Origin of the sequence: Salinimicrobium tongyeongense (assembly GCF_026109735.1) — a bacterium.
In the GTDB taxonomy this organism is placed as follows: Bacteria; Bacteroidota; Bacteroidia; order Flavobacteriales; family Flavobacteriaceae; genus Salinimicrobium; species Salinimicrobium tongyeongense.
This window is the reverse complement of the sequence record NZ_CP069620.1, coordinates 3284235-3341905: the sequence shown is the minus strand read 5'-3', so window position 1 is coordinate 3341905 and position 57671 is coordinate 3284235. Positions and strand designations below refer to the sequence as shown.

Annotated in this window: 49 protein-coding genes (2 of these 49 cut by a window edge); 32 read left to right on the top strand and 17 right to left on the bottom strand. The window is 43.5% G+C overall.

Translation table 11 applies throughout. The features are described from left to right. From aroC to JRG66_RS14855, 3 genes are all read left to right on the top strand, one after another. Nucleotides 1–314, top strand: partial view of a chorismate synthase gene (aroC, locus tag JRG66_RS14865; RefSeq protein WP_265163548.1) — the end only. 751 nt of this gene lie to the left of the window's left edge; only the last 314 of its 1065 coding nucleotides appear in the window; its start codon lies beyond the left edge, outside the window; its stop codon occupies nt 312–314. Nucleotides 315–332: 18 nt separating this feature from the next. Continuing rightward, complete coding sequence (locus JRG66_RS14860) at nt 333–1658, top strand: dicarboxylate/amino acid:cation symporter (protein ID WP_265163547.1); 1326 nt, start codon at nt 333–335, stop codon at nt 1656–1658. Between the two features lie 112 nt (nt 1659–1770). Then, nucleotides 1771–2925, top strand: a complete 1155-nt coding sequence (locus tag JRG66_RS14855; protein ID WP_265163546.1) for a peptidase MATCAP family protein — start codon at nt 1771–1773, stop codon at nt 2923–2925. Nucleotides 2926–3107: 182 nt separating this feature from the next. Here the strand turns inward: JRG66_RS14855 and JRG66_RS14850 are convergent, their stop codons facing one another. Beyond that, nucleotides 3108–3521, bottom strand: a complete 414-nt coding sequence (locus tag JRG66_RS14850; protein WP_265163545.1) for a thiol-disulfide oxidoreductase DCC family protein — start codon at nt 3519–3521, stop codon at nt 3108–3110. Nucleotides 3522–3534: 13 nt separating this feature from the next. Continuing rightward, the gene (locus tag JRG66_RS14845; RefSeq protein WP_265163544.1) at nt 3535–5706 is read right to left on the bottom strand and encodes an endonuclease MutS2; all 2172 of its coding nucleotides are present in this window, start codon (nt 5704–5706) and stop codon (nt 3535–3537) included. A gap of 44 nt (nt 5707–5750) precedes the next feature. Here JRG66_RS14845 and JRG66_RS14840 point away from each other — a divergent pair, with 44 nt between their 5' ends. Beyond that, a complete protein-coding gene (locus JRG66_RS14840) occupies nt 5751–6416 on the top strand; it encodes a uracil-DNA glycosylase (protein ID WP_265163543.1) in 666 nt (221 codons plus the stop codon). On the opposite strand, the gene JRG66_RS14835 is transcribed toward JRG66_RS14840, so the two are convergent. The 7 genes from JRG66_RS14835 to JRG66_RS14805 all read right to left on the bottom strand — a co-directional run bounded on the left by JRG66_RS14835 (nt 6417) and on the right by JRG66_RS14805 (nt 13161). Beyond that, entirely contained in the window at nt 6417–7058 is a 642-nt protein-coding gene (locus tag JRG66_RS14835; RefSeq protein WP_265163542.1) for a hypothetical protein, read from the bottom strand. A gap of 6 nt (nt 7059–7064) precedes the next feature. Further along, nucleotides 7065–7913, bottom strand: coding sequence for a substrate-binding domain-containing protein (locus JRG66_RS14830; protein ID WP_265163541.1), 849 nt, complete (start codon nt 7911–7913; stop codon nt 7065–7067). Further along, complete coding sequence (gene ppk1, locus JRG66_RS14825; RefSeq protein ID WP_265163540.1) at nt 7910–9961, bottom strand: polyphosphate kinase 1; 2052 nt, start codon at nt 9959–9961, stop codon at nt 7910–7912. The genes JRG66_RS14830 and ppk1 overlap by 4 nt, the downstream gene beginning before the upstream one ends. Before the next feature lie 66 nt (nt 9962–10027). Next, a complete protein-coding gene (locus JRG66_RS14820) occupies nt 10028–10903 on the bottom strand; it encodes a nucleoside phosphorylase (RefSeq protein WP_265163539.1) in 876 nt (291 codons plus the stop codon). A gap of 1 nt (nt 10904) precedes the next feature. Continuing rightward, on the bottom strand, nt 10905–11840 hold the full coding sequence (locus tag JRG66_RS14815) for a DUF1835 domain-containing protein (protein ID WP_265163538.1): 936 nt from the start codon (nt 11838–11840) through the stop codon (nt 10905–10907). A 9-nt stretch (nt 11841–11849) separates the two neighbouring features. Further along, nucleotides 11850–12206, bottom strand: a complete 357-nt coding sequence (locus tag JRG66_RS14810) for a translation initiation factor (protein ID WP_265163537.1) — start codon at nt 12204–12206, stop codon at nt 11850–11852. Nucleotides 12207–12213: 7 nt separating this feature from the next. Further along, complete coding sequence (locus JRG66_RS14805) at nt 12214–13161, bottom strand: isopenicillin N synthase family dioxygenase (protein ID WP_265163536.1); 948 nt, start codon at nt 13159–13161, stop codon at nt 12214–12216. 126 nt (nt 13162–13287) lie between these two features. Between JRG66_RS14805 and JRG66_RS14800 the strand changes: the two genes are divergently transcribed. The 15 genes from JRG66_RS14800 to JRG66_RS14730 all read left to right on the top strand — a co-directional run bounded on the left by JRG66_RS14800 (nt 13288) and on the right by JRG66_RS14730 (nt 27153). After that, nucleotides 13288–15297, top strand: a complete 2010-nt coding sequence (locus JRG66_RS14800) for an alpha-ketoacid dehydrogenase subunit alpha/beta (RefSeq protein WP_265163535.1) — start codon at nt 13288–13290, stop codon at nt 15295–15297. Nucleotides 15298–15427: 130 nt separating this feature from the next. After that, complete coding sequence (locus JRG66_RS14795) at nt 15428–15589, top strand: DUF1328 family protein (RefSeq protein WP_029033028.1); 162 nt, start codon at nt 15428–15430, stop codon at nt 15587–15589. Between the two features lie 79 nt (nt 15590–15668). Further along, nucleotides 15669–16145 carry a lipocalin family protein gene (locus JRG66_RS14790; RefSeq protein WP_265163533.1) on the top strand — a complete coding sequence of 159 codons (477 nt, stop codon included), beginning with the start codon at nt 15669–15671 and terminating at the stop codon, nt 16143–16145. A gap of 11 nt (nt 16146–16156) precedes the next feature. Further along, nucleotides 16157–16852 (top strand): YiaD family glycine zipper/OmpA-like lipoprotein, encoded by a 696-nt coding sequence (locus JRG66_RS14785; protein ID WP_265163532.1) that lies wholly within the window; start codon nt 16157–16159, stop codon nt 16850–16852. Nucleotides 16853–16916: 64 nt separating this feature from the next. Continuing rightward, on the top strand, nt 16917–18032 hold the full coding sequence (locus JRG66_RS14780; RefSeq protein ID WP_265163531.1) for an NAD(P)/FAD-dependent oxidoreductase: 1116 nt from the start codon (nt 16917–16919) through the stop codon (nt 18030–18032). Beyond that, nucleotides 18032–18739 (top strand): methyltransferase domain-containing protein, encoded by a 708-nt coding sequence (locus JRG66_RS14775; RefSeq protein ID WP_265163530.1) that lies wholly within the window; start codon nt 18032–18034, stop codon nt 18737–18739. Before JRG66_RS14780 ends, JRG66_RS14775 begins: the two co-directional genes overlap by 1 nt. 4 nt (nt 18740–18743) lie before the next feature. Beyond that, on the top strand, nt 18744–19796 hold the full coding sequence (locus tag JRG66_RS14770) for a type III polyketide synthase (RefSeq protein ID WP_265163529.1): 1053 nt from the start codon (nt 18744–18746) through the stop codon (nt 19794–19796). After that, entirely contained in the window at nt 19790–20584 is a 795-nt protein-coding gene (locus JRG66_RS14765; RefSeq protein WP_265163528.1) for an enoyl-ACP reductase FabI, read from the top strand. The genes JRG66_RS14770 and JRG66_RS14765 overlap by 7 nt, the downstream gene beginning before the upstream one ends. A 74-nt stretch (nt 20585–20658) precedes the next feature. Continuing rightward, nucleotides 20659–21093 (top strand): 3-hydroxyacyl-ACP dehydratase FabZ family protein, encoded by a 435-nt coding sequence (locus JRG66_RS14760; protein WP_265163527.1) that lies wholly within the window; start codon nt 20659–20661, stop codon nt 21091–21093. Beyond that, nucleotides 21090–22361 carry a beta-ketoacyl-[acyl-carrier-protein] synthase family protein gene (locus tag JRG66_RS14755; protein ID WP_265165466.1) on the top strand — a complete coding sequence of 424 codons (1272 nt, stop codon included), beginning with the start codon at nt 21090–21092 and terminating at the stop codon, nt 22359–22361. Before JRG66_RS14760 ends, JRG66_RS14755 begins: the two co-directional genes overlap by 4 nt. Before the next feature lie 74 nt (nt 22362–22435). Further along, nucleotides 22436–22690 carry a phosphopantetheine-binding protein gene (locus tag JRG66_RS14750; protein WP_265163526.1) on the top strand — a complete coding sequence of 85 codons (255 nt, stop codon included), beginning with the start codon at nt 22436–22438 and terminating at the stop codon, nt 22688–22690. Then, complete coding sequence (locus tag JRG66_RS14745; RefSeq protein WP_265163525.1) at nt 22687–23289, top strand: 4'-phosphopantetheinyl transferase family protein; 603 nt, start codon at nt 22687–22689, stop codon at nt 23287–23289. Before JRG66_RS14750 ends, JRG66_RS14745 begins: the two co-directional genes overlap by 4 nt. A 60-nt stretch (nt 23290–23349) precedes the next feature. After that, nucleotides 23350–24081 carry a hypothetical protein gene (locus tag JRG66_RS14740; RefSeq protein WP_265163524.1) on the top strand — a complete coding sequence of 244 codons (732 nt, stop codon included), beginning with the start codon at nt 23350–23352 and terminating at the stop codon, nt 24079–24081. A 291-nt stretch (nt 24082–24372) separates the two neighbouring features. Continuing rightward, a complete protein-coding gene (locus JRG66_RS14735) occupies nt 24373–26403 on the top strand; it encodes an aconitate hydratase (RefSeq protein ID WP_265163523.1) in 2031 nt (676 codons plus the stop codon). A gap of 240 nt (nt 26404–26643) precedes the next feature. Further along, nucleotides 26644–27153, top strand: coding sequence for a DUF4251 domain-containing protein (locus tag JRG66_RS14730; protein ID WP_265163522.1), 510 nt, complete (start codon nt 26644–26646; stop codon nt 27151–27153). A 476-nt stretch (nt 27154–27629) separates the two neighbouring features. On the opposite strand, the gene JRG66_RS14725 is transcribed toward JRG66_RS14730, so the two are convergent. Then, nucleotides 27630–29780, bottom strand: coding sequence for a hybrid sensor histidine kinase/response regulator (locus tag JRG66_RS14725; protein WP_265163521.1), 2151 nt, complete (start codon nt 29778–29780; stop codon nt 27630–27632). A 316-nt stretch (nt 29781–30096) separates the two neighbouring features. After that, complete coding sequence (locus JRG66_RS14720; RefSeq protein WP_265163520.1) at nt 30097–30567, bottom strand: DUF1569 domain-containing protein; 471 nt, start codon at nt 30565–30567, stop codon at nt 30097–30099. Between the two features lie 278 nt (nt 30568–30845). Here JRG66_RS14720 and JRG66_RS14715 point away from each other — a divergent pair, with 278 nt between their 5' ends. Continuing rightward, nucleotides 30846–32714 (top strand): M61 family metallopeptidase, encoded by a 1869-nt coding sequence (locus JRG66_RS14715; protein WP_265163519.1) that lies wholly within the window; start codon nt 30846–30848, stop codon nt 32712–32714. Nucleotides 32715–32779: 65 nt separating this feature from the next. On the opposite strand, the gene JRG66_RS14710 is transcribed toward JRG66_RS14715, so the two are convergent. Together JRG66_RS14710 and JRG66_RS14705 are read right to left on the bottom strand one after the other, a co-directional pair. Continuing rightward, complete coding sequence (locus tag JRG66_RS14710; RefSeq protein WP_265163518.1) at nt 32780–33223, bottom strand: cold-shock protein; 444 nt, start codon at nt 33221–33223, stop codon at nt 32780–32782. A 177-nt stretch (nt 33224–33400) separates the two neighbouring features. After that, the gene (locus JRG66_RS14705) at nt 33401–33871 is read right to left on the bottom strand and encodes a universal stress protein (RefSeq protein ID WP_265163517.1); all 471 of its coding nucleotides are present in this window, start codon (nt 33869–33871) and stop codon (nt 33401–33403) included. 191 nt (nt 33872–34062) lie between these two features. On the opposite strand from JRG66_RS14705, the gene JRG66_RS14700 reads away from it, so the two are divergent. Next, entirely contained in the window at nt 34063–35304 is a 1242-nt protein-coding gene (locus JRG66_RS14700; RefSeq protein ID WP_265163516.1) for an APC family permease, read from the top strand. 5 nt (nt 35305–35309) lie between these two features. On the opposite strand, the gene JRG66_RS14695 is transcribed toward JRG66_RS14700, so the two are convergent. After that, nucleotides 35310–35975 carry a hypothetical protein gene (locus tag JRG66_RS14695; RefSeq protein WP_265163515.1) on the bottom strand — a complete coding sequence of 222 codons (666 nt, stop codon included), beginning with the start codon at nt 35973–35975 and terminating at the stop codon, nt 35310–35312. Nucleotides 35976–36135: 160 nt separating this feature from the next. On the opposite strand from JRG66_RS14695, the gene JRG66_RS14690 reads away from it, so the two are divergent. Beyond that, on the top strand, nt 36136–36519 hold the full coding sequence (locus tag JRG66_RS14690; RefSeq protein WP_265163514.1) for a hypothetical protein: 384 nt from the start codon (nt 36136–36138) through the stop codon (nt 36517–36519). Between the two features lie 377 nt (nt 36520–36896). On the opposite strand, the gene JRG66_RS14685 is transcribed toward JRG66_RS14690, so the two are convergent. Continuing rightward, a complete protein-coding gene (locus JRG66_RS14685) occupies nt 36897–37274 on the bottom strand; it encodes a nuclear transport factor 2 family protein (protein WP_265163513.1) in 378 nt (125 codons plus the stop codon). Nucleotides 37275–37524: 250 nt separating this feature from the next. On the opposite strand from JRG66_RS14685, the gene upp reads away from it, so the two are divergent. Beyond that, entirely contained in the window at nt 37525–38184 is a 660-nt protein-coding gene (gene upp, locus JRG66_RS14680) for a uracil phosphoribosyltransferase (protein ID WP_265163512.1), read from the top strand. On the opposite strand, the gene tamL is transcribed toward upp, so the two are convergent. Together tamL and JRG66_RS14670 are read right to left on the bottom strand one after the other, a co-directional pair. Beyond that, nucleotides 38181–40490 carry a translocation and assembly module lipoprotein TamL gene (tamL, locus tag JRG66_RS14675; protein WP_265163511.1) on the bottom strand — a complete coding sequence of 770 codons (2310 nt, stop codon included), beginning with the start codon at nt 40488–40490 and terminating at the stop codon, nt 38181–38183. The two genes, upp and tamL, sit on opposite strands and share 4 nt — an antisense overlap. 2 nt (nt 40491–40492) lie before the next feature. Continuing rightward, entirely contained in the window at nt 40493–45592 is a 5100-nt protein-coding gene (locus tag JRG66_RS14670) for a translocation/assembly module TamB domain-containing protein (protein WP_265163510.1), read from the bottom strand. A 324-nt stretch (nt 45593–45916) separates the two neighbouring features. On the opposite strand from JRG66_RS14670, the gene JRG66_RS14665 reads away from it, so the two are divergent. The 9 genes from JRG66_RS14665 to JRG66_RS14625 all read left to right on the top strand — a co-directional run. Further along, nucleotides 45917–46777: an OmpA family protein gene (locus JRG66_RS14665; RefSeq protein WP_265163509.1), complete on the top strand. Its 861-nt coding sequence runs from the start codon at nt 45917–45919 to the stop codon at nt 46775–46777. A gap of 433 nt (nt 46778–47210) precedes the next feature. Beyond that, on the top strand, nt 47211–47708 hold the full coding sequence (locus JRG66_RS14660; RefSeq protein ID WP_265163508.1) for a DUF4402 domain-containing protein: 498 nt from the start codon (nt 47211–47213) through the stop codon (nt 47706–47708). 263 nt (nt 47709–47971) lie between these two features. Further along, nucleotides 47972–48097, top strand: coding sequence for a hypothetical protein (locus JRG66_RS14655; protein WP_265163507.1), 126 nt, complete (start codon nt 47972–47974; stop codon nt 48095–48097). 281 nt (nt 48098–48378) lie between these two features. Continuing rightward, a complete protein-coding gene (locus JRG66_RS14650; protein WP_265163506.1) occupies nt 48379–48861 on the top strand; it encodes a DUF4402 domain-containing protein in 483 nt (160 codons plus the stop codon). Between the two features lie 99 nt (nt 48862–48960). After that, on the top strand, nt 48961–49452 hold the full coding sequence (locus JRG66_RS14645) for a DUF4402 domain-containing protein (protein WP_265163505.1): 492 nt from the start codon (nt 48961–48963) through the stop codon (nt 49450–49452). Between the two features lie 79 nt (nt 49453–49531). Beyond that, nucleotides 49532–50347, top strand: a complete 816-nt coding sequence (locus JRG66_RS14640) for a fimbrial biogenesis chaperone (protein WP_265163504.1) — start codon at nt 49532–49534, stop codon at nt 50345–50347. 365 nt (nt 50348–50712) lie between these two features. Then, nucleotides 50713–54645 (top strand): DUF8693 domain-containing protein, encoded by a 3933-nt coding sequence (locus JRG66_RS14635; protein ID WP_265163503.1) that lies wholly within the window; start codon nt 50713–50715, stop codon nt 54643–54645. A 3-nt stretch (nt 54646–54648) separates the two neighbouring features. Then, nucleotides 54649–55152 carry a DUF4402 domain-containing protein gene (locus JRG66_RS14630; RefSeq protein ID WP_265163502.1) on the top strand — a complete coding sequence of 168 codons (504 nt, stop codon included), beginning with the start codon at nt 54649–54651 and terminating at the stop codon, nt 55150–55152. Between the two features lie 13 nt (nt 55153–55165). Continuing rightward, nucleotides 55166–57671: the 5' portion of a hypothetical protein gene (locus JRG66_RS14625; protein ID WP_265163501.1), read on the top strand. Its footprint extends 65 nt past the window's final position; only the first 2506 of its 2571 coding nucleotides appear in the window; its start codon is at nt 55166–55168; its stop codon lies beyond the right edge, outside the window.

Genomic DNA, 57671 nt, shown 5'->3' with positions numbered 1-57671 from the left:
CCGGTGCTGCCATGAAAGGCAGCGAGCACAATGACCTTTTTCACACAGACGGCTCTACCAAAACCAACTTCAGCGGTGGGATACAGGGCGGTATTTCTAACGGCATGGACATTACATTTAGGGTGGCTTTTAAACCTGTTGCCACGCTTATGCAAAAGCAGAAAACCATTAATGCTGAAGGCCAGGAGGTGGAAATGCAAGGTAAAGGCAGGCATGACCCCTGCGTGGTGCCACGCGCAATTCCTATTGTAGAGGCCATGGCAGCACTGGTTTTGGCCGATTTTTATTTGTTGAACAAAACATCAAAAATATAATTTCAGAGATAGTATAGTATGAAAAAATTAGCACTGCACTGGCAGATCCTGTTGGGAATGGCCGCCGGGGTGATTTTCGCCCTTTTAATGACCAACTTTTCCTGGGGAGCCGAATTTATTAGTGACTGGATCAAACCTTTCGGAAATATCTTCATAAATGCCTTAAAATTAATTGCAGTGCCCCTAATACTTGCGTCTCTTATCAAAGGGATTTCTGATTTAAAGGACATTTCGAAGTTATCGCAGATGGGAACCCGCACAATTCTCATTTATGTTGCCACTACGGTAATTGCGGTAAGCATTGGCCTGGTGATGGTCAATCTTATTCAGCCGGGAAATGCAATTGCCGAAAGTACCCGAAATGACCTTATTGCGAGTTATGAAGGTGATGCCAACATACGTATCGCCGATGCCCAGCGACAAAAAGAAGCGGGGCCGCTGCAGGCCCTGGAAGATCTTGTTCCCGGAAACATATTCGCGGCAGCCAGTGATAACGGCAATATGCTACAGGTGATCTTTTTTGCAATTTTCTTTGGTATTGGTCTCATTTTAATTCCTGAAGAAACAGCCAAGCCTGTAAAAGCCTTTTTTGATGGGTTTAATGAAGTTATTCTCAAACTTATTGACCTCATTATGCTGGCCGCACCTTATGGAGTCTTTGCCCTTTTGGCGGCCCTGGTGGTAGAATCGCCCAGTGCCGACCTCTTTGCAGCCCTGGCCATGTATGCCGTGACAGTACTTGTGGGGCTGGCGTTAATGATTGGCGTTTATATGATGCTCGTCTGGATCTTTACCGGGCGCCCTCCTGCCTTTTTTGAAAACGGCATCGCCCCGGCACAGCTTCTGGCTTTTTCAACCAGTTCGAGCGCGGCTACACTCCCTGTTACTATGGAAAGGACCGAAGAGCACCTTGGAGTGCACGAGGAAGTAACGAGTTTTGTACTGCCAATTGGAGCCACTATCAATATGGATGGGACCAGTTTGTACCAGGCAGTGGCAGCCGTATTTATTGCCCAGGCCTTTGGGATGGACCTCTCAATTGGGGCGCAGCTGGGCATTATTGCCACCGCCACGCTGGCATCAATTGGTTCGGCGGCAGTGCCGGGAGCCGGAATGGTGATGCTTGTAATTGTACTGGCACAGGCCGGTATCCCCGAAGCCGGGCTGGCTCTGATCTTTGCTGTAGACAGGCCTTTGGATATGTGCCGTACCATGGTAAACGTTACCGGAGATGCCGCTGTTTCTATGATGGTAGCCAAATCTGTAGATAAACTGGGCGAACCACACGAAAGAAAATGGGATGATAACCTCCCAAAAAAAGAAAAAATCAAGAAGGCAAAATAGCAGAAAGTTCCTTTTGCGGCTTCGGAATTTTTCCGGGATAAAGCTTGCGAGGCTTACAGGAATTTCTTGTATTTGCGCGGGATGAATTTTTTAACCTGAATTTTCTTCAGCAATGACCGATAAAACCCGCAGCTACTACAAAACGCTTCTGGATATTGACCAGAACCTCGACCGACTCGTACGGGAGATCGACCTGCTTAATTATTTGAATCCGCTGAATATTGAGCAGGAAAAAAAACGGTTTTTCGGGTCTAAGTTTTCCGAAGATCCTGTGTTTAAATACAGGAAGCTGAAGTTTGATCCTTACACCCTGCAGCGGCAATTGTTTAGCCAGCGGCTGGAAGATATCCCCGATGAAGATATTTACAAACTCTACCACGATGCTGTTTATGAATATTCGGGGTTGGTACAGTGTGTGGCTACAGTTGGTAAAGAAAAGAAGTTCTTTTACAATTCGCTTCGGGTATTTGGTACTCCTACCGAGAAAGATGTCAAAAATGCCAAATTCATCCTGCATTTCCACAAAGAGGAAGACGCCGAAGAAATGGTGCCCCGTTATAATGCCGATCAGGCGCAGGCATATTTTCAGGCTTTTGGAGAGCGATACCCTTTCAATTTCAGGATTAGGCAGAGCAACAGTATTACCGGAGCGGCCATGGCGCTTAATTCAGGCGAACTCGTGGTAAAAAAGAACCGGAAATTTAGTGATAACGACCTTAAGATCCTGTCTAACCACGAAATTTCGGTGAGTATGCTCACCACCTTCAACGGGCTGGACCAGAGGTTGCGAATCTTTTCCCACGGTTTTGCCAACAATCATCCTACCCAGGCGGGGCTCGGTATTTTTAGTGAATATATGAGCGACAGCCTTAGCTTAAAACGGGTAAAAGAACTTGCTTACCGCGTGCTGGCTGCCGATAGCCTCATTAAAGGTTACAGTTTTAGTGACACTTTTGACCTCCTGTACAGCCAGTACAAACTTGACAGGGAAACATCTTGGTTAATTTCCTTAAGAGCACACCGCGGCGGCGGTTTCACCAAAGACTACCAGTATCTGCCCGGGCTCAAAAAGGTTTATGACTACTATGCTTCAGGAAAGGATATGGGCCTGCTGCTCACCGGAAAAGTAGCTCTCGAAGATGCAAAGCTCATCGAAAAACTTCAGCAAAAAGAGCTCGCCCAAAAGAACACCCATTTTCCTGAATCTTTCCAACAAAACAGAAACACCAATGAAAAGCTGAAATTTCTGTTAAGCAACCTTAAATGAGTTATAAGTGATCAGTATTCGGTGCTCAGTGATCACTCTGACTTTGCCTGAATATGCTTACATTTTTCAGCCTAATGATCTTTTGCAAATTTAATACTGCAATAAATGATAGTACTCAACTCCTCGGCCCAAGGCCATTATTCAGCTTTGAACGTGATCTTTAAACCCTGAATCTTTAAAGTTTATTTCAGGAACAAAGCCTGTAGCTCGGGGGTGGGCACCATACAGGTCTCTTTTTTTCCAAACCAGTTATAGCGGTTGTTGGCGACCAAACTGTACACACCATCCCGAAGACCTTCAGGAAGGCCTTTAAAATATCTAAGCCAGGAATAGCCTTTCAAATGTTTTGCAATCTCAATGGCTGCAGTCGATTTGTGATAATAAGCCACGCCGGGTTCTATAAGGATGACTGAATCGAGATTTTCGGTATCTATTCCTTTTTCGTTAATAATTTGCCGGCCCACGTCACTTTGAAGGGGAGCAAATCTAAACACGTCATTTACATCGTTTTTAATGATGGTTTGAATTGTTTTGTTGCAAAGATTACAAACACCGTCAAAAAGGATGATCTTCTTGTTTTCAGGGAAATTTACCATAATTTTTCTTTTTCTATTTTTTTCGTTGCACCAGCTCGAGCTGATCTACAGAGACCGAGGTGGTAAAAATGCCATAATTTACTTTGGCATTTCCTTTTTCAATACTGTCAATGCTGCCAACGGCTTTCCCGTCCTGCATCCGTACTCTGTCCCCAACCTTTAGCACCGGCTTTGGCTTTGCAACTTCTTCTTTTACTTCTTTTTTCTGCTTTTCTTTTTTTTGTTTTCTAATTTCTTCCACCTTTTTCTCGGCTTCCTGCATCACCTTTTTCTCTTTGGCTTTTTCGATCTTCTTCTCTTTGGCAGAAATCTTTTTCCGCTTTGAATTCTCGATCTCTATCACCTTCAGGAATTCAGAAATAAGTTCTTTTTTCCGTTTATTCTGAAAATATTTTTCTCCCAGTTCATTGATCTTGTTGCCAAGGTAGATGAGCCGCTGATTGCTGTCATACAACTCCTGGAAGTTCTCCAGTTTCTGTTGAATGCGGGCATTGGTCTCTTCAAGTTTCTTCTTTTCAGATTCGGTTTTTTGTTCTTTGGTCTTAAGGGAAGTGGTGGTTTTCTGAAGTTTTGACCGCTCTTTCTGAAGATCGGCAATACTCTTGTCAAACCTTATTTTTCCGCGTTCCACTTTTTTCTTGGAACGGTTGATAAGGCTGTAGGGAATTCCGTTCTTTTGGGCCACCTCAAAGGTAAAAGAACTTCCGGCCTCTCCCAGGTGCAATTTGTAAAGCGGTTCAAGAGAGCGCGAATCAAACAGCATATTGGCATTTATAATATGCGGCAGCTCGTTTGCCAGCATTTTAAGATTGGCGTAATGGGTTGTGAGGATCCCAAAAGCCTCTTTTTCATAGAAAACTTCCAGAAAGGTTTCGGCTAAAGCACCTCCAAGTTCCGGGTCACTTCCGGTACCAAATTCATCTATCAGAAAAAGCGTTTTTTCATCAACTTTTTTCAGAAAGTAATTCATGTTCTTGAGCCTGTAGCTGTAAGTACTCAGATGGTTTTCTATACTCTGGTTGTCGCCTATATCAGTAAGGATCTTATCAAAAAAGCACATCCTGCTGTACTCGTGCACCGGGATTAACAAGCCGCTTTGCACCATAAGCTGCAAAAGCCCCATGGTTTTAAGGGTGATGCTTTTTCCGCCGGCATTTGGCCCCGAAATGACAATAATGCGTTTCTCTTTATTCAGCTCAATGGTCTGCGGAAAAGTCTTTTTGTTCTGTTTCCTGTTGGTGAGCAGGAGCAGCGGGTGATAAGCGTCTATCAGTTCAACCTCGCGGTCTTTCGAGATCTTTGGCATTACGGCATTCATGTCTATCCCGTACTTTGCCTTGGCAGCAACCACATCAATATTGCTTAGAAATTCCTGGTAATCTATCAACAAACCGCGGTAAGGCCTTATAAAGCTGGTAAGGTCCTTCAGGATCTTCTTTATTTCCTCATTTTCCTCGTATTCCAGGTTGTTGAGCTCGCGCGTATAGTTGTAGGTGGCTTCAGGCTGAATGTATACAATGCTCCCGGTTTTTGAATTTCCCAAAATTCCGCCTTTCACCTTTCTGCGGTGCATGGCAGAAACTGCAAGCACCCTAATATTGTCTACCACGGTCTCACGTATGTCATCGAGATAACCCAGGCTGTTGTAGTGGGTGAGCGCACTCCCAAAACTGGCGTTGATTTGCCCTTTTACATGCCCTATCTTTCTCCGGATCTCCTGGAGCAGGGGAGAAGCGTCATCTTTTACTTCCCCAAAGCGGTCTATTACTTTATTGATCTGCTCAATGAGCAACGGAGTATATTCTACTTCGGAAGCCGTTTTGTGCAGACAGGGATATATCTCCTCAAACTTCTCAAAGAACCTGATAAGGATGTTCGATGTTTCTGAAATTGAGCCAATCTTCCTGAAGCTGGGGGCTTCAAGTCGTGTTTCTTCAATCCCCAGGAATTTTATTTCCTGTTCTATCGCATCAAACCCGTGATTGGGAATACGGCTTTCCTGTTGATATGATGAAACGTATTCATTTGTCTTCCGAAGTGCAAAAATAGTGTCTTCGTAACTTGAAAAAGGAGCTATTTCGAGAGCTTTGTTCTTACCGGGCCCGGTTACCGCATACCTGCTAACCTGCTGGCAAACTGTGGGGAATTCGAGGTCCTGAAGAGTCTTAGCTGTAATTTTAATCATAGAAAATTTCCCTATTTTTGGGAAGCTGCAATTTAACCAATAATATGACCTTTGACCTCACTCCAGATTGGAAAAAAAAGTTAAATCCCGAGCTTGAAAAACCTTATTTTAAGGATCTTCTAAAATTTGTGTCTGCCGAATATGAGGCGAACCACTGTTTTCCTCATCCCGATAACATATTCAAGGCCTTTGAACTTTCTTCTTTTGAAGGTACTAAAGTGGTAATTATAGGTCAGGATCCATATCACGGTTACGGGCAGGCACACGGATTGTGCTTCTCTGTTCAACCCGAAACCAAAATTCCTCCTTCGCTGGTAAATATTTTCAGGGAAATTAAGGAAGACCTCGGCACGCCTTTACCTAAACATGGAAATTTACAACACTGGGCCCGGCAAGGCGTGCTAATGCTGAATGCCACCCTTACGGTTCGCGCGGGCCAGGCAGGGTCACACCAGGGAAAAGGCTGGGAGAAATTTACTGATGCCGTGATCTCCACTTTGTCACAAGAACGGGAAAACCTGGTATTTCTACTTTGGGGCGGCCCGGCACAAAAGAAAGGCCGCAAAATCGATTCCAAAAAACATTTAGTGCTTACCAGCGGGCATCCGTCTCCGTTAGCGGCCAACAGGGGTTACTGGTTTGGGAACAAACACTTCAGTAAAACCAACGAGTTTCTAATGTCTATAGGCAAAGAGCCCATAGCCTGGTAGCTAGAACCTGTAACCCACGTTCACTGTTGGGAGCAGAACGATATCTGGAGAATATTTGTCGAACAGGTTCCTGCCAATTCCAAAAGATACATCGATCAGGAATCCCTGTTTTGCTACAAATTTTCCGCCCACACCTATTCCAAAGGCGAGATCGGTATATTCCACCAACTTTTCCTGCGTCTCCAGTTCTCCAGCCTCATTAGTTAATTTTATATCATTCTCATGTTCGCCATTTGAAAACATCCCAAAAACTTCGGCATAGTAGCCGCGGCCAACCTGGTCGTCTTTCAGGAAATACTTAAACTTTCCGGTAATTGAAAAATCTTTGGAATAGACTTCAGAAAGGTCTACATCCTCGCCTTCGTTCTTGTTGAAGACTTTTGAGAAGAACTCGACCCCGGCAGAGGTGTGGTCGCTAATAAGGTGTTCGTACCCCACATCAAGCGCGCCAAAGACCAAGAGGTTAAGCACATTGAGCTGTGCTTCGCTTTTGGTTGTATCCCTTTTAAAGATGATATCTTCCTGGAATGCAGGTTCTATTTCAGTTTGAATGGTATCCTGAAAAAATGCTTCTTCCTGGGCCATGGCCGGTGTCACAAAAAGCAGGAGTGTCAAAAATGACAAAAAATTGATCTTTTTCATAATCATTTATTGGGGTAAAAAATAGTAGCTGTCTTTGGTCTCCGGGATAAGGTTTAGTTCCAGGAGTTGTTCCTGTACCTTCTGGATCTCAAGCACAGAGATTTGTTTTTGGCTCCAGGTCGTGAGCTTAAGCCATTGCTCAATATCCTCTGCTTTTTGATTGTATTTTTTAGCTAGTGCGAGCTCAACTTTAGGGATTTCCTTAAATTTTTTAGTGACCTGGTTCAGAGTTTTGAGCATGGTGAGGATTCCTGCCTGGTCTGTCTCAAAAAAGTCTTTTCTTACGGCAATTACAAAGCAGGACCAGGGGGTGGGGCAATCTCCAACTCTTCTAAATACTCCTTCGTCTACGAGAGGTTTCGTGGTAAAATGCTCCCACATAAAATAACCGGCTCTTTCCTCCTGTAAAGCTTTCACAGCCCCGTTGATGTCGCCCACTACTTCAAATTCGAGTTTTGAGGTGTCCCAGCCCATATTTCGGGCATTTACGTAAGCCATGAGGTGAGAACCCGAACCATACCGGCTAATGGCCACTTTTTGATCCTTCAGGTCTTCAACCGACTCAAGCTTTGATTCAGCAGCCACATGTATTCCCCAGATTAAAGGAGAAGCGATATATTCCTGCACAATAATTGCCTCATTTCCGTTTAAGATGTCTTTGATAATGCCTTCAGTAAGAATAACGGCAGCATCAATCTCTTTATTTCTTAAGGCTTTGCACATGGCCCCTGTGCCGTCGGGAAAATCGCGCCAGCTAAGGTTCAGACCATTGTTGTTGAAGGTTCCGTCATCAATACAAAGGTGCCATGGCAGGTTGAAATGTTCTGGGACTCCGCCAACTTGAATGTTTCTCATGGGGCATGTTTTTCTTTTAGGTACTTGTATATTTCGTATTGTGACCTGATCTTTTTCTCACCCGGACTCGCGCCTACAAAATTATTCTTTTCTTCGGAATCCTGTATCCTGGCTTTTACGTTGTCTTGAAACTGAATTTCAAGGATGTCTTTGAATTCCTGCGCTATATCCTTATCATAAATAGGGGCGATCACTTCTATCCTGCGGTCAAGGTTTCGCGTCATCCAGTCGGCACTTCCAAAGTAGAGCTTTTCATTTCCGTCATTTTCAAAGATGTAAATTCGGCCGTGTTCCAGGAAGCGATCTACAATGCTGGTCATGTAGATGTTGCTGCTAAGGTTTTCAATGCCCGGCACAAGGCAGGTAAAGCCCCTCACCAGCAACCTGATGTTCACTCCCGCCTCACTGGCATCGTACAACAGGTCTATGATCTCCTTATCTTCGAGGCTGTTCATCTTAGCCTTAATTCCTGCTTTTTTGCCCAGCCTGGCATTCTCGATTTCCCTGTTGATCATGTCGGCAAAAGATTTTCTTGTCGAAAATGGCGAAATAAGCAAACGTTTTGCCCGTGGTATGATCAATTCGCCTTCAAGCACCAGGAAAACCCGCGAAAGTTCACTCGTTAGCTTCTCATGGGCCGTGAAAATGGCGTGGTCACAGTATATTTTGGAAGTTTTGCTGTTAAAATTCCCGGTGCCAATATATGCATAGTCTTTTAGTGTGCCATTTTCTTCCCGGCTTACCAGCAGGATCTTGGAATGTACCTTGATCTTTGGATAACTGTAGATCACTCTTGCACCTTCCTCTTCAAATTTTCGGCCCCAGTCAATATTGTTCTTCTCGTCAAACCTGGCCTTGGCTTCAATAAAAACAGTGAGTTTTTTGCCATTTTTGAGTGCCGAGAGCAGGGCAGAAGTCACCACCGATTCATCGGCAATCCTGTAAATGGAAATTTTTATTTCCTTTACCTGTGGGTCATGTGCGGCTTGTTGTATAAAGCGTTCTACATATTCAAAAGACATGTAGGGAAAATGCACCGACTGGTCTTTTTTGGCGATAACCTCAAAATAATTTTCGGCTTTCTCCAAAACCGAATGCTTTACAGTTGTCCATTTTTCATAATGAAGTGCCGCATTATTCGTGGGATCCGGGAAAGAGAAATAGTCACTAAAGTTGTGGTACCTGCCCCCGGGCATCATGTCAATTTTTCCCAGGTTAAGGCGCTTCCGAAGTATTTTTTGATCTTCGGCGGGCATGTTGGAATCGTAAAGCAACCTGGTGGGCTGCCCATCGGTTCGCTGTTGAAGGGATTCATAGATCTTCTCGGCCAGCAGCCCGTCTACTTCATCGTCTATATAAAGTTCGGCATCGCGGGAAAGCTTGATCTCGTAAATTCCTGAAATTTCCTTTTCAGGAAAAAGCTTCGGCACATTCACTTTTACAATATCATCCAAAAATGATATTTTATACTCCTCTGTTTCCGAAGAAAAAGTGATGAACCTTTCACATTCGTCTGTAGGGATATTTACAATCCCAAATTCAGCCTTATCTTTGAAACAGACCATGAAATACAGGCCGTTATTCTCCAGGAAAAGCTCTTCGCCGCCAAAAGAGTTTATGGTAGTGGCATTAATGCACTTCTGCACCTTTTTAAAATACCGGCGTGCAAATTCTTCCTGCTGCTCGTTGTAATCTTCACGATGCACCAGGTATATGCCTTCGGTCTCCAGTTCGGGGATAATTTCTTCGCGGTATATCCTGCCGAATTTATCCTGCTGTTCCCTAACTTCCTTAAGGATCTGCTTTACGGTCTTATTCGGCTTTAAGGCAAGCTTTTTCCTGATGCTCTTTTCTACCCTTTTCATTTGCCGAAGCTGGGACACCCGAACCCGAAAATACTCATCGAGGTTCATCGAGAAAATGGCCAGGAATTTTAGCCGCTCATAAAGAGGTGTGGTTTTATCCTGTGCTTCCTGCAGCACTCTCTCATTAAAACTTAACCAATTTAGATCACGGTGCCTTTTAATTTTCTCTTCAGGCTTTAACATACGGAGGGATTTCCCCAAAAATACAAATATGAGGTGCGATGGCTTTTAATATTCTGTTAAATGAGATTAGGCTGAAACCAACCTTTCCAGGGCATAGCGAATTGTGTTGTCTACGGCTTTTGCACCGTCTTTGGTAAAGTTGCCCGTAGCGCGGTTTGCGATAATGGCATTAAGCGATAAAGCTTTGTGGCCCAGCATGGCCGAAAGCCCGAAAATGGCAGAAGTTTCCATCTCAAGATTGGTGATCTTTTTGCCTTTAAAGCTAAAGCTGGCCAGTTTGTCTTTCATATTGTCATCTCTCAAAGCCAGTCTAAGCACACGGCCCTGGGGCGCATAAAACCCGGCGTTTGAACCTGTAAATCCTGCAAACACCTGCCCGGTCATAAACTGCTTTACGAGGGAAGGATTTGCCGCCACAACATAAGGCTTGCTGTTTTTCTCGTAAGTGCCAAGGTGATCTTCCAGAGCCTCGTTAAAATCCTGGAGCTGTACGTCATCGCTTTGGTAGAAGTGGAGAAGGTTGTCAAAACCAACTGCCATTTCACTTACCACAATAGAATCTACCGGAATATCTTTTTGAATAGAGCCCGAAGTTCCAATACGAATAATATTGAGGCTGGTTTGTTCAGCTTTCATCTCCCGGCTCTCAAAGTCGATATTTGCCAGGGCGTCTAGTTCGTTGAGTACAATATCGATATTATCTGTGCCTATTCCTGTTGAAACCACAGAGATTCTTTTGCCTTTGTAAATTCCGGTTTGAGTGTGGAATTCTCTTTTTTTAACGGCTACTTCAACTTCATCAAAGTATTTTGTGATCTTATCTACGCGGTTTTGGTCGCCTACCAGAAGAACGGTTTCGGCTAAGTGTTCGGGTTTTAAATTGAGGTGGTATATGCTGTTGTCTTTGTTCAGAATTAGTTCTGAGGCTGCTAAATGGTTCATGTTATAATTTTAGTAGATTGTGAGAAACGGGGTCGTAGAGGAAGTCGTACTTTTTTACGCCGCCGTAATATTCATCATCTTTTAAGTTCTGGTAATAATTTTTGGTGCCCTTAAGTGCTTTGATGCCATCTTCGTTCAGTTTTAATTTATCTTCTGAAGTTTCATAGAAAGGGCTTAGTTTATCGAGTATTCGCTGCATTTGCACATCTACGTAGCCGTAATAGCCCTGATACTGAAGGGCATAACCTAAAAGGTGGTGCATGGATTTAATATCGTGTTCTTCAATAAGCTTTAGAACATTGACCTCCAAAGTATTCAAACCGGTTTTCACATTGGGGAAACGCTCAATATGTGCCCTAATGGAACTGGATAAATATTCGAAGTTAGTAGTCTTCTTTATTTCTGAAGTCAGTTTTTTTGGATTTTTGCTGCAGTACAGTTCCCAGATCAACTGGGCGGTTTGAATATCGGCTTTCTCAAGCGGAATTCGGTGATTGTAATGTTCTTTCAGGTTTTTGTCTGAAAGCTGGGAGAGGGCGGTCATTTCTGCTTCTCCTTTTAACTTTCGGCTGCACACCAGAGAGAAAGGCCCGTCTTTTTTATTCTGAAGCATAAAACTGATGAGGGCGAGCATGTTCATATGTGAGAAAAGATCAAACTCAAACCACAGCACTATTTCGTCATAGTTGTTAATAGCTGCCAGTTTTGCCAGTTCGCTCAAAAACTCTTCCTGGTACTGCTCTTCAGAAATATTGTATTTTTCTAAAAGGAAAGTCCTTCGGCGCAGCACAAATTCCTCGTCTCCCACATCCATAGAGGCAGGGCCTTCGCACAGCATTTCCCTCCAGGTGATCACATCTCCCGGGAGTTTCAGATTTGTGATTTGCTCAGAAAGGTCGTCCCCGTTGGTAATATGTAATATTTTCTTCTCCTCCATAAAAACTCTTTAGCCGCCAATGCGCTTTACTTTGTATCCAAGCTCTCTAAGGTAAGACATTACTTTATCTCTCACATCTCCCTGAATTATAATTTCGCCATCTTTAACAGAGCCGCCAACGCCGCATTTTTTTTTGAGGTCTTTTCCAAGGGCATTGAGATCTTCTTGTGTGCCAATAAAACCTTTTACCACGGTAACTTTCTTACCTGCCCGGCCTTTAGAGCTGTAATGGGCTTCTAAAAGCTGGTCTTTGGGTTCAGGGCTTTCTTCCTGTTCTGTTTCATTGAGGCTTTCGGGATCAAAATTTTTATCTGTAGAGAAAACAAATCCTCCCAGGTCTTCAAGCCCCATCTTTTTCTTAGCCATAAAAAAACTATTTTTTGAGTCCTATTTCCACCAGTCTTTGATGAAGGAATTCACCGGCAGTAATATCAGGGTAAGCTTTTGGGTGTTCATCATCAATACATTCTTCAAGACAATTTAGTGGCATTTCACTACGCGGGTGCATAAAGAATGGAATGGAGTAGCGAGGGGTGCTCCATTGCTCTTTTGGAGGATTCACCACCCGGTGTATCGTACTTCTCAGTTTGTTATTGGTGTGTCTCTCCAGCATATCCCCCACGTTAATGACCAGCTCATCTTCCTGCGGAATTGCGTCTATCCATTCCCCGTCTTTTCTCAATACCTGTAGGCCTCCCGTAGATGCACCCATGAGCAGTGTGATAAGGTTGATATCTCCATGAGCCCCGGCCCTTACCGCGCCTTTAGGCTCTTCGGTAATAGGAGGGTAGTGTATGGGCCTTAAAATGCTGTTCCCGTTGCTGGCCCAGTGGTCAAAGTAAAACTCGTCAAGACCAATGTATAGTGCCAGCGCGCGTAGCACGTAAATTCCGGTTTTTTCCAGCATTCTGTAGGCTTCCATTCCGGTGTGGTTAAAATCGGGCAGCTCTTCTACCTGCACGTTTTCAGGATATTTTTCGGTGAGATTTGCATCTTTTGAAGGTTCCTGTCCAAAATGCCAGAACTCTTTAAGATCTCCCTCTTTCTTACCTTTGGCGTGCTCTTTTCCGAAGGAAATGTATCCGCGTTGCCCTGCAAGACCCTCAATTTCATACTTCTGTTTGGTTTCAAGCGGAAGGGCAAAGAAATTCTTCACTTCCTTGTAAAGCTCATCTACCAGGTTGTCGCTCAAAAAGTGGTTTTTTAAGGCAACAAAACCTATTTCTTCATAAGCCTTACCAATCTCATTTACAAATTTCTGCTTTCTCTGCGGGTTGTCAGACAGGAAGTCGGCCAGGTCAACACTGGGTATATTGTTCATTTCCATAGGATCATTTTTAGATACCACACAAAGTTAAATAAAATAAGAAGAGTGTAACGGGCTTTAAAATTTTCTTAATAACAAGGAATCCTATTTTAAGTACATTTGAGGAACCAATGCTTAATTATGAAAATTAAAGAAACTTCAATTCAACCTCTTATAGAATTTGACAGGACAGGTTTTAAAGATGAGCAACTTCTTCACCTTTACAGGGAATTGCTTAAACCCAGGCTTATTGAAGAGAAAATGCTGGTGCTGTTGCGCCAGGGAAAAATATCGAAGTGGTTTAGCGGAATAGGGCAGGAGGCCATTTCTATTGGCGTCACGCTTTCTCTGGAAAAAGATGAATACATCCTGCCAATGCATCGCAATCTTGGCGTCTTTACAGCCAGGGAAATCCCGCTGTACAGGCTTTTTAGCCAGTGGCAGGGAAAAGCATCTGGCTTTACCAAAGGCCGTGATCGCAGCTTTCACTTTGGTACGCAGCAGTTTAAAATCGTGGGGATGATCTCTCATCTGGGGCCACAACTTGGTGTTGCCGATGGTATCGCCCTTGCGCACAGGCTTCAAAAAGAGCAAAAAATCACTGCGGTTTTTACAGGGGAAGGCGGCACAAGTGAAGGTGATTTTCACGAAGCCCTCAACATTGCCTCTGTATGGCAGCTGCCCGTGATGTTTTGCGTGGAAAATAACGGCTACGGACTCTCAACGCCAACTTCGCAACAGTACAACTGTGAACATCTAGCCCATCGTGCTGCCGGTTATGGAATGGAATCTCATATTATTGATGGGAATAACATTTTAAAGGTCTACGGAAAGGTATCAGAACTAGCCGAAAGTATGAGGCAAAATCCGCGCCCGGTCTTACTGGAGTTCAAGACCTTCAGGATGCGGGGTCACGAGGAAGCCAGCGGCACAAAATATGTGCCCAATGAGCTGATGGAGCAGTGGGCAGTAAAAGATCCCGTAGATAACTTCAGGGAATTCCTCATTTCTCAAAAGATTATTTCTGAAGATCTTGACATTCAGTTTAAATCCGAAATCAAGCAGGAGATCGATGAAGATCTCAAAAAGGCAAATTCTGAAGCTGCTGTTGATTTCAGTGAAACTGAAGAATTAAATGATGTGTATCAAAACTTTGATTATGAGTCATTTAGTCATTCCGAAGAAACTGAAGAGCTCAGGTTCATAGATGCTGTGTCCCAGGGGTTAAGGCAGTCTATGCAACGGCATGGCAACCTGGTTCTCATGGGGCAGGATATTGCCGAATATGGCGGCGTTTTCAAGATTACCGAAAATTTTGTGGAGGAGTTTGGAACCGAACGGGTGCGCAATACTCCCATTTGTGAATCGGGGATCGTAGAAACCGCGATGGGTCTTTCAATTAAAGGAATGAAAGCTATGGTAGAGATGCAGTTTGCCGATTTTGTGAGTTCGGGCTTCAATCCCATAGTGAATTACCTTGCCAAGGTGCATTATCGCTGGAACCAGAATGCCGATGTGGTGATTAGGATGCCTTGCGGGGCGGGTGTGGGCGCAGGCCCGTTTCACAGCCAGACCAACGAGGCCTGGTTTACAAAGACTCCGGGTTTAAAAGTGGTTTATCCGGCTTTTCCTTATGATGCCAAGGGCTTGTTGAACACGGCTTTTAACGATCCAAACCCGGTACTTTTCTTTGAACACAAGGCCCTTTATCGCAGCATAAGGCAGGAGGTACCCAAAGACTATTACACTTTGCCCTTCGGAAAAGCTGCTTTGCTGCGAGAAGGTAAAGATATCACTGTAATAAGTTTTGGGGCCGCAGTGCACTGGGCGCTGGAGACCCTTGAGAACCACCCGGAGATCAATGCCGATCTACTTGACCTAAGGAGCCTGCAGCCGCTGGATACTGAAGCCATATTTTCGTCGGTAAAGAAAACAGGGAAAGTAATTATCCTGCAGGAAGACAGCGTCTTTGGCGGAATTGGCTCTGATATTGCTGCCATGATAGCCGAAAATTGCTTTGAAGCTCTCGATGCTCCGGTGATGCGGGTGGGCAGTCTTGAAACGCCCATTCCTTTTTCTAAAGCCCTTGAAGAAGGTTACCTTCCAAAAAAGCGGTTTGAAGAGAAGATCCTGGAATTATTGAAGTATTAAGAAAGAATTGGCGGTATGTTGATTTTGTTAGGATTTCTTTACAAAAAACTTGTTAAATAAGTAATAATCTTTTGTCTGCCGCGAGGTCGCAACGTAATTTAGAGACAACTAATCACTAAAACTTTAAATTATGATACGATTAATCGTTATCTTTTTAATCATTGCAATTATTGCCGCCATCTTTGGGTTCGGAGGAATTGCTGAAGGAGCTGCCGATATTGCGCAGATCATCTTTTACATTTTCCTTGTGTTACTCGTGATCGCATTGATAAGTAGGCTTTTCAGAAGATAATTGTAGACAGCATCATCCAATGTCATAAAGGTTTCTAACCCTGGCATTGGATTTTTTTTGACTCAGTAAAAACAGAAACATGAAAAAGATTGTTTTTTTAATTTTAAGTGTGGCTTTTCTTGTCTCCTGCGGTTCCGGCAAGGTGGCAAATGAGGCCAGGGCAACCATGAATGGCGACTGGCAGTTAACCAGTATCACTTATCCCGGAAACAGCCAAAATGTTCAGGTGTCCCTTTTAAATGATATTCCTGCCCGTTGTCTTGAAGGCAGTACCTGGAACTTTATTTCTAATAACAACACAGGTTCTTATGTGGTTTCAGGGCTTAATTGCCCATCAGAAACCGAATTCTTTATCTGGTCAATCGACGGGTCTAACGCCGCAATGGGTAACTATGACCTCATGTTCAAACCTACCAATTCCGATCATAAATCGGTTACCGGTAATACGGGGTACAGGATCAACCTTACTCATCTCTCGGGCAGTCAAATGACCTGGGAGCAAACAGTGAGCTTTGAAGGTAAACCATTTACAATTAAAATGAACTTTAATAAATAATTGAGAATACTATGAAAATGAGACAAAACAGATTATTTGCTTTTTTATTTGCAGCCCTTGTAATGTTAGTTGGCTGTGATGCTACAAGAAATGCCAATAATAAACAAAAAGGAACCGTTATAGGTGCCACAGGTGGTGCCGTGCTTGGCGGGGTTGTGGGTAATAATGTAGGAGACGGAAATACCGCTCTTGGCGCCATTATAGGTGGTGTTGTAGGTGGTGCCGCCGGGGCCTATATTGGTAACCGAATGGACAAACAGGCCCAGGAGATTGAACAGGAAATCCCCGGGGCCGAAGTAGAAAGAGTGGGTGAAGGTATTAACGTGACCTTTGATGAGACCAGCGGGGTGTATTTCGCGACAGACCAGTATGCCATTGAAGGGCAGTCTCGTGAAGCACTTCAAAAATTAGCCAATATTTTGCAGGAATATCCCAATACTAATATTCTGGTTGAAGGCCATACAGACAGTACCGGTAGCGATGCCTATAACCTTACGCTCTCTAAGAACAGGGCGCAGGCTGTAACCAACTTCCTTACCAGCCAGGGAATTTCCGGCGGAAGGATCGACACCAAATGGTATGGCGAATCCCAGCCAAAGTATGACAATTCTACTGTAGAAGGGCGTTCCAAGAACCGCAGGGTAGAGCTTGCAATTGTTGCCAACGAAGAACTAAAAGAAGAAGCAAGAAGACAGGCCGGAAATTAAGAATCCGGTTCAAAGTAAAAAACCCGGTTTTTCCGGGTTTTTTTATACCACATAAATTCCTGAAATGACCAACAGAATCATCATCGCAGGTGGCGGGCTCGCAGGTTTAACAGCTGCAATACACCTGGCTCAAAAAGGGCAAAAAATCACTCTTTTTGAGAAGGATGTTTTTCCGCGGCATAAAGTCTGCGGCGAATATTTGTCCCGCGAGGTGGTTCCTTATTTTAATGCGCTTCAAATTCCGTGGCGGGAGCTAAAAGCTAAAAAAATCGACAAATTATGCTACAGTACGCCTTCCGGAAAGGCAATTGACCTCACTTTACCCATGGGCGCGCTGGGCGTGAGCCGTTACGCATTAGACAACCTGCTTTTTGAAACTGCCAAAGCCAACGGCGTGGAAATACTCCGGGAAAAGCTGCTCGAAATGACATTTTTGGAAGGTGAGTTTAAAGTAGTTTCAACAGAAGCCGAGTACAAGGCCGATTATGTTCTTGGCAGCTTCGGAAAAAGGTCGTTGCTCGATAAGAACCTGGATCGTAACTTTTTTAAAGAATCAGCACCTTGGGTCGCAGTTAAAAATCATTACCGCCTGAAGGATTTTCCTGATGACCTGGTAGGTTTGCACAATTTTAAAGGCGGGTATTGCGGACTTTCAAAAACCGAAAATAATCACATTAACATGTGTTATCTCGCCACCTACAAAAGCTTCAGGACTTTTAAAGACCCCGAAAAGTTCAATAAAAAAGTGCTTCGGAAAAACCCCTTTCTGGATAGTTTTTTAGCTGAAGCTTCGCCGGTGTTTGAAAAACCGCTCACTATTGCACAAGTCTCCTTCAGCAAAAAAGAAGCCGTTAAAGATCACATGCTTATGCTGGGAGATGCGGCGGGGCTAATACATCCCTTGTGCGGTAACGGGATGGCCATAGCGATTCACAGTGCCAAAATAGCTTCCGAAGAAATTTTGGATCACTTTGTAAATGGTACTAAGCGGGCAGAAATGGAGACAGCTTATAAGCAGCGGTGGGAAAAGATGTTCCGCAGGAGATTTAAGACAGCATCTTTGCTGCAAAAGCTGCTTTTAAAAGAAAAACTGGCAGAAGTTTCCCAGGCCATAATTTCGAAAGTTCCATTTGTGCTGCCGGGAATCATAAAACAAACCCACGGAAAACCCATCGTATAATGGTTAATACTCAAACAAGATCTGCCCAAAAAGAGATTATGGACGATCTCGATATGCGGGGTGAGGAGCTGGAAAAAACGCTGCAGGATCTCGATAAGGTGAACCGCTGGCTGGGCGGCAATAAGATCACCCTGCAGGGTGTGGAAAAACTTCTCAAAAATGCCAGTTTTAGGAGTCCGGTAAAGATCATTGATGTGGGCTGTGGCAACGGCAGCGTACTTAAAGAAGTGGCGCGCTTAGGCCGTGAGACCGGCCAGAAATTTGAATTGACGGGCATAGACGCTAACAGGAATGCCAGGGAAATTGCCGAAAAAAACCTGTCTTCTTATCCCGAGGTTTCTTTCAAAGGCATGGATGTTTTTTCTGAAGAATTTAAACCTCTGGAAGCCGATATAATTTTATGTACCTTAACCCTGCACCACTTTTCTAATGAAGAGATCAAAAAGCTGATGAAGGTTTTCGTTCAGAAAGCGAAAATAGGGGTCGTCATAAATGATCTCAAGAGAAGCCGGCGTGCCTATTATCTTTTTAAGGTCTTTTGCCTGGCCTTTGGGATTCGGGAGATCAACCGTAAAGATGGGCTCACCTCGATCTTGAGAAGTTTTAAAAAGGAGGAACTGCAGGCATTGGGAAAAGATCTCGAGCCGAGCCGCCAGGAGATCAATGAAAAATGGGCATTTAGATATCAATGGATCTTATACAAATAAAAACATGAGCGTAAAAATAGCCACAGTAGCAAAACAACTTCCGCCTTACTCACGTGAAACCGCAGAGGTAATTCCCTTTGTGGAAACCTGGCTCGACGGGCAGGAGGAGCGGTTCAAAAGAAAAGTGGTTAAGATCTTTGAAGGTGCTGCTGTAGATAAACGATATTCTATCATGGATCCTTCCGAAGTTTTTACGGCGACTTCTTTTGAAGATAAGAACCGTATTTACAGTAGGGAAGTTAAAAAACTGGGCGCCAAAGTATTAAAAAAGGCTCTGGAACAAGCCGGTTGGGAAGCCAATTCTGTAGATTATATCATCAGCGTGAGCTGCACCGGCATCATGATCCCTTCTTTAGACGCTTTTCTCATCAACGAACTGCAAATGAAGCAGGATATTACCAGGTTGCCGGTCACCGAAATGGGTTGTGCCGCCGGGATTTCGGGGATGATCTACGCCAATAATTTTTTAAAAGCCAACCCGGGGAAGAGAGCTGCTGTTATTGCCGTTGAAAGCCCTACGGCTACTTTTCAGCTTGATGATTTCTCGATGGCCAACATGGTGAGTGCTGCAATTTTTGGAGATGGCGCAGCCTGTGTGTTAATGTCTTCGGAAGAAGATGCCCCCGGGCCAAAAATACTGGGGGATGATATGTACCATTTTTTTGACGCCACCCACATGATGGGTTTTGATTTGACCAATTCCGGTCTCAAAATGCTGCTTGATCAGGAAGTGCCACAAACCATTGCCGATCATTTTCCAGAGATCATCCATCCGTTCCTCAAAAAGCACAATTCTTCCATTGAAAAAGTAGACCATCTAATTTTTCATCCCGGCGGAAAAAAAATTGTGCAAACGGTTGAAGATCTTTTTGGTAAATTAGGTAAGAATATAGATGACACCAAAGAAGTGTTGCGGCTTTACGGCAATATGAGCAGCGCAACCGTACTCTATGTCCTGGAAAGGTTTTTAAACCGGCCAAAAGAGAAAGGGGAACAGGGCCTTATGCTAAGCTTTGGCCCCGGCTTTTCGGCTCAAAAAATACTTTTAGAATGGTAAAGGAATTTGAAGGAAAGAATTACTGGGCCCTGGTACTTGGCGGAAGCAGTGGCCTGGGTTTTGCTTCGGCCAAAAAACTGGCCCGGCACGGTATGAACATCCTGGTGGTGCACCGGGACCGGAAAGATGATTTGCCCGAGATAAAATCGGCTTTTAACGAGATTCGCGGGCTGGGGGTACAGCTGCATTCCTTTAATCGCGATGCCACCCGCAAAGACCGAAGGGAAGAGATCAAACAGGAAATGCAGGAAATTCTTGGGGAATCGGGGAAAGTCCGTACCATGTTGCACAGCATTTCCAAGGGAAACCTGAAGTCTATGCTGGGAAAAGAACCCACCTTAAAAAATGACGATTTTCAACAGACCATAGATGCCATGGCGATTAGCCTGTACGACTGGACGAGGCTTATTTTTGATGCGGGTTTGTTTGCAAAAGATGCAAGGATACTCTCTTTCACCAGCGAAGGCAATATCAAGGCCTGGAAAGATTATGCGGCAGTTTCGGCAGCCAAGGTGGCTTTGGAAGCCATAACCCGAAGCATTGCGCTCGAGTTTGCCCCCGAAGGCATTCGGGCAAACTGCATTCAGGCCGGGGTTACGGTAACGCGGTCTCTTGAATTGATTCCGGGTTATGAAAGCCTGCGGCAGCATGCTTTAAAGCGAAATCCTTTCAAAAGGCTCACCACACCGGCCGATGTTGCCAATGCTGTTTATTTGTTGAGCAAAGATGAAGCCAGCTGGATCACAGGTACCATAATTCCGGTTAACGGTGGGGAACACCTTAAATAAAGTGGGCAGTGATCAGTTATAAGTGGGCAGTGATCAGTTATAAGTTGGCAGTTTTTAATCTTGAATTTTGAACCTTGAATTTTGAATCTCTAATAAATTTACTTCCCTATTCAGAACCTTTCCTCTTTGTAGATGAACTAAAAGAGGTGTCTGAAAATGGCATTTCAGGCACCTATACTTTTAAGGAAGAAGCTGATTTTTACCGGGGACATTTTAAAGATAATCCGGTGACGCCGGGAGTAATTCTCACAGAATGTATGGCGCAAATTGGCGTGGTTTGCCTCGGAATTTTTCTGCTGAAGAATGAAGAATTAAAAAATTTTGGTGTGGCTTTGTCAAATGAATCAATAGATTATTTTTTACCGGTGCTGCCGGGGGAAAAAGTGACTGTGGTTTCAGAAAAGGTTTATTTCAGGTTCAATAAGTTGAAATGCAAGGTACACATGTTTAATGCTGAAGAAAAGCTCGTATGCAGAGGGGAAATTTCAGGAATGATAAAAGCGGAATGAACAGAAGAGTGGTGATTACAGGAATGGGCGTGGCCGCTCCAAACGGCGTAGGCTTAACTCCATTTTCTGAAGCCCTCAAAAAAGGCAAAAGCGGAATAAAATTTCAGCCAGAACTCGAGCGCCTTAAGTTCAGGTGCCAGATTGCCGGAAAACCTGAAATCCCGGAGGAAATGCTGAAAGATTATTTTACTAACCTGGAGCTGCGCGGGCTAAACAGCAGCGGCATTGTTTACGGAGTGATCTCGGGTGTTGATGCCTGGAAAGACGCAGGCTTGCCGCTAGGCCCCGAAGCAGAAACAGACTGGGATAACGGGATCATATTTGGCACCGGGATATTGGGCGTGGATAAATTCCGCGAAGCCATTCATTTAATTGACGACAAAAACACCCGCAGGCTTGGAAGCACGAGCGTAATTCAAACCATGGCCAGCGGGGTTAGTGCCTATCTCAACAGCAAGCTCGCCTGCGGCAACCAGGTCACCACCAATTCCTCGGCCTGCACTACTGGTACAGAAGCTATACTAATGGCAGCCGACAGAATACGGGCCGGGAAGGCCGAACGTATCCTAGCAGGCAGTTGTAGTGACAGCGGGCCTTACGTGTGGGGCGGTTTTGATGCCATGCGAATCCTTCCGCATAAATACAACGCTGATCCTGAAGCCGGATCGAGACCCATGAGCGGGTCGGCCGCGGGTTTTGTTCCCGGGAGTGGGGCAGGGGCGGTGGTAGTTGAAGACCTGGAATCGGCGCTCGAAAGGGGCGCGAAGATCTATGCTGAAGTTCTTGGAGGCCATATAAACAGCGGCGGACAAAGAAATAAGGGTTCCATGACCGCTCCAAATTCTGAAGGGGTGAAAAGATGTATCAAAAATGCCATTTTTGACGCCGGGGTCCATCCCGAAGAACTCGATGCCATTAATGGCCACCTTACCGCAACCTCCATGGATGCTACAGAAGTTAAGAACTGGAGGGAAGCTCTTGAGTTAAAAGGAAAAGATTTCCCGTATATCAATAGTTTGAAAAGCCTCACAGGACATTGCCTTAGCGCTGCCGGAAGTGTTGAAAGCGTAGCGAGTATTCTCCAGGTATCTGAAGATTTTCTCTTCGGAAATATTAATTCTGAAGACCTGCATCCGGAAATTGAAGAGATTGCCGGCCGGGAAAAAGTTCCGCAGAAATCCATTTTTAGAGAGGTAAATCTGGTAGCCAAAGCAAGTTTCGGGTTTGGAGATGTGAATGCCGTGGCAATTTTTAGTAAATTCAGATGATGTAAAAATTCCAAGAATAGAACGAAGTGGTCAGAAAACTTTGAACATTAAACTTTAAACTTTGAACCAAAAGAATGGAAACAAAAGAAATAATTTACTGCCTTAAAAAGATCGTGAAACCTTATGTTCAGAATGATCTGGCTTTTCAGGACTTTGGCAAAGACACGAATTTCGTGAAAGACCTGGAGATCAATTCGGCCAACCTGGTAGATATTGTACTTGATGTGGAAGATGAATTCAATATTGCCATAGACAATGATGCTATGGACAATATGCTCACCGTAGATGATGCCGTAAAGATCATAAAGACCAAGCAGCACGAGCAGTGATAGGCAATGATGTGGTAGATTTGGAACTGGCGGCGCGGCAAAGTAACTGGCGCCGAAAAGGCTTTTTAGACAGGGTCTTTTCTCCCGCAGAACAAAGCTGCATTCTCACATCAACCCGGCCCGGTCTTATGGTGTGGCTTTTATGGAGCATGAAAGAAGCTGCCTACAAGGCGCATCAGCGGGAACACAATTTAGCACCCCGCCTCAACTGGCTGGCGCAGAGGTGTGAACTAACGGAATTTACTTCCACTTCAGCTTTTGGCCGGGTGAAGGTCGAAAATTCGGCTTATTTCACTTCTTCGGAAATTACTTCAGGGTTTGTGCATACTTCCGCAGAAAAAAATCGAGGTTCGGGTGTCAAAAATGCCATTTTTGAAGCCTCTCCTTCCGAAGTGAAAGCGCAGCTTAAACAGCTGGTTTCAGAAGGTTTTAAAATGAAACCGGAACAGCTTCAGCTTAAAAAAGACCGCTTTGGAATGCCTTTTTTGACAGGGAAAAAGGGCTTTTGCTTCAGGCATTTTTCCCTTAGCGGCCACGGCAAATTCTACGCCTACAGCCTGTCGTTAATTAACTGTGAAACCACAGTTAAACACTCTTAAGGCCTTTGGACGATTTTGGGTGCGGTTGTATCTTTAATTGAATCCAAAAAACAATAATAAATGAAGAGTGTAGATAAGAAGGAAGTTATTAGCAGCCAGTCGGCTGAATTCATTGAACAGGCCGAAGCGGGAAAATTCCACAAAATGATTCCCGATACCTTTATTATTAAAATGGAAAATGGGGCACAGGGTTATGCCATAAGGCATTTGAACCGGCAGGATATGCTCTTAATCGATACTACTGCACCGGGGGCTCAAAAAGGGATTAAACACCTGGTTGAGGAAGGTTACAAGATCAAAGGAATTCTTGTGACCCATAAAGACGCCCTTCAAAATACTTACGCACCCCTCAAAGAAATTTCTGAAGATGCAGGCGGGGCGCCAATTTTCAGCCATCCGGTGAACAATGCAAACCTCGATTTCAATGTGCGCGATATCAATTCCAAAAATGACATTTTTAAGCACTTTTCTATACATTTAACCGATTTTCCTTCAAAAAGTGGAGAAACGGCAGTGATTTATTCTGATATCAATGAGGGCATGATCTTCGCCGGAAATACGGTAGAGGCCACCGCTTATGACCAGGAAGGTGACGATATTAAGCGGGCCGATACCGGAAGTGAGAACAAAAACCGCGGCATGGGAGAAACCTGGAGGACTTATATGAGAGAGTTCAGGTATTTTTTCCCTTATAAAGGAAAACCGAAATTCAACCTTTCTGAAGGGCAGCAAAAAGACCTTATCGTGAAATTAGGGAACACAGGAGAAGGCGGAAATAATCCAAATCTCTAACAAACAGCAAATAATAAAATAGTTGCCGCCACCGGTCTTTTATAAAAGTCTTGTGGCGGTTTTTAATTGCAGAACGGGACTACTCCCTGAAGTATTTTCGCGTTGGCTTCAATTTTTAAGATCTAATGAGCCTTAGAAGTTCCGGCAAACGTATATGGAAGGTGCTTTTCGGATAGTCCTTTTTCTGTTTTCGAAAGGGGCGGGAACATCCTGCTACCTATAAGATATTGTTAAAGGAACCGCCGTTTCGCGGGATTTTTGATAATTTAAAAGGAATTAAATCTTCACAAAATGTCAAAATACAACGTTACCCAAAAATTGATCAAAGAACACCTTCTCAAGGGGGAAATGACTCCGGGTAAGGAGATAGGAATAAAAATTGACCAGGCTTTGTTACAGGATGCCACAGGTACGCTGGTGCAGCTTGAACTCGAAGCCATGGGGCTCGATAAGGCAAAAACTGAAGTTGCCGTACAATATGTAGACCACAACCTTTTACAAACCGATTTTAAGAATGCCGATGACCATGCGTTCTTACTTTCGGCTTCCCAGAAATTTGGCATCTGGTACAGCAGGCCGGGTAATGGCGTGAGCCACCCAGTACATATGGAGCGTTTTGGAAAACCGGGAAAAACCATGGTGGGATCAGATTCTCACACTCCCGCAGCCGGATCTCTGGGCATGCTGGCCATAGGGACCGGAGGGCTGGATGTGGCTGCAGCCATTGCCGGGCAGCCTTATTTCGTAAAAATGCCACAGGTAATGGGGGTGAAGCTTACCGGAAAAATGCCCGATTGGGTGAGTGCAAAAGATGTGATTTTGGAAATGCTGCGCCGTTACGATGTGAAAGGCGGAGTGGGAAAAGTAATTGAATACTACGGCCCAGGGCTTAAAGAACTAAGCGCGATGGACAGGCATGTGATTGCCAATATGGGGGCCGAACTTGGCGCTACCACCACGGTGTTCCCCAGTGACGAAATGACCCGGAAATTTTTGAAGAGTCAGGGCAGGGAAGAAGACTGGACTGAACTTATAGCCGATGAGGGCTGTACTTACGACCTGGAAGACGAGATCGTGCTCGATGAGCTTATTCCGTTAATTGCAAAGCCTACCAGCCCCGGAAATGTGGTGCCGGTAAGAGAGGTGGAAGGCATGGACATTGGCCAGGTGGTGATTGGTTCTTCGGCAAATCCCGGGGTGAGGGATTTTTGGGTTGCAGGTGCCATTGTAGATGGAAAAGCCACGCGAGAAGAAGTCTCTTTTGACATTAACCCGACTTCCCGGCAGGTCATTCAGAATTTGATTGCTAATAAGGGATTTGAAAAACTGATTGCAGCCGGAGCCCGTTTTCACCAATCGGGTTGTATGGGATGTATTGGGATGGGCCAGGCACCGGCTTCTGACACCATTAGCCTGAGAACCATGCCGCGCAATTTCCCGAGCCGCTCGGGAACTGAAGATGACCAGGTGTATTTGTGTAGCCCCGAAACGGCGGCAGCTTCGGCTTTAACCGGAAAAATCACCGATCCGCGTGACCTTGAGAAGCTCTACGATATGAAGTACCCCAAATATGAATATCCCGAAAAGGAACTTATTAATACCATGATGCTGGTGGCACCACCAGAAGACGGCTCAAATATTGAACTGAAAAAAGGCCCTAATATTAAGTCCCTGCCATATATTGAGCCTTTAAGAGAGGCTTGTGATGTGCCGGTTTTACTGAAAATGGGTGACAATATTTCTACCGATGAGATCTTAAGGGCAGGGGCCGAGGTACTTCCTTTCCGAAGTAATTTGCCAGAGATCAGTAAGTTTTCTTATTCGGTTATTGACGATAGTTTTTATGACCGGGCCCAGGAAGCAAAAGATCATTACGGAGGCCATGTAGTGGTTGCCAAAGACAATTATGCACAGGGTTCGAGCAGGGAACATGCGGCACTTGCACCAAAATACCTGGGGCAAATTGCAGTGATTGCCAACTCTTATGCCCGTATAGCCTGGCAGAACCTGGTGAACTTCGGAATATTACCCCTGGAGTTTATAGACATTGCCGATTATGACAAAATTGAACAGGGAGACCAGGTAAACCTCCTTAATTTGAGGGAAGATGTGAAAAACCGAAATAACATCAAAGTGGTAATTGATAAAGCCAACGGGGAGAAGGTAGAGATAGAAACCAAACACAGCATGAGTGACCGGCAAATCCAGGTACTTCTAAAAGGAGGTATCATTAATGAATTCAAGGAGCAGCTCAAGAATAAGGAAGTGAATGCTGTTAAGGAAAATACCGTTACCGATAACGCCCGGAAACAGGTAAAATAGCACACACCAAGTACATTTATATAAATCCAACAGAAGCTAGGACAAAAAATTTACGAGTAATTTAGTCCATATGGGTTGAGTAAAGTCTTGGTTTCTGCTGCCGGACAAGAATGAATTTTAAAAAAAGTCCTGTGAATGCAGGGCTTTTTTCGCTTATCCTTATGGAATTGCTGAATCATTTTTATCTTCGGAAAACTACTTAAAACACTTGTTTTTAGTAAATTAGATCAAATAAAACTAATGATGAAAAGGTATTTTGAAACACTGAAGCTGCCGGCAATAGTAGTGTATTTTGCGCTAGTTATCAGTGCATGCGGAAGTGCAGGAAAAAACATGGCCAATGAACCTGAATATAGGGAATTGGTGGAAGATATCAGGGACCTGGAATTTGAGATTGAAAACGATTGGGCCAATCCTTCACAATACAGCAGGGTAAACCTGATTGGCAACCCCAACCGCATCAAATTTGAGGAAGATACAGTAGAAGTTATTCTTCCGTTTTTTGGTGAGAGATATGCCGGAGGCGGTTATAATGCCGATGGCGCAATACAATTTAAAGGCATTCCCAAAGAGCTGAAGATAAAGGAAAAACCGGAAAAAGGTGCTGTGGAACTTTCTTTTGAAGGAAACAGGAACACAGAGAACCTGGATTTCCAAATCACTATTTTTAGCAATGGCGTAGCCCGAACATCAGTAACTTCGTCACAGAGGGAACATATTTCATATGATGGCAAACTTGTGGAACGCTAACGGAATCTGGATTAAAATAGATTGACCTTAATTAATGAAAATCTGTTTTCCTGAGAATCCTGAAATTGAATTGCATAAAGAAGTTTTTGCGCCTTGTTATAGAATCCAGCCTGCACTAAAGGCGCTATTTTTTACAGGTATAGAATATTTAATTGGGTTAATGAGATTGTGAAGAGGCCAAAGAGGATGAGAAATTATAAGGTTACGAATTATTCTATTTTACATAATATAAATTATAGTGCAAATATATTAATATGCTTGTTATTAAAATATAAGCATCCCCGTCAAAAGCTGAATCTTCTTATTTTGACCAGAATTCAAAGGTCTGCCTGCCGCCTTGTGCATTTAAAAACTTTCTTTCACCTCCTAAAATTGGAAATTACTTGGTTATTTTTCCGCAGCAATTGAAGAAGATTCAGTTTGGTTACAGGGGAAAATTATCACCGGCAAAATATAAAAGATCAGTTTTCTCATGCTTATTGGCCAGTCACATCCTGGTAACTCGAATTTAAATATTTCTGTAATAATTTAATCAAAGCATTTTTATCTATGGGTTTTGGGATATAATCGCTAAAACCCATCTCAAGATATCTTTCCCGGTCGCCCGGCATTGCAAAGGCTGTTTGGGCAATAATTGGGAGAGCCTGGTTGAATTCCTTTATTTTTAAAGTTGCTTCTTCCCCACTCATTTCGGGCATCTTTATGTCCATGAGCACCAAAGAAATATCAGGGTTGTTTTTTACCATTTCAACGGCTTCTGCGCCGTTAACTGCATGTAAAATCTCAGAAATTCCAATATTTTCTACTATCTTTTTCAGAATGAGATAATTCAGCTTATCATCTTCAGCAATAAGGATTTTTTGATCTGGCAGCAGTTTTGCATCACTTTCTTCTTGGTCTGTGTCGGTTTCCGAAAGGTAAACTTCATCCTTTGGAATATTAAAATAGAAGGTGCTGCCTTTTCCTTCTTCAGATTCTACCCAAATGCTGCCGCCAAGCATTTCGGCATAAGCCAGGGCTATAGATAACCCCAGGCCCGAACCTTCATGCGACCGACTCAAACTGGAATCGGCCTGCACAAACCTGTCGAAAATTACCTCAAGGCGATTTTCGGGGATCCCAATCCCGTTATCTTTAACATAGAAAACTATATCGCCGTGCTCGTCATAACTGCCAATTTCTATAGTACCATTTGAAGTAAACTTATTGGCATTGCTTATTAAATTGATAAAAATGCTGTTGAGCATATTCCGGTCTGTATACAAAAATGTATTGCTTTGAAGATATTTGCTGGTACATATAATCTTATTAGCTTTTTTTTCGGCTATGGGGCCGGCAACATTTACGTGATTGGTCAATACCTTAGAAAGACTGAATTTGGACTTGTTTACTTTTATCTGCTGGGTTTCCACCTGTGAGATATCAATGAGGTCGTTTACTGTAGCGAGCAGTCTAGCACCACTTATTCGCAGGACTTCATAATATTTTTCACGCATCTGTTGATCTGCCGAAGGTAGTTTTAAAAGGCTTATGGCCCCCATAATGGCATTTAAAGGAGTCCGTATTTCGTGACTTATATTTTGAAGGAAAACACTCTTTAAACGGTTGCTCTCTTCTGCTTTTTTCTTTGCTTCCCTTAAGCTGTCAAAAGTGGCTTTTTTCTCGGTAATATTTTCCCCAAGGCTGGCTATACCAGCAATTTTTCCGTAATCATCAAAAACTACAGAGTTGTACCAGGAGATATATAGTTCCCTGTTATTTTTTGTGAGGATCTTGCTTTCAAAACGATGCAGGTTCCGGTTGTTGTCAAACAGTTCATTAAGCCCCTGCTCTGTAATTTCCCGCTCTTCTTGTGGCACAAAAATATCTATAGACCTTTTCCCCACCAGTTCTTCCTGGGTATACCCGGTAATATCTAGCAGGTATTTATTGCAAAAAATAATCTTTCGGTCTTTATCCAGGTTGATGAACACCATATTGATATCGAGCATCATTTGCGTAAACCGCTGCTCAGATTCGAATAACCTGTCTTTGGCTTTTCGGTTTCTCCAGATTTCCAGCTGCCGGTTCATAAGAACCCCAAGCAGTACGGTGATGACGGGGTATATGACAAGAATGGGCACAGCCATGAATTTCACCATAGCCACAGAACCTTCTGAAGGTAAAACTATAGGTAACAGCAACATAAAAATATGCACTATCAGTCCGAAAAAATACAGCGATAAAATGCTGTTTTTGCCGCCTTTTTTTTGCTGAAAATACCTCCAGGCTATACCCGTTAAACCTGAAATTACGATAAGGCAAACCCCAACCAAAACAAAATTTCCTCCCAGGAACAACCTGTAAGTTGCGGTAATTACAATGGCGATTATGGTGGGAATAGCCCCTAGGTATAAGCCTGCTATGGCCAGAAGAATTGTTCGCAGGTCAAAGTAGTGCCCGGGCTGGTAGGTCCACGGGGTAAACATGAGTAAAATGCCAATGCCGCCCACAATGATACCCGCAAAAACATTGGGCCATAACTTTTTGGAATAGGTAGAATTAATCCACCGGGTAGCATACAAAAAGCTGAATACCAGCAGCAGCGCAACGTTTTGTATCAGTCCCGAAAAGTAAGAGTAATCCATATTTTTAAGCGGAGTTTGGAAAAAAGACTGTGAGTTGTGAAAATCTTACTACTATAAAACCAGCTTCTGGCCAAATTGATTTTCAATCACTAGATTAGTTTTACCCGGGTGTTTTAATGCTACATCTTTTGATTTACCTGAATATTAAATATAAGAATTTTTGCTTAAGTACACCTACTGAGGCAAATATGAGCACCAGCTTCACAAACAAATAGGATGGCTAAAATAATAGTGGATAAAAAATGCTCTCAAAAATGGCATTTTTGACATGAAATCTTCTGCAGTTCCCGGCTTAGTATAGACGCCGGAAATATTTTCAGGCCCTGCTATCCATAATTTCCCTGATGATCTTAAGGTGATGCTCGGTGTGTATGACCAGGAATTTTGCAGTTTCATCTCTTTTTATATGCCCGAAGTATGGGTGTTCAAAAAAGGCATTTTTGGGGAGCTTTGGTATCCCGGTCATCTTGCGGCTTATTTTTTCGATCTGTTCCTCAAGTGCTTCTTCGGAAATATTTTCTTCCGGAATCGTCTTTTTTGGGGCTCTGGCCTTGCCCCTCGGAATTTTTCCCGTGAGGTACACCAGCTCCTTTTTCCAGCTGAAGCTTCGGCGGTATTGTGCAGGATCTGAGATATCAAGGGCACCTAGAATAGATTGCATGACCTTTAAACTGTGCGCGAGGTGCCAGCCTACCGGCACCTTTGAGATTTGGGGGTTGCGCCTGGCCTTAAATTCGATGTAAGCTTTTAATTCCTGTAATTGCCCTTGCAATTCTTCAGATTTCATGGGTTTGAATGTTTTCTTCTTAAAGGTAGAAAAAAATAACTGAGGCTGCTTCAAATGCTTCATTTTCTGAAATATCCTGTTCAGGTATCAACTTCAGCTTAGTTTCTCTTCCAAAATTTATTATTTTCAGCCTTCAGAATTAAGACAGGATGATCCTGATTTTTTCAGTTTCAAAAATGTCATTTTTCCGAAGAAATTAAATTGAACAGTTACTACAATTGCCCTCTGTTTGTAACGTTTCACTAAAGAACCAGTCTTATTTAAAAACAAACTTTTTAATGAAAAAAATAATCTATGCTCTGGCGTTCACCGCCACCGCCTTTGGGTGTAAAACTTCACAGTCTACTATTGCTGAAAAAGAACCTGTTATTGCCACTTTAGACCTGGTAAACGTTAAAGATGACAAGGTGATGGTCACTGTAGACCCCGGAAAGATCAATACTGAAACCATTATTTTCTACATTCCAAAAACAGTACCCGGCACCTACTCTACTTCAAATTATGGCGCCTATGCCGAAGGCCTGAAGGCTTATGACCACAAGGGAAACGAACTGCCTGTAACTGCTTATGACGAGAACAGCTGGGGAATTTCAAATGCCACCAGGCTCGACAAAGTGACCTACTGGATGAATGATACCTTTGATGTGGATGGCGAAGGAGGCATATATTCTATGGCCGGAACAAATATCAGGGAAGGAAAAAACTTTCTCTTGAACCTTCACGGCTTTGTTGGCTATTTCAACGATCTAACAGAAGAGCCTTATCAACTCGAGATCATTAGGGCAAATGATCTTTATGCGGGAAGTGCTTTTGACCTGGCGCAGTCTTCAGAAATCAGGGCCGGGGTGACCAAAGATATTTTTCGTGCCAACAGATATTTTGAGGTGACCGATAATCCCATTATGTATGCGGCACCCGATACCGTGAGCTTTAAGGTCGATAAAATGGATGTGCTGCTGCACGTCTACTCTCCTATCCAAAAGTTCAATGCGCAGGATTTTAAACCTGCAATGGAAAAGATGATCACCGCTCAAAAAGACTTTTTGGGAGCGATAGACAATACCGATAAATACGCGATTCTTCTTTACCTTTCGGCCACGCCCGGAGAAGGTGATGCGGCCCGCTTTGGCGCACTTGAGCACCACACCTCTACTGTTGTGGTCATGCCCGAAGAAATGGAGAAAGAACGCCTCAATGAATCGCTTACCGATATTGTTTCCCATGAGTTCTTCCATATTTTGACCCCGCTGGGAGTACATTCCAAAGAAGTTCATTACTTTGATTACAACGATCCGCAAATGTCGCGGCACCTGTGGCTTTACGAAGGTGTGACCGAGTATTTTGCAAATCTTTTTCAGGTGAACCAGGGGCTTATCTCCAATCAGGATTTCTATGACAGGATTCAGGAGAAAATTGCGGTTTCACAGCGTTTTGACGATAGCATGTCGTTTACAGAAATGAGCCGTAACATCCTAGAAGATGAGTACAAAGACAGCTATTATAATGTCTACCAGAAAGGGGCACTTATAGGAATGGCATTAGATATAAGGTTGCGTGAATTGAGCAATGGCGAGATGGGGCTGCTCGATCTTATGAAACAGCTTAGCGAAATGTACGGGAAAAACAAACCTTTTGAAGATGAAGAGCTTTTCGCGGTCATTACAGAACTTACCTATCCCGAAATTGGAGAATTCCTGAATACCTACGTTAGCGGCACCACACCCATTCCGTATAACCAGTTCTTCAAAAAAGTGGGGCTTGAAATGCGGGAAGGCCAATTGCCTGTAGATTACTTTTTGAAAGACCCATCCACCCCCTTTATCACCATTGGTGAAACAGGAGAAATTGTGTTGCGGGATGATGTGGAGCTAAGCACCTTTTTCAAGGAATTAGGCCTGCAGGGCGGCGATGTGATCAAATCTGTCAACGGCAAGACCTACAATGTTCAGAATGTGTACGACCTCATTGGAGATTCTGCAAAATGGACTGTGGGTGACGCCATAGCCTTCACTGTAGAACGTAACGCTGAAGAATTGCAGATAAGCGGAGAGGTCGTTGAACCCATGTCTACCGGCAAACGCCTCGTTGAGATCATGAACCCCAATGGCGAACAAATGGAGTTGCGCCACAGCTGGTTAAAATCCTAAAACAAAAAGAGCGGCAGTAACTTTGTTACTGCCGCTCACTTTTTATACCTTCCAAAAAAGGGATTTTAGAGCTTCTTTACTCTTACAGCATTCATCCCTCTTGGGCCTTTTTCAAGTTCAAAAGTTACCTTGTCATTTTCTTCGATCTCATCTATAAGACCGGTAACATGTACAAAATATTTTTCCTGGCTGGTGCTGTCAAGTATAAAGCCAAAGCCTTTTGAGTGGTCAAAGAAGGAAACTTTTCCTTCCTTACTAAAGTCATTTTCCTCGGCTGAATCTTCTTTCTTCGGAATTCCAATTTCAATGCTTTCAGCGTCAACTTCGATTTTCTGGGAAGGATCTGGCGGCGTCTCGGTGAGGTTGCCAAATTCATCTACATAAGCAAATTCAGAGACAGATTCTCCACTTGCCTTTCTCTCTTCCTTCTTTTTCTTTTTCTCTTCGCGCTTTTTCAAGCGTTTCTTTTCTTTTTCAATCTTGTTGTACGTCTGTTGTGATTTTGCCATTAGCGGTTTAATTGGATTTTTGTTTAATATAATTTTTTTAGCTGAAGTTTAAAAAGATAAATTGGAAAAATTGGAGAAGAAGATTTACCAGAATAATTCAAAACTTGCACTAGAACACAAAGTTATCAATTCTTTTTGTTTTATGAGCATAAGAAGTAATTCTAGGGCCTATATTTCTCATTCTCCCTTTCTGTTTTTCACCGGCACCAGGTAAACCGGGATATTTGTCTTTTCCAGGATCTTTTCAGCCACGGTTCCCAAAAATAGCTTTTCGAGCACCGAGTGGCTGTGAGTACCCATTACCAGCAGGTTTGCTCCCCATTCTTCGGCATAATTCAGTATGCTTTTAGCGGTTGGGCCTTCGGCCAGGTAAGTCTTTACGTTGGGATCGTTCAGGTGATTTTTGGCACTTTGCATGAATTCCTTGGCTATATTTTGCATCTCCATCGCCACATCAAGATCTGGCCCCATGCCCGAATAGCCGTCGTATCCCATAAAAGTAGGATATTGGGCTCCGTAAAATCCTACATCATCAAGTACGTGCATAAGGCATACTTCAGCATTGAGGTTTTTTGCCAGCTCATAGCCCTTTTGCGCTACTTTTTCTGAAACCGGGTTATAATCTATCGCAATTAGTACTTTTTTCATAATGGTTGATTTTCTCCTCAATTTACAAAAAACTACCGACTCTTTTAGCCATGTTTTCTTCGGAAAAAGCCCGGTATAGCTCTGCTTCAGCTTAAAAATTGTTAGGTTTTTCTTTAGTTCATGTTAAACTTGAAGGTTAATAGGAGTGAAAATTTATATTAAGTACAACCTGAAATAAAATAGAAAAATAGATGGCAAAAAAAGAACTAAAGAGAAGTCTGGGATTTTGGGATGTACTCATGTTTGGTGTGGGAGGAATTGTTGGTGCCGGGATCTACGCGATTATAGGAAAAGCCGCCGGCTTTAGCGGCAATATGTTGTGGTTGAGCTTTGTAATAGCTGCTACCGTTGCCCTGCTCACGGGGCTCTCGTATGCCGAATTTGTAAGCCGTTACCCCGACTCTGGCGGAAGTTTTGAATATATTAAACAGGGCTTCAACGAAAAAACTGCCTTGTTCATGTCGGTCTTCATGGCTTTCACCGGCATAGTGGCTGCAGCAGCAATATCCATAAGTTTTGCCGATTATTTGAGTCGCTTGGTTAATATACCTTCCTGGGTCATTATCATTTCTGTAATTTCCTTAATGGCATTTTTCAACATCATAGGGGCAAAATACAGTTCGTATTACAACTCTTTTGCCACTATAGTCACTCTAATAGGCCTGGCAGCTGTGGTGGTGGTGAGTATTCCCGAAATTGGAACTACCCCGCTTCTTGAGACCAATGACGCAGGCTGGACGGGGCTATTCGCCGGCGGGGCATTGATCTTCTTCAGCTATATTGGTTTTGAAGACCTGGTGAAAATGGCCGAAGAAACAAAGAATCCGAAGGTGAATATGCCAAAGGCCATTATAATGAGTGGGATCATTGTCTTGCTTATCTATGTATTGATCGCCATAAGTGCAGTAAGTGTGCTCGACTGGAAGCAGCTATCAAACTCCAACGGGCCATTGGCTGCGGTAATAGAAGCAAAACTGGGGGCCTGGGGAGCTACCTCGCTGGTGATCATTGCCCTGTTTGCCACGAGTAAAACCATATTGAGCAACATCCTTGGTACTTCCAGGCTTCTTTATGACGTGGCGCGCGACAGTGAAAAAACCTGGCTCAAAAAATTCACAACCATCTCGGGAATTGGAAATGCCCCAAACTTTGCCATTATAGCCATAAGCCTGGTAGCCATTGGTTTTGGATTAATAGGAAACCTTAAGCTGGTAGCCAGCCTGAGCAATATTTTTATTTTTATAGTTTTCGGGATGGTAAACCTGGCCCTTTTAAACCTGCGCCACCGAAAAAGAAAGGAAAAGAACAAAAAGCCGCCTTTTTACATTAGGCTTAATGTTAACAACATTCCGATACCCACAATTATAGCGCTAATAACAATATTACTTATGTTCGGGTTTAATGTTTACAACCTGTTTCAGGGGAATGCGTAAGACATTTACTGTTTTACCACTACCAGACTGGCTTTTGAACCTGTGAGAAGGTTCCACTCCTTTCTAGCCACTTCCCTGCCCTGGTCGTCATAAACCCGGAGCTCGGCTGTGTTGGGACCCGATGTTCCCTGGTTAAGGGCTTCAAATTCAATATTGTTGAGTCCGCTGTCGAGTTTCACCATTATGGGTGTGAAAGTGCCGCCCAGTGACATATTCCTGTCAATCACCACGCCGTTCACAGTGACCTTTACCTTATCGCCATCAACATATTCATGGTCGCGGCAGTACAGTTCAACAAAAACCCCTGTGGTCTTAAAATCTCCTAAGTACTGATCTCTTCGGAATTCTTCCCGGGCCTCTTTGTCTTTGGTGAAAGCTTTGGGAGTAAAATCCTTGCCTTTAAAAGTCATAAGCCCATTTTGATCTGTTCTCATGCTGAAGGATTTTTCTTCTTTTTCCCCCAGTTTCATTGATTCGCTCTGGGTGCCCAAAATGCCCTTTTTGGTACTCAGGCTGTGATTGCCCGAAGTTTTTTTGAAAGATGATGATTCACTTCCGGTTTTGGGGGCCATGAGTTCTCCCGGAGCTTTTGTGGGAGCTGTAGGATTATCGATTTGCGCCTGACTCACATAAATGTTCAGGCAAAAAACAAGTAAAATCAGTTTTTTCATCACCAGTAATATTCTTCAGCATTCAAATATCAAAAACTTAACCAAAAATAAGGTCGCTGTAAACTTTCTTTAAATGTAGCATTTAAAATTTAACTGCATTTTAACCGCTAAAGATGGGGTAAAAATAAGATAATCTGTAATTTAAAATAAAATCAAAATTATGACAAAGAAAGAAGAGCAACCAAAAAATAACAGGGAAGATATGACCCGCGGAAAAGGGAATAATTACAATTCGGATATTACTCCTGAAGATAAGGCCACCCTGAACAACCAGAGCCAGGACGAGAAAAAAGGCGAATATTTTAAAGAACGGGAAGAGCCAATTGACTATGCAGGTGCAGATCTTGACCTGCCCGGTGAGGACGACCGAAAATTCAACCCCACTACCAATAAACCACAATATGTGGAGCAGGAAAGAAGACCCAAAGAATCGGCTAATTCAAATGACAACATAGAATCTCAAACCAATACCGTTTACAAAGGGGAAAAAGCCGAAAAATACCGCGATCCTTCCAACAAAACCCGCAAGGATTCAGATAAATAAAGTCAATAAATACAGAAAAAAAGCTGTTTAGAAGTTCCTATTATTTCTTCGGAAGTTATTTCAGAAGAAAGCCTGTTCCTGGAAAATGAATTTATTCCCAAGAATTTTCCAGATGAAAAACAGGATTTTTAAGCAGCTTTTTCTATGCTATTTCAGACTTGTGCTGATTCAAAAAATTAATCGAGAGCTAAGGCTAGGAATTTTTAATGCTACAGCCCATTTAAAGGAATGCAAGATGAGTTTTCAGGTTCTGGACAAAAAGTGAATTAAATTTAAAAAATAGAGTAGAAATTTACTGTTCATCTGCTTGTTGGGCTAATCCTGGCTCCTGCCTCCTGCAGGCAAAGATCAAGATTCTTATCCCTGCCAACACTGATTTATTTATACTGAACATGCCTGCTTATGTCAATCACATAGGAGGTAATGCCCGAAAGCCTAAGTTTTTCTCCCTCCGCGAATTTGTAGATATCGCAAAAGCCGAAGTGTTTTTTCTGGCCCAGCCTGTTCCTGCTCACCACCACTCCCCTTACCACGCCCTGCCGGTCGTCAAAAATGACATTTTCAACCTGTATTTCTACGGGAGGCATTTCTTTCATTCTATCGAGCACTTCCTTGAATTCAGTTTTGCCAGAAATCTCTTTTTCGCCCACAATTTCCCAGCAGATATCATCTGTAATGTGCTCCATGAAAAATTGTTCATCCCCTTTTTCATAAGCTCTGTTCACCTCCCTTAAAAACTTCTCTTTATCGGTCATTTCAGTCAGGGTTTGTTCAAAATTGTTGTGATTCAGCAGAATAGAATTCTAAATATACAATAAAAAACAATAATCTGCCCCAAGTAAATCTGGTGCAGGGCAAAAAAATGCTTCCGGAAAATTTTCAGGATAAAAGAGGAAGTAAGCCAGAAAAAAGCTTTCGTAAAATGGCATTTTTGAAAGCTTGTAAAATAAAGGGATTTGCTGTAAAAATTTATAACTTTGGCTTCCTTCATAGACATTACAAATTATGCACGTTCACCACCTACTTGAAAAGAATTCTATAGCCAATACATTTGTTGCTCAACTTCGGAATGTGAATATTCAAACCGACAGGCTTCGCTTCAGAAGAAATATTGAAAGACTGGGAGAGATCCTTGGTTATGAGCTGAGCAAGAACTTGAGTTTTGAAAATGTGGAGATTGACACTCCCCTTGGAAAAGCCAATGTGCCCCTGCAAAAGGAAGAGCTGGTGATATGCTCAATCCTTAGGGCCGGATTGCCCCTGCACACCGGACTTTTGAATTATTTTGATGCGGCCGACAATTCGTTTATTTCTGCATATCGCCATCATCCCAATAATGATGAGGAATTTGAGATCCTGGTTGAATACCTCGCTTCCCCTTCACTTGAAGGAAAAACCCTGATCCTGGCCGACCCCATGCTGGCCACCGGCCGATCTTTTGTCAATGTTTTACAGGCCCTGGAACAGATGGGAAAACCAAAACAGATTCACCTGGTGTCGGTTATCGCTGCAAAAGAAGGAATTGAATACCTGCAAAGCTTTTGCCCCGAAAATTCTCATTTATGGGTAGCCACCATTGACGAAAAGCTGGACGAAAAAGGGTACATAGTTCCCGGTCTTGGAGATGCGGGAGACCTGTGTTTTGGTTCAAAAAAGCAGCATTAAAAAGGATATCCTACCGCAAAGTTGAATACCGGGTCGCTTATCCTGAAGTCCCAGCGTTCTCCTTCTTCGAGCCATGGGGTATGTAAAGGTGCGGCCAGGTCAAACCTGATCACGAAATTCTGGATATCTATTCTCAAACCGAACCCGGTACCTATACCCAGTTCGCTGATAAAATCCTTTTCAAAAACGCCATTTTTGAGCAGCAAGGTTTGCTGTTTGGAGGGATTCTCATCCAGCTCCACATAATTGTCTTTGGTGTTCCAAACATTACCGGCGTCCATAAACACGGCCCCTTTCAGGAATTTATAAACCGGGAAACGATACTCTACATTAGCTTCGAGCCTTATATTTCCCATCCTGTCATAATAGGGAACCCCGTCTCCCTCCGGATCGTAAGACCCGGGACCCAGACCCCTGATCTGGAAAGCCCTCACGCTGTATGGCCCTCCTGCATAGAACTGCCTGCTAAAAGGCATCACTTCCGAATTTCCATAGGGAATACCTAAACCGCCATACAGCCTTGCAGCGAGGGTTTGTTCTGGCGCAAAGTTGAAATGGTATCTCAGGTCGGCATCTACGCGGGAAAACTGGGCAAATTCCATTCCCAGGAATTCTTTTGGGGTGGCACCACTACTTAGCAGATCAAGGATATTTCCGGCGAGTTCTATATTAGAATTGAGGTAAAACTGGTGGGTCTCCAGCTCATCGATCATCCCGTTGTAAGTAAAAGAATAGGTTAGCCCCGCAATAAACTGCTGGTCAAAGCTACTCTCCAAAAAAGGGTTTTCAGCAAGTATATCCCTAAAGGTTTGGGTGGTATTGCTAAGCTTGGAATAGTTCACCGATAAAGGGTTAAATTCATGGGTTATAAACCGGTTGGCCTTCCATACATAACCAAAATTCCCGGTGACCGAGAACAGGCTGAAAAGCTGACTCCTGTTAAGGTACTCAAAGCCAAAGCTGAGCCTGGTCTTGGGGATGCTATAATCAAACCAGTTACTCCTGATATTGATGAACGGAAACAGCATTCGCGGACTAATAAGCGCGGTTTCAAGGCCCAGCACGGTACTGCTGTTGCCAATGTCATTTTGTTTGGAAAGCTGCCACTCATAGCCTCCTTTGGCTGTCACATTTAGGATTTCCCCACCTTTAAAGAGGTTTCGGTTCGTGTAGCTCACGGCCAGATGTGGGCCAGCAAAATTATTTGATTTGGTCACCGCCTGTAGCTCGGCACGTATCGCCCTTTTGTTCATTGGCGAGAGGTAAATATTTGCAGTTAAATAGCCTACACTGTCTACGGAAATGGAATCTATTTCATCATACTGAATATTCACAAATTTGTAGGTGCCCAGGGAAGTGAGCCTTCTGCTTGTTTTTCCGGAAAGCTGGGGAGAATAGCGTTCGCCTTCATTTATGAGAATGAAAGGATCGAGTTTTTCGGGTTCAAAAAATATCTTTTCCTGAATGTAATTCCTTTCGTTAAACCTGATGGTGTCCCGTTCCAGCGAATCTGTACCAATTACATAGTTAGGGTAAATATTGACATTTTTGATGATGTAGGGTTTGGTACCTGCCGGCGGAACTTCTTCTTTCAGCCTTAAAAAAAGATCAAATTTTTTGCGGTCGTATTGATTGGTATCGGCTTCAAAAATGAGGAAATTAGGACTGAAATTATAGTAGCCCTGCCTCTTTAGAGCCCCGTCAATGCGTTCCCTTTCAGCTTTAAGAAGGGCCAGATTAAATTTTTCTCCAGATTGTAGAAGGGATTCCGATAAGGTTTTTTTGATCTCCCTGTAAATTTCGAGGCTGTCATTATCCATCCTGTAATTCTCCAGAATGTATGGGTTTTCTGGAAGTACAGCGGTATATTGTATGTGAGCGAATTTGTCTTCTTCATTTTCGTCTACTGAATGGTTTACCCGGCTGTAAAAGTAGCCGCGGTTCTCGAGCCTGTTCTTTAGCAGCTTTTCTGTTTGAAAGGGATCTACATCTGATAGGTATACCGGTTCCTGCCCCAGTCGTTTGCTGAGAAACCTGTTGATGAACCCTGGATTTTCCTGTTCCCCTTTGTAATAAAAATAAAGGCCAAAACGCGATCCCAGGAATTTTGAATTAGGTTCGGGGCCTATCAAGGCCTGGAGTTGGTTCTTAAGGTCTTTTTTATTCTCTATAGGATCATCAGATTTCAGTTCAAGATCGGCGCCGGTATATAATAGCTCGTCTTCCGGAATGTATTTCTTTACACTACAAGCCTGCAGCAATAGCATTGCAGAGAGGCTGATAATGATTTCTATCCTGTATTTCATTTTTATTCCTGAGGTTGAGTTTCTTCTGAATTTCCTTCTGCGGAATTTTCTTCTTCTATTTTGCCTTTTCCGGAAGTTTTCTCTTCTGAAGTTCCATTTCCGGATTCTTCTTTTTTAGCTTTGTCCCCCTTCGCCACCTCGTTCCAGAGTTCCCTGAACTTGTTGAATTCCTGAGTAAAGATCAAAGCCAGGCCGCTTACAATCAACTGCCCGTCAATCACATTTTCGTAACTACTCCTCCTAAAGGCCATTAACCTGTACCTTCCGTTAGGGGAAAGCAGGTATTCCAGGCTCACGTTGCCAATAAGCGGCGTACTTTCTTCCACCGGGCTGCTTCCTTGAACATCAACCTCGCTTCCCACGCTTACCACCAGCCTGTCATCTAAAAAGCTTTTTTGAGCGGTAATATCGAGCTGTGTCCTTTCCTGCGGGTTTTCCCCCTGATAATCGGTAAAGGTGTCAAGTCCAAAATTTAGGTCTACCCCGGTTTCCCCCAACAGCCGGTCAGAAAAGATGTTGAGCTGGTCAGAAAGGGCTTCGTTAAGATTGTCGCGGGCAAAAGAAAGTGTTCCTCCACCAGAGCCGTCGCTACCTGTGGTGGGAAAGAACCTGTTGAGGACCAGGAGTGAAAAGACCTGCTTGTTAAGCTCGTTCTCCTGTTGGTTTATTTGCTGCACCCTGCCATAAACCTGGCCTCCCAGGGAGCCCTGTTCCCCTTCGGGCATATCGAGGCCAAAAGACAGTTTTGGGGCAGAGATCTCCCCTCCTATTTTTAGGTATACCAAAAAATCAAGTTCCTGCCGGTACGGGTCTTTATCGCTCAAATCGGCACCCTGTAGTTGTGAAGCCATAAGGCCGGCCGCGGCTGCTTCAACCTCATAAACCGCCGTAATATTGAGATCGGCATCAAGAGGGTTTCCGGCCCAAACAATGCTGCTGCCGTCCATAATATCAAACCTTCGGGTAACCAGGTTGTAAAGGCTCATTTCGTAGTAACCGTCGCTTAATTCTACCCTTCCGGTCATCGTGGTTCTGCCGTTGGGAGAAATGTCGTAAAGAATATCCCCATCGCCGGTGGCCTGGAAGTGATCTCCCGTCTCTTCGTTGATCACGATATTAAAAGTAGCTCCTTCCTGGAGGGAAATATAGGAGTTTAGTGCAAAGCCAGATAAGGCCACAACTTCTTCATCTTTAGAGCGGCGGGTGAGAATGCGGTTAGGGTCTTCCCTGTTCACAAAGACCACTACCCCTTCCCTTTCCTCAATTTCTACGCTGGCTTCAGGAATTACGTAAGTAATATTCGTCTCATCCAGAATTTCGAGATCAAGCTCAACCTGGGGAAGCTCAAGATTTCCGGTGACCGAACCTGAGGCATCAAAAACAAATTTTCCGTAGAAAAGGTCGAAATCTTCTTCGGTAGAATTGAGGGCAGTGAAATTATTCGCAGTGAAACTGAGGTCAAATTCAGGATTGATAAGAGACTCGGTAAGCACGGCCCCGTTGAGTACAAAAGCATTGTTGTTTACGTCCCTAATCTCAAAATTGTCCATATACACGCCGGTAGTGTCAACCCGCAGGGTTTCGTCCCTTAAGCTAAAAGGAGTATCTAAAATAGCCACTCTAAATTGCGCGTCATTAAAATTTAGGGCACCGTCATAATTGGGTGCCAAAGGATCGCCGGTCACTGTAAATTCACCAGATAAACTACCGCTGGTACTGTTGATCTCTCCAAAAGAAAAGCCTTCTACCACTTCCATGGGAATCCTCTCGAGGTCGAGGAACATGTCGAGGTTTCCGCCCTGGGCGTCTGCAGTATACGATCCGGTAAGTTGCAGGTTGGCATTGCCTGTAACGGCCATATCGAGCTCATAGGTATTAAAGCCAGCCGCCTCGGCATCAAGGGAAAGTTGGCCAAGAGGCACATCCATCACCCCAAAATCGTTGATGGTAAGATCGGCCAGCAGGCCTGTATCTTCAAAAGGTTCTTCAATAATAAAATCGCCATTGATGTTTCCTGAAGCCAGCACTGCTTCCGGATTTAAATAAGAAAATAACGCGGCCAGGTTAAAATTCTGGAATTCTATTCCAATATGCTCTTTTTGAACCTCCGGAAGATCATTGGTTATGGCCAGTTGCTGATTGTCACGGGAAAGCCTGAAGTTGTTGAAAATGTATGAACTATCGCCAATAAGCACTTCATTTTCGGGAGCTATTTGCCATTGGTGGGAATTGAGAATGAGACTGTCTGGAGCAATTTCTAGCCTTATAATGCCATCATTCCTGGTGATGGAAGATTCGATCTTCATCAAAGGTTCCTCTTCATAGACCGAAAGAAAATCGAGCTTGAGCTCTTCGTCTATTAACAGCCCGTCAAGGCTGGTTTTCTTAATAGCCAGAGGCCCGGCATCCAGGCTTTCCAGCCCAAAGCTGAAAAACAGCTCTTCGGGGTTTGAATCTATTTCAAAGTCAAGGCTGTCAATTTCACTTCCGAAGTAATTGAGGTAAGGGATTTCCACGCTTCCCACCAAAGTCTTTTCCCGCTCGCTAAAATCTACTTTTACGGCTATAGTGTCAAAAGCTTCAAGTTGTGGCAGGAATACTTCCTCGAGTATAGGTGACGGGGCCACTGTGGCAGCTAGCTCAATGTTCACCGGGTTTGCGACGGTATCGAGAACCTCTTCGCTGGTAAAGTAACTGTCGTAATGCCTGTCTAGTGCCTGAATGAAATCCTGCGGACCTGCATTGGAAAACAACTTGAGATCGAGCATCCTGTTCTCAATTTGAAGCGAAGTGGTATCGGGGGTCACGTGTGCCAGCAAATCGAGATCGCCCAACAGGTAAGATTCATTGTCGTACACAAATACGCCCTTGTCAACAGTTGCAGTGGCATCAAATTTCTCGGCATTGCCTTCAAAAGTGCCTTTTACTTCCATGGCTGCATTCACAGGATTTGCAGAAAGGCCCAGAGCCTGCAGGTCGGCACCAATAATGTTGAGGGTCAGGTTGATCTCGGGGGCTACAGAATCGAGTACCACAAAGCTCTCCAGTTCCATATTGAGGTTGTCATCTTTGTAGGCTACGTTGGCAAAACCCTGCCCGTCTTCCATTTCAGCAAAAAGGTTGATGTTGTTAAACACGTATTGATTGTACTCAAAACGCCCAATAGTACCATCAACCACCGCGTTAAGAGAGTTCACGTCATCTCCACTTCCCCTGGCCTGTATGTCAAGGCTAAGCGAACCTAAAGCTTTATTTTGCAAAATTTGCCCTACTTCCAGTTCGGTTACTTTAAGATCTGTGCTGAATGCTATTTTTGGAGCGGTGACAAAACGCCCTTCTACGTTCACTTTTCCTGCGGAAGAGTTGAGGATCGCATCTACAGAAATATCTTCGGGGCTACCCCTGAAGCTTCCTGCCAGGTTCAATTTTTCGGGAAGTTCTATTCCCAGGTTCTGTTCCTCGATAAAGGCATGAAGGTCGGCCCTTGAAGAGCGAAGCCTTAGCTGCGGAATGTCGAATCTCAGGTTTTCGGCGTCGGTTGCATTGTAAATGGTTCCGGTGGCGGCAAGGGAGGTACTGCCGCCCCAGTCAATATTTGCGCGCTCAATGTTAACTGCCGAAAGTTCCCCTTCAGCAGAAAGGCTGCCTGAAATGCCCTTTTTGGCAAGTGCAGCGAAATAAGTGTTCTGCCGCAAATCGGGTTGAAACCTGTAAAGATCCTGCAGGTCTACATTGAACTGCGGAAGGTTTACATCTACTGTAGCGGTTTCGGGATTATTGATGAATGAATCCAGGGACTCATAATCTACCAGCAAGTTCCCTTCCACCAGATTTCCGTTTACCCGAAGCAGGAGATCTTCTAAAGCCGCCCTGTCTTTGTTCACAGAGAGTGTAAATTGTGTTTTGTTAAGCAAAATGCCCGAAGCTTCCCTGAAATTAAGGGCTGCCACCTCGGCCTGCAATGTTTCATTCTCAAGGATAAGTTCGGGGATTTGAAGGTCGAAATCCTGCAAGCCCACGGCTTCAGGATCAAAAGTGCCTTTAGTAGCAGCCTTATTATTTACCCAATACCTAAAATGGTTATTCTCCAGGCTTAACTGTGCTGCTTTTACCGTCCACTGCGGCCATTCAAAAGCTTCACTTTTTTCAGCAACAGCAGTGGTATCGGGCGTTTTGGAGGTTGCAGAAGCAGTATTTTGCACATAAAGCCTGGAATTGTTCAGGGAGAGCCGGTCTACAACCACAGCATTATTTTGAAGGTCGGCTTCAGGAAGTTCCAGGATAAATTCCGGAAGTTCTATATCGGCTATAATACCCCCGGGAACAGATGTGTACGAACCGGCAACATTGGTGACTTCAAGGTTTTCAGCAGAAAGTCGGGGCATTGGGGCTTCACTTTCCTCTTCCGATTCGGGTGCCGGTTTGGTTTGCGCATATTTGAATCGGGTGTTTTCCAGGATGAGATCCCCTGCGCCAAATTCAATGCTGTCAAGGTTGAACTTCTGCATTTCCAGGGCGAGCTTTCCCAGTTTGATTTTGGCATCTATACCTAAATATTGATCGTTGTAGCTAAGGCGTAAATCCTGAAGGTCTATATTGCCAAGCTTAATCTCCATGGCTGATGCCGAAGTATCTGCCGGTTTTGTGGCAGCCGTAGTATCGGCCGAAGTAAAAGCTTCAGCAAGAAAACTGAAATTAAAACCCTGGATGGTATCTGTACGGCTAATATTGGCTACGCCCCCGTTCCAGTCAAGGCTGTTGAGGTAAAATCCATTTCCGTTAATAAGGGGCATCAGGGAAATATCGGCTTCAAGCTCGCGGGAATATAATAAGGTATCGCCTTTTTCATCTTCTAAAAAAAGGCCTTCCACGCTAAGGTCGCCGCCAAAAGTGATAAAAAGCCGGTCTACCTCTACCCTGGTATTGGTTTTGTTCTCAATATAGTTTACAAGTTTGTCTACAATAATACCCTGGCCCCAGGGACTGCGGATGAAGAGTAGCAAAAGGATAATGAAGATAAAGATGCCCAGGATGATCTTAAAGAACAACCTGATGCCCGAGCCTTTTTGTTTCTTTTCCTTTTTATTTTTGTTTGCTTCCAAGTATTGACGGTCTACACTCTAATTTATCCCTTTTATTCTGAATTCTGAAATCCTTTAGGAGCAAATCGCTGTAAAACAACAGCTTCCAAAAATGCCATTTTTGACAAATCTTTCAGCCGGGGATTTCTACGCGAAAAAGATAAAAATTTCTTCGGAAGTGGCTGTTTTATTAGGAATACTTTAGCAACCACAGCCACCGACTAATAATTTTTCGTTAAAACCGAACACCTCAAATAGCCTTTTCTATAATTTCGGCAGCAATAACCCGTTTGAAGTTTCGAAGCTCTAAAATAAACTTGAACTTTAAACAAAAAACCAGAAATTATGAAAAAAGCTCTTACCGTAACGGTACTTGCAGCGACAGTGCTGACTTCTTGTGTTTCAAAAAAGAAGTATGTGGCCCTTGAGGAAGATTATAATAACACCCGAAGTAATCTTCAGCAAACTCAGGTAGAAAAAGAAAGACTTGAGGAAAAATTAAATGCCATTGAAGCAAGAGTGGCAGATTACAATTCAAAGATCAATTCCCTCACCGAAGAAAACGACCAGAAGCTTGAAATGAATGAGCTTACGGCCATGTCTACTGCCAACAAGCGCAAAATGCGGGAAACCCTTAAAAATGTAGATCCTGAGAAGCTTGCAGGAGCCGAAACTTTAGAAGATTCCATTAACCTGGCGGTAGCTCACAACCTGGAGAGCCAGATAAGCAGTGGAAGTTCAGAAGATATTGACATTACTGTAGACAAAACCGTAGTGATGATTAACGTGTCTGACAAACTGCTTTTTAGAAGCGGAAGCCACAGGGTGAGCAGGGATGCATATCCCCTTTTGGAAAAACTTGCCGAAGTGATCAAATCTGAACCTGCTATGGAAGTAATGATTGAAGGTCACACGGATTCTCAAACAATGGTCGAAAATTCCTACATCCAGGATAACTGGGAATTAAGTGTGAGACGTGCTACCGCAATTGTTAGGGTTTTGCAGGATCGTTTTAATGTAGAGCCTGATAAATTAATTGCCGCCGGGCGTAGTAGTTACAAACCTGTAGCCGGAAACGAGACCAAAGAAGATAGAGCCCTTAACAGAAGGACAAGGATCGTGATCTTGCCAAATCTGGATAAATTCCTTGCTTTATTAGATTCTGAACAATCGGCCGCACAGCCAATTAATGCATCCAATAATTAGGAGAAATTTTTTAAAATTAATGAAAAGGGGCCGGCAGGCCTCTTTTTTTATGCCCGAAAAATGATGGATACTACCTTAATTCACTTAGCACTCATGCACAGGCAATACATTTATATATGAAAGATACTAATAGACCAGGTTCCGACTGGTAAGGGAATTCTTCTATAAAATATGAAGTGTGATTAGCACATCAATTTTACAGGCGGGTAAGTAAAAGTTGGAAGAATTTTTTACAATTTCCGGTGACTAGAATTAAAAATTTTTGATGGTAATTTTGAATTATTGCCCTTAAATTCTTTTCAGCCCGCATAAATAATTGGATTCTAACGACATCGTTGTAGTAAGGCGAGTTGTGTATTTCATCGATATTTTATGTCGTTTTATCTGACTAATTCGGAAACTTTTCTTAATATTGAATTTAGAAAAAAGCGCAGTGAAAAATTTAATGGTTTTCATAGTATTATCCTTGATTGGGGCATCGGCATTTGCACAGGCGAGTGCCACTGCTTCTTTTACTGCATCGGCTACCATTATACAGCCTATTGGAATTACTACTACTTCAAACATGAATTTTGCTAATGTTGATGCAGGTGAGGGCGGGGAAGTGATCCTTACTCCCAGCAATACCAGGCTTACCACCGGGAATGTACTGCTAGACAGTGAAGAAAATGTGTCTGCTGCTGCTTTTGAAGTAACCGGAGAAGAAGGCTTTGCTTTTTCCCTTAGCCTTCCCGAAGGAGAATATGTGTTAGCGAATGGTTCTGAGAGCATGATCATTAAAGATTTTACCAGCAGTTTGGCTGAAGGGGAAACTCTTGCAGGTGGAACCAAGGTCATTACTGTGGGGGCTACCTTGGCCGTTAATCCGCATCAAACTCCCGGGACCTACAACAGCATGACCCCTATGAATGTTACGGTGAACTACAATTAGGTCATACTTTATGGCCTTTGCATAGGAGTTCATATCATAACAATTTCTTAAAATGAGTAGTTTGACGTTTTTTTTCTTCAGCTACCGATTAATCTTTTTTACCTCCCCTATTTCCTGCATCTTTGCAAAGAATTTACAGTGAACTGCTGTAAGTTTCTATCCCTACTTATATAATCCCTACATATTATTGAAGCCACCCAGGACTTTAGTTTTTATGCTATTGTTCCAAAAAAGAGATCATTAAGTAAAAATCCACAAAAAAGTTGAAACATTTATCCAAACATTCTGTAGAGAATATTGTCAAAACAGTTTTCTATACTCTTATTATAGTAGTGACCGTAGTTTTGGTCCAGGTAGTAATCGACATGACCTATGCAAGCCAGTTATAAAGCTGTTGTGGAAATTTCCAATGAAAGCCTGAATTTTCCGGAGATTGTAGTTTAATTGATTATAAGGTATTGAAAATCAAATTTATACTAACAGTAAAGCCGCTAATTTCCCGCATTTCAGGATTCTTCTCAAAATATGATCAGGATCATACCTGGTGTATTTCAACGAATTTCTGTCGCTGTCATCGAGTTTTTTTGTAGGAGCTTTCCTTAGGGAGTAAGTTTGTACCGTTAATTAATAAAAACCCAAATTTAAATAACAATACCCCAAAACCTACATCATGAAAAAGATTACTTTTATTTTATTCGCTCTTATTACAGGAACTACTTTTGCACAGGAGACTGCTACCGCAACTGCTAATGCTGCTGCAGAAATTGTTAGTCCAATTGAAATTAATGCTCAACAAAATCTAGATTTTGGTAAAGTAGCGAACAATACTGCTGGTACTGTAGTTGTGGCCTCAGACGGTACCTTTTCAGAATCTACATTGACCCAGATTGGTACAACAACACCTTCTGCTGCATCTTTTAACGTTACAGCTGCCGAAGGTTTTAGCTATAAGATTACATTGCCAGGTGATGTTAACCTTTCAAGTGGAGAAAATAATATCGTAGTTAACAATTTCGCTCACAATGCCGGAACAGATCAAGTAGGTACCGGTGGGATTCAAACCGTTGGTGTTGGTGCAACATTAAATGTAGAAGAAGGTCAACCTACAGGTGAGTATTCTGGTACTTTTGATGTAACTGTTACTTACGAATAGAACAAACAAATTTAGTTTATAAAAAACGCCGCCCTTTGTGGCGGCGTTTTTTATTAGAAATATTAACCTTAGTCAGCAGGTATCTCTACTTATAGACAAATGAATAGAATAATCTTCATATTATTTCTTTTACTGTCTTCCCAGGCTTTTAGTCAGGCATCGGCTTCTGCGAAGGTTACAAGCAGGGCGACGATTATTGATCCTATCCGAATCGATAAGACTTTAGATCTGGACTTTGGGAACGTAATTAGTTCTTATAACCCCGGAAGTGTCATTTTGTCTCCCGATGGTTCACGAACGGCCCAGGGGGTACAGATATCCACTAATTTTCCGGGTACCGTGAATCCTGCAGAGGCTGTGGTTATACATGGTAATAATAATTATGCCATCACCTTACCGGAATCTTTTGTTCTATATAACAGTCAGAACCCCGATCAACAATTAAGGGTGAATAATTTCACTGTTCTCCCCGAAGAAGGCACCATCTCAGATATTATAAAAGTTGGCGCAACCCTGCACCTGAAAGCCAATCAGGCTTCGGGTTTTTACACTAATTCTGCCGGGTTTAATGTTACGGTCTCATATAATTAAAATTAGGAAATCCTTAACTTTCTTGTCTTCTTTTACTTACATTTGTTGCAGGTAAAATTTTCAATAGAATTCAACCCGCATGAAGATAAAATTACATTCCACTTTACTCTTAATTTCTCTTTTTTTTATTCCTCAAAACTTTTTTGCACAGGGAGATCTAATGATCATGCCAAAAAGGCTGGTTTTTGACGGTTCTCAAAGATCACAGGAGATCAATCTAGCGAATACAGGAAGTGATACTGCTGTTTATGCGGTTTCTTTCGTTAACTACAACATGACTGAAAGTGGTAGCTTTGAGCAGGTGGAAACGCCTACAGAAGGTCAGCGTTTTGCTGAAGGTTTCCTTAGGTATTTCCCACGACAAATCACTTTGGCTCCCAACGAAGCCCAAACTATACGAGTGCAGCTCACCCGCACCGGAAACCTGGAACAGGGAGAATATCGTTCTCACATGTATTTTAGAGCAGTAGAAGAGCAAACTGCCCTGGGAACAGAAGAAGATGCAGAGAGCGAAGGGATCTCCATTAATATCAAAACCGTCTTTGGAATTAGTATACCAATAATAATTCAGCAGGGAGAATCTACCACTCAACTTGATATTACCAATATTCAATTTGAAAAAGACGCTGAAACTCCACAGCTATCATTGGTGTTAAACCGCAGCGGAAATATGTCGGTTTACGGCAATATAAAAGTCGATCATATTTCCCCAAAAGGAAAGACTACAGAGATAGGAATGGTAAAAGGCGTCTCTGTCTATACGCCTAATGCTAAAAGGAATTTTTCTTTTGAATTACGAAATGCAAGAGAAGTTGATTTGAGCCAGGGAAAACTGGAAGTTTCCTATTTTGAAGAAGATGGGGAAATACTCGCAAAAAAGGAATATGAGTTATAAAATAACTTTGACACTTCTCTAAAAAAAAAATTTTCTCTGCTATAATGAATACATTGGCTCCCCCTGTTCGCATTCTGTTCTTATGCCTGTTCATGATGGGAAGTTATTTGATGCAGGGGCAGAGTTTGAGCACACCTGCAGTTACTGGGGATTTTTGCCCGGGTTCTTCACTAACTGTTCAATTTACTGCTACCAGAGGTTTATTCTCGTTGGAGGATTTTAATGAAGATTCGAGATATACAATCAGGTTAAAAAGGTCTTCAGAAATTTTGAATTTTGAAATCTTTAGTTCTACTGAGAGTACTGTTTTTTTATTCAAACGAACAATTTCTTTAAAGGGTTTTATACAAATTCCTGTTAATGTAATGGGAAACTCAGGATACACCATAGAAGTAAGCTCCACAAATCCTGACGTACCTTCAGTAGCTTCTGATCCTTTCACTATTTATGCCGGGCCTATATCTCCTGCCATTGGCAGCATTTCACAACCAACATGTTCAACATCAACAGGAAGTGTTATATTGAATGGCTTACCGGCGACAGGAAGCTGGACCATAAATGAATTTCCAGGGGGACGAACAAAGACAGGAATTGGTACCAGCACAACTTTCACAGGACTTACTCCCGGTACCCATACCTTTAATGTTATGAATGCTAATGGGTGTACCTCTTCTGCTTCGGCTAATGTTGTTATTAATCCGCCACCTACAGTACCTGCTGCACCAATTATTGAAAATATCTCTCAACCCATCTGCACAAAACCTACAGGGAGTGTAACATTGAACGGATTACCTGCAGGAAATTGGACAATAACCGAATCGCCGGGTGGTTTAACAAAGACCGGAACCGGTACAAACACAAATTTTACCGGACTTAGTGCCGGCACCCATACATTTACAGTGACTAATGAAACCGGGTGTACTTCTCCGGCTTCAGTAAATGTGACTATTGATACACCTCCCAACCCTCCTGCACCAATAGTGTCCTCTGTAATTCAGCCTACGTGTACAACGGCCACAGGTAGCGTAACCCTAAGCGGTTTGCCTGCAGGAAACTGGACTATTAATCCTGGAGGAATTACAGGATCGGGTTCTACCAAAACCATTACCGGCCTTAGCCCCGGGAATTACACTTATACTGTTGATATACCAAAAACCACAACTGGTTTAAAAGCAGAATATTTTAATAATCAAGATCTCTCAGGCACTCCTTCTCTAATCCGTACAGATGCCACTGTTAATTTTGACTGGGGAAGTGGGAATCCAGGTTCACCAATTAATAGCGATAATTTTTCGGTAAAGTGGTCGGGGCAAATTCAACCATTATACAGCGAAAATTATACCTTTAAAACAAGAAGTGATGACGGAATCATATTAAAGGTAAATGGTGAATTAATCTTTGAAAATTGGACAGATCATTCAGCCACTTTTAATGAGGGTACAATAAGACTTACTGCTGGTGTAAAATATGACATAGTTCTGGAGTACTATGAAAATGCTGGGGATGCGGTAGCTCAACTTTACTGGTCCAGTAGAAGCCAGAGAGAACAAATCGTACCACAATCCCAATTGTTTTCTGATACTGGAAAATGCACCTCCTTTTCTTCAGAACCTGTTGTAATTAACCCACAACCAGCAACCCCCTCTGCACCTGTAGTAGGATCTGTTACCCAACCCACCTGTACCACAGCTACAGGTAGTGTAAGCCTAAGCGGTTTACCTGCAGGTAGCTGGACCCTTAATCCGGGAGGAATTTCGGGTTCGGGAACTAATAAAACAATAACCGGACTCGTACCCGGTAACTATAAGTATACCGTTACAAATTCAAGTGGATGTGTGTCTTCTGCTACAGCAAATGTTGTTATTAATCCACAACCTTTAAGTATATCTAATAATAGCATTAATTATTCAGGAGAAACACGTAATATTTGTTCAGCCAGTACTGCTTCTCAAATACATGGTTCACAACCTACAGGAGGAAGTGGCACTTTTTCCTATTCATGGCAAAGCAGTACCACAGGACCCGATAGTGGTTTTTTTCCGGCTAACGGCACTAACAACACTTTAGATTACAATCCAGGAACTCTAACACAAACTACCTGGTTTAGAAGAATTGTAAATTCCGGGGTATGTGGGGCAAGTACCTCAAATGTTATAAAAGTAAGTGTTAATCCGCTTCCCAAATTAATTCCTGCCACTGGAGACACCAGCATTTGTTTGGGTCAAACTGTAAACCTGAGCGGAACCCTTTCAGGAACAGCGCCATGGATGGTAAGAGGAACAATGAATGGTACTGCTTTTTCTGTTAGTTCGGCATCTGAATCTCTATCCTACTCCTTTTCCCCTACTGTCAACACTACAGTAAAAATTACCAGCGTCACCGATACCAATGGCTGTACCAATAACGAGGTTCACTCCATTACCATAAACGTATTACAGGAAAATGTGTGGACTGGCGCAGTAGATACCAACTGGAACAATAAAGCAAACTGGAGCTGTAATACGCTCCCCACACTGGCCACAGATGTTCTTATTCCCGGTGGCTTACAAAATTACCCTCAGGTAACACTGGGGCAAAATGCCTTGGCCAGGAAACTCACAATTGAGACCGGAGCTTCAGTCTTGGTTAGCAATAACTGGATTAGAATGGCCGGAAACCTGATGAACGCCGGGGTTTTTAACGTAGAGAATGGCAGTGTTTCGTTTGAAGGCACTACTGCTCAGCAGATTTCTTCAGGAGCTTTCAAAAATGACAGGGTTCTCAATTTGAACATCAATAATCTTTCCGGAGTAAACTCTCAGGCCAGCATTAAAGTTCTCAATTCTTTAAAAGTGGAAAACGGAAACTTAAATACTGGTAATTCCCTGTTACTGGTTTCCAATGAAGCAAGAACAGCATTTATTGATGGCAGTGGTGCAGGTTCTGTTACGGGTAGCGTTACCATGCAGCGTTATCTTGCCAATGCGTTTGGCTATAAATACTTCAGCAGCCCTTTTCAAAACTCTTTTGTAGAAGATTTGGCTGCCAATTTTGAGCTTCAGGAACCCACAACCGGCTTTCCTCACCTGTACCGATATCTGGAAAACAGGAAAACTTCAGCCGGTAAGGATCTCACTGGCTGGGAAAAATATTTAGACCTCACAAATTCGCTACAACCTGGTCATGGGTATGCAATTAACCCACATGGAGAACCGCGCACCTTGACACTGGAACTTTCGGGAAAGGTTAATAATGGAGCTGTAACTGTAGCACTTGAAAATAATAACGGCACCTACACCAACGGCTTTAATCTGGTTGGCAATCCCTACCCTTCTCCTATCGACTGGAATTTGATGCTAAGCAGCCTCCAGGGTATAGACAATGCCGTCTACTTTTTTACAGCAGGCAGTGAAGACAGGTATACCGGTACTTACACGTCTTATATTGACGGGGTTTCTACAGATGGCCGCTCCTCGAGCATTATTCCATCCATGCAGGGTTTTTTTGTGAGGGTGAGTGATCCGGCAAATGGGGTTTACCCTTCAACAGCAAGCCTGGAGTTCAAAAATGCCTTTAGAGTGGGCAACGCGTATGGACAGCAGTATTACATGACGCGGAATAAAGCTGAAATTCCTCAAATAAGGTTAACGGCCGGTTTTGCCGGAGAGGAAATGGCCGATGCCACAGTGATCTACTTCCGTACCGGGGCCACCACCCAGTTCGAAAAGGAGATGGACGCCCAAAAACTGCTGAATACCGCTGTTAACGTGCCAAGTTTTTATAGCCTCAGCTCGCAACAGGAAAAACTTTCTATCAATGCAATTTCGGCCACTTCTTTTGAAACTATCGAAATCCCGCTGGGAATTTCAGCCGAAAGATCTGGAGAAATGAAGATTTCCCTTGCCGAGACCACCGCATTTTTCCCTTCGCTTTACATTTACCTTAAAGACAGGAAGAAGAACCTGCTCAAAGACCTCGACAAAGACCGTGTGTACAGCTTTACCTCTCAAAAAGGGCAAATCAACGACCGCTTTGTTTTACTCTTTTCTTCGGAAAGATTATCGCCAGCACAAATGGCTCTGGCTATGGAAGATTTTACCGTGTACACCAAAAACGATGAGATTTGGGTAAAACTGAACCTGCCAAACCATGCCCAAGGCAGGCTTATTCTTAGCAGTATGTCTGGCCAGGTACTTCAAACCAAATCGGGTTCGGGGAAAGAAGAGCTTAATTTTAGTGGTATGGCAGCCGGAATTTACCTTGTAACCCTACAAACTGAAAAAGAAAGCCAAACCAAAAAAGTAATTTTTAAAGAGTAGAAAATGTCGGGAAAAAGCCTCTTTCTATTTATCAGCTTCAGCCTCCTATTGATCCCTTTTTCAAAAGTGGCAGCCCAGGAGAACCCGCCTATTCCCGTAACTGTAGAGGTTAGAAATGCGCAGGGCCTTAATTTTGGAGCTTTTATAGTAGGAAATGCAGGAGGAAATGTCATTCTCACTCCAAATGGAGACCGCTCGGGAGATACCAGTGTGCATCTGCTCAATTTGGGAAGCACCCCTCATTATGCCATTTTTGACATCTATGCCAACCCGGGGACCCTTTTGCAAATTCAGCCGGTGAGTGATATTATCCTTGACGGCCCTTCGGGGAGCAGGGTGACCCTGAGCATTGATCCGTTTTTTGACATCAGCACCGGCCAGACCTTTATTACAACCAGCAATCCTCATGAAGTTTTTGTGGGCGGCAAATTATACATTCCCAGCGGAGACGCCGGCCCTGCAGGTAACTATAACGGCACTTTCTCCCTAACCTTTATTCACGAATAGCAAGCCAGCCACAATGCTTTCCCTTTTTCGTCCCCCTTTTTCTGAAATTCTGAAGTGCTGGGTTACACTCATCCTGTGCCTTAGTGTGACAGGCGCGTTCGCCCAGACAGATTTTCCCGATTACGACGAACTGGCGGTTGAAATGAACATTCCACGGCTGGGAACTTATGAAATCCCCATTGCCATAAAAGGAGAAGATGCCTTTGTGCCGGTAACCGTGCTATTTGACATCCTCAAGATCAAACACGAAACCAATGGCGAGATTTTAAGCGGCTTCATCATCCACCCCGACTCCACCTATACCATCAACTGGAGCACACCACAAATTACCTATAAAGGGGAAAACTTCAGCCTCTCCAAAAATGACATTTTGATCACTCCTTCCGGGAGGTATCTCAAATCAAATTACTTCGGAAGTATTTTTGAACTCGATACCCGGTTTTCCTTCCGAAGCCTTTCCCTGAAACTCGAAACCGACAAGGAACTTCCGGTAATAAAAGAAATGCGGCTTCAAAGAATGCGCGAAAACCTCGATCGCGTGAAAGGCGTTGAAGTTCCCGATACGCTCATCCCGGCCCGCTACCCGTTCTTTAAACCCGGAACGCTCGACTGGGGTGTGATTACCACACAGCAAACCAATTTTGAAGATGATAACCGGCTAAGCCTGGGCCTGGGAAGCATGTTTCTGGGAGGGGAAACTAATTTGATGCTGAATTATTCCAGCAGGCTGCCTTTTTCTTCCCGCAACCAGTTTTACCAGTGGCGGTATGTGAATACCGACAGCCGAAAGCTCTCACAGGTTACCGCCGGAAGGATTTTTACCCGTGCCACTTCTTCCCTATTTGCGCCGGTTTCCGGGGTGCAAATAACTAATAGTCCGCTTCAAAACCGAAGGTCTTTTGGCACCTATTTGCTCAGCGATTACACCCAGCCCCGCTGGACGGTTGAGCTGTATGTGAATAACATCCTGGTGGCATTTACAGAGGCCGATGCCTCGGGGTTTTACAGTTTTGAAGTTCCGCTCATGTACGGGAATACGGCAGTAAGCCTCAGGTTTTACGGTCCCTGGGGAGAAGAACAGTCGGAAGACCGGGTCATAAACATTCCGTATAATTTTGTGCCTAAAAATGAACTGGAATACACCTTTAGCGCCGGAATTGTAGAAAATGAAGATATGAACCGTTTTAGCCGCCTCAATTTAAATTACGGATTGAATAATGCCATTACTATTGGTGGTGGGGTAGAATATCTTTCGGAAGTTGAAAGCGGCGAAGTGATGCCCTTCGTGAATTCATCTGCCAGGATAGCTTCGGGCCTGCTTTTTTCAGGAGAATATATGTACGGAGTAAAGGGCGAGGCGCTTTTGAGCTACCGTTCACCGCGCAACCTTCAGGTAGACCTCAATTATATCAATTATGACGAAGATCAAACGGCAGTGAATTTTAATTACCTGGAAGAGAGGAAGCTGAGTATTTCTGCGCCTATTCGCACAAGGAATTTATCGATGTTCAGCCGCTTCAGCCTTAACCAGATCATTATGCCCACTTCCGAATTCACTACTGCACAGCTCTTGTTATCGGGTTCGGTTTTCGGCATAAATACCAACTTTACCACTTACGGTTTGTACAATGACAGGATGGATGAGCCCACGCTCTACAGTTCTTTGTCGCAAACCTACCGCATGCCGTACAAATTCCTGTTTTCGCCTCAAATTCAGTTCGATTTTAGCCGCGACAGGTTCAACAACCTAATCCTGGAACTGGAAAGGCCTTTGTTCAAACAGGGGTTTCTTAACCTGGCCTATGAAAATAACTTCCTGCGCGAAGCCCACATCTTTGAAGTGGGATTGCGCTATGCCTTTAATTTTGCCCAAACTTCGGCTACTTCGCGTATTGGGAACAGGAATTCCTCTTTTGTACAATCGGCCAGGGGTAGCCTCATGCTCGATGACAATACCGGCTATATCGCGGCCGGCAACCGCACGGCTATGTCGCGTGCGGCGCTTACCATCATTCCTTTCCTCGATTACAATCAAAACGGGATAAAAGATCCTATGGAACCGGGGGTTACCGGGCTTAAACTTAAGAACCGCAGCGGACGGGTGAGCTACAACGAAGACCAGACCATTCTCAGGATCACCGAGCTGCAGCCTTACATTGACCTCATGGTGGAGCTTGATCCTCTTAGCCTCGACAATATCGCCTGGAAAATCCCGAATCCGAAGATCCTGGTCAAAACACAGCCCAACCATTTTAAAGAGATCATGGTGCCGGTAGAAGTTATGGGGGAAGTCGCCGGAATGGTCTATTTCAAAGATGGGAATGCGCTTAGGGGGCAGGGCCGAATTCTTGTAAACATCCTGGATGAAAACGGAAATAAAGCTGCGGAATTGCTGAGTGAAGGCGACGGCTACTTTAGTTACCTGGGGCTTGCTCCCGGAAAATATACTGCTGAAATAGACCCGATACAACTCGAGAACCTCAATTATAAAGCCGCTCCCGGAAAAATAAACTTCGAGA

Coding starts and splice junctions, on each gene's coding strand:
- JRG66_RS14860 (WP_265163547.1), top strand. CDS start 333: ATGAAAAAATTAGCACTGCACTGGCAGATCCTGTTGGGAATGGCCGCC.
- JRG66_RS14855 (WP_265163546.1), top strand. CDS start 1,771: ATGACCGATAAAACCCGCAGCTACTACAAAACGCTTCTGGATATTGAC.
- JRG66_RS14850 (WP_265163545.1), bottom strand. CDS start 3,521: ATGGTAAATTTCCCTGAAAACAAGAAGATCATCCTTTTTGACGGTGTT.
- JRG66_RS14845 (WP_265163544.1), bottom strand. CDS start 5,706: ATGATTAAAATTACAGCTAAGACTCTTCAGGACCTCGAATTCCCCACA.
- JRG66_RS14840 (WP_265163543.1), top strand. CDS start 5,751: ATGACCTTTGACCTCACTCCAGATTGGAAAAAAAAGTTAAATCCCGAG.
- JRG66_RS14835 (WP_265163542.1), bottom strand. CDS start 7,058: ATGAAAAAGATCAATTTTTTGTCATTTTTGACACTCCTGCTTTTTGTG.
- JRG66_RS14830 (WP_265163541.1), bottom strand. CDS start 7,913: ATGAGAAACATTCAAGTTGGCGGAGTCCCAGAACATTTCAACCTGCCA.
- ppk1 (WP_265163540.1), bottom strand. CDS start 9,961: ATGTTAAAGCCTGAAGAGAAAATTAAAAGGCACCGTGATCTAAATTGG.
- JRG66_RS14820 (WP_265163539.1), bottom strand. CDS start 10,903: ATGAACCATTTAGCAGCCTCAGAACTAATTCTGAACAAAGACAACAGC.
- JRG66_RS14815 (WP_265163538.1), bottom strand. CDS start 11,840: ATGGAGGAGAAGAAAATATTACATATTACCAACGGGGACGACCTTTCT.
- JRG66_RS14810 (WP_265163537.1), bottom strand. CDS start 12,206: ATGGCTAAGAAAAAGATGGGGCTTGAAGACCTGGGAGGATTTGTTTTC.
- JRG66_RS14805 (WP_265163536.1), bottom strand. CDS start 13,161: ATGAACAATATACCCAGTGTTGACCTGGCCGACTTCCTGTCTGACAAC.
- JRG66_RS14800 (WP_265163535.1), top strand. CDS start 13,288: ATGAAAATTAAAGAAACTTCAATTCAACCTCTTATAGAATTTGACAGG.
- JRG66_RS14795 (WP_029033028.1), top strand. CDS start 15,428: ATGATACGATTAATCGTTATCTTTTTAATCATTGCAATTATTGCCGCC.
- JRG66_RS14790 (WP_265163533.1), top strand. CDS start 15,669: ATGAAAAAGATTGTTTTTTTAATTTTAAGTGTGGCTTTTCTTGTCTCC.
- JRG66_RS14785 (WP_265163532.1), top strand. CDS start 16,157: ATGAAAATGAGACAAAACAGATTATTTGCTTTTTTATTTGCAGCCCTT.
- JRG66_RS14780 (WP_265163531.1), top strand. CDS start 16,917: ATGACCAACAGAATCATCATCGCAGGTGGCGGGCTCGCAGGTTTAACA.
- JRG66_RS14775 (WP_265163530.1), top strand. CDS start 18,032: ATGGTTAATACTCAAACAAGATCTGCCCAAAAAGAGATTATGGACGAT.
- JRG66_RS14770 (WP_265163529.1), top strand. CDS start 18,744: ATGAGCGTAAAAATAGCCACAGTAGCAAAACAACTTCCGCCTTACTCA.
- JRG66_RS14765 (WP_265163528.1), top strand. CDS start 19,790: ATGGTAAAGGAATTTGAAGGAAAGAATTACTGGGCCCTGGTACTTGGC.
- JRG66_RS14755 (WP_265165466.1), top strand. CDS start 21,090: ATGAACAGAAGAGTGGTGATTACAGGAATGGGCGTGGCCGCTCCAAAC.
- JRG66_RS14750 (WP_265163526.1), top strand. CDS start 22,436: ATGGAAACAAAAGAAATAATTTACTGCCTTAAAAAGATCGTGAAACCT.
- JRG66_RS14740 (WP_265163524.1), top strand. CDS start 23,350: ATGAAGAGTGTAGATAAGAAGGAAGTTATTAGCAGCCAGTCGGCTGAA.
- JRG66_RS14735 (WP_265163523.1), top strand. CDS start 24,373: ATGTCAAAATACAACGTTACCCAAAAATTGATCAAAGAACACCTTCTC.
- JRG66_RS14730 (WP_265163522.1), top strand. CDS start 26,644: ATGATGAAAAGGTATTTTGAAACACTGAAGCTGCCGGCAATAGTAGTG.
- JRG66_RS14725 (WP_265163521.1), bottom strand. CDS start 29,780: ATGGATTACTCTTACTTTTCGGGACTGATACAAAACGTTGCGCTGCTG.
- JRG66_RS14720 (WP_265163520.1), bottom strand. CDS start 30,567: ATGAAATCTGAAGAATTGCAAGGGCAATTACAGGAATTAAAAGCTTAC.
- JRG66_RS14715 (WP_265163519.1), top strand. CDS start 30,846: ATGAAAAAAATAATCTATGCTCTGGCGTTCACCGCCACCGCCTTTGGG.
- JRG66_RS14710 (WP_265163518.1), bottom strand. CDS start 33,223: ATGGCAAAATCACAACAGACGTACAACAAGATTGAAAAAGAAAAGAAA.
- JRG66_RS14705 (WP_265163517.1), bottom strand. CDS start 33,871: ATGAAAAAAGTACTAATTGCGATAGATTATAACCCGGTTTCAGAAAAA.
- JRG66_RS14700 (WP_265163516.1), top strand. CDS start 34,063: ATGGCAAAAAAAGAACTAAAGAGAAGTCTGGGATTTTGGGATGTACTC.
- JRG66_RS14695 (WP_265163515.1), bottom strand. CDS start 35,975: ATGAAAAAACTGATTTTACTTGTTTTTTGCCTGAACATTTATGTGAGT.
- JRG66_RS14690 (WP_265163514.1), top strand. CDS start 36,136: ATGACAAAGAAAGAAGAGCAACCAAAAAATAACAGGGAAGATATGACC.
- JRG66_RS14685 (WP_265163513.1), bottom strand. CDS start 37,274: ATGACCGATAAAGAGAAGTTTTTAAGGGAGGTGAACAGAGCTTATGAA.
- upp (WP_265163512.1), top strand. CDS start 37,525: ATGCACGTTCACCACCTACTTGAAAAGAATTCTATAGCCAATACATTT.
- tamL (WP_265163511.1), bottom strand. CDS start 40,490: ATGAAATACAGGATAGAAATCATTATCAGCCTCTCTGCAATGCTATTG.
- JRG66_RS14665 (WP_265163509.1), top strand. CDS start 45,917: ATGAAAAAAGCTCTTACCGTAACGGTACTTGCAGCGACAGTGCTGACT.
- JRG66_RS14650 (WP_265163506.1), top strand. CDS start 48,379: ATGAAAAAGATTACTTTTATTTTATTCGCTCTTATTACAGGAACTACT.
- JRG66_RS14645 (WP_265163505.1), top strand. CDS start 48,961: ATGAATAGAATAATCTTCATATTATTTCTTTTACTGTCTTCCCAGGCT.
- JRG66_RS14640 (WP_265163504.1), top strand. CDS start 49,532: ATGAAGATAAAATTACATTCCACTTTACTCTTAATTTCTCTTTTTTTT.
- JRG66_RS14635 (WP_265163503.1), top strand. CDS start 50,713: ATGGGAAACTCAGGATACACCATAGAAGTAAGCTCCACAAATCCTGAC.
- JRG66_RS14630 (WP_265163502.1), top strand. CDS start 54,649: ATGTCGGGAAAAAGCCTCTTTCTATTTATCAGCTTCAGCCTCCTATTG.